Below are 56863 nucleotides of genomic sequence, written 5' to 3'. Positions count from 1 at the left end.
ATGCCGCGCACGGTCCGCGCGCCGCGAGTCGTCATCACATCACCCGTCCACTCGAGTAGCGGGATCGCGATATCGCGTCGCGCCGCTCTCGGCACAGGCTACTGGCCGACGCCCCCGAGCTCCTGCCGGCCGTCCAGCCGACCGCGATCCGTCCTGTCACCGAGTTAGGTCCAGATGGAGGTGAGGTAGTCGCCCGTGATCGCGGGGCTGCGCTCGCGGACATCATCCGCGCTCCAGCCGAGGATCGACGGGTCGATGATCCATTCGCCGTCCTGGGGGGCGTCGCCGGTGCTCTCGTAGCCGACGGTGGAGTTCGACACGGACGCCCAGGTCGCCGCTCCCACCGGTCCGATAAAGATGCTGTCCACGGCGGTGCAGCCGAAGTCGGTTCCGGGGCCATTCACCGCGCCGAAGTTCCCACCGGTGTCGGCGCCCTCCAGCAGCGGGAAGACCCGCTGGACCGTCTCTGCGCCCACGACGAGGCAGTGCTCGAAGCGCACTCCCGCGGCCGAGCCGATCTGGAACGCCGTATTCGAGGAGGCGAAGTCGATGCAGTCGATGCTCGTGATGTCGCCGTAGTAGTTGCCTCCCTGCCCAGAGAGCTGGACCGTGTCGGTGTGGGCGTCGGATCCGTCCGCTTTGTAGGCAGGAGCGGTGTGGCAGCCGATGCGGTAGATGAAACGCAGACCGCCGGCGCCATCCGTGGGGGTGCGCATGCTGGACACGTCTTCGTCTCGCAGCTGCGCGTCCGGGACGACGATCTCGACGAGCTCGATGTTCTCAGTGAACTCGACGTCGTCGATGCCGTAGACGTTGTACGCGGTGGTCGTGATGCGGGTGAACGCAGAACCGGTGCAGCCGGAGGCGAGGAACCCCCCGGTGGTGACGATGCCGCCCACGGCGACGCCGTGCACGCGCAGAAGACGCCAGGCGTCACTGGTGGTGACCGTGCCCCAACCGTCGCGGGGGTAGACGAGAATGCGGTTCTCACGGTCGAGGGATCCGACGTCCTGCATCATCGGTGACGAACTCGACCCTGCGCCGTCGCCGGCGAGCTCGCCGGGAGCGACGAGGATCCGCACCGTCTCGGACGGACCCGTCCCCTCCACTGCGGCGGTGATCGCGTCGCTGATCGCGGACCACGAGCACTCGACCTCCACCTCAAGGTCGACATCGCCGGTGATCCACGGCGTCCGGGAGGGCCAGTGGGTGCCGTTGGGCCCGAACGAGGGGACAGGCGCAGGGACGCCCGCCAGCAGTTCACGCTCCGCAGGCATCGCCTCCGGGTCGCCAGCGACGCCGGCGACGTCGGAGTCGCGGGGTGCAAGAGCCTGGTACGCGGTGTAGCCGCCGGCACCGAGCACGGCGACGCCGACGCCCGCGCTCACGGCTCCCAGGATCACGGTCCGCCGACTCGGCCGACGAGGTGATGTCTCGGGAGGGTTCGCAGAGTTGGAGGAGGTAGTGGCGGGGTCGGCCAAGGTGGTATCCAAACCGTCAGGGGGCGGTGCGGGAGGCGACACGCCTCGAGACCGGCGCGCCACGCTGTGCCGTGAACACCTTGGGCGGGATGCCGCGGCGCTCGAGGGGGGACAGTAGCAGTCCTTTCCGAGGACGCGTCGGACGGCGCCGTGTCCGGGCGGCCGCGCAGACTCCCGTGAGCTCGGTCAGTGATGTCACCGGCTGCTCTCTTGTAGCGCGGGCTGTGGAGTGAGCGGGGTGTGGCGGCGGGCCGCGCGCACTCCGTTGGCGATGATGACGACCTCCGCCAGCTCGTGCACGAGGACCACTCCGGCCAGCCCCAGCACTCCGGTGAGAGCGAGGGGGAAGAGGACGATGATCACGCCGAGAGCGAGGATCAGGTTCGCGGTCATGATGCGTCGACCGCGTCTGGCGTGGAGCAGCGCGGCAGGTATCAGGCGCAGGTCCGTGCCGGTGAAGGCGACATCTGCGGATTCGATGGCGGCCGCGGACCCGGTGGCGCCCATCGCGATTCCTACATCCGCGGTCGCCAGCGCGGGCGCGTCGTTGATCCCGTCACCGATCATCGCGACTCGTCGATGCCGACGGAACTCCTCGATCGCCGCGGCCTTCTGGTCAGGCTTCTGCTCCGCACGCACCTCGGAGATCCCGGCCTGCTGCGCGAGGGCGTGCGCGGTGCGGGTGTTGTCGCCGGTGAGCATCAGGGCGCCGATGTGATGACGTTTGAGTTCCGCGATGGTAGCGGCCGCTTCCGGCTTCAGTTCGTCTCGGATGCCGATGATGCCCAGAACCGAATCGGCATGTTCGACGACGACCGCTGTCATCCCTTCGGATTCCATCGATTCGAGCTGCGCGGTGAGAGTGTCGGCGGGCACCCAGCGCGGGCTTCCCACCCGGATCGGGGTGCCGTCGACAGTGCCCGTGAGGCCGTCTCCAGGATGCTCGACGACATCATCTGCCTGAGGGTGGAGGGGTGCCGCCGCGACGATCGCCGCAGCGAGGGGATGGGTGCTGCGCTTCTCCAGTGCTGCCGCGAGGGCGAGGACCTCGTCGCGGGTGACGCCGTCCGCGGTGGCGACATGAGTGACGATGGGGCTGTTGCGGGTGAGAGTGCCCGTCTTGTCGAACGCAACGAGTTGCACCGTGCCCAGTCGTTCGAAGGCTTCACCGGACTTGATGATCAGACCGAACCGGCTCGCCGAGCCGATCGCGGAGATGACGGTCACCGGAACGGCGATCGCCAGAGCGCACGGCGAGGCGGCGACGAGGACCACGAGAGCGCGCTCCGTCCACGTCCCCGGGTCCCCGATCAGGACACCGAACAGGGCGATGCCTGCGGAGAGGATCAACACGGCGGGCACGAGAGGCTTCGCGATGCGATCAGCCAGACGGGCGCGGTCACCCTTTCGTGCGTGGGCCTGCTCGACGAGCTTCACGATCGTCGTCAACGAGTTGTCGGTTCCAGCGGCGGTCGCCTCGATCTGCAAAGCACCGCCCCCGTTGATGGAGCCGGCGGTAACGGCGTCGCCTGGACCCACTTCGACCGGTATCGACTCGCCGGTGATCGCAGACGTGTCCAGGCTGCTGCGCCCCGACACCACGACACCATCGGTTGCCACCCGCTCACCCGGACGGACGACGAGGATGTCGAGCTCGCGCAGCTCCCGCGCCGGAATAGTCACGTCGCCGTGCAGACGGGAGACGGTTGCCGTCTGCGGGATCAGATCGAGCAGCGCCCGCAACCCGTCGCGCGCCTTGTCCATCGCCCGGTCTTCAAGGGCTTCCGCGATGGAGAACAGGAAGGCCAGGGCGGCGGCCTCTCCGACGTGGCCGAGGAGGACCGCGCCGACGGCCGCGATCGTCATCAGCAGGCTCACACCGAGCTTCCCGCGCAGCAGGCGCCGCACCGCGCTCGGAACGAACGTCGACGCTCCAGCCAGCAGGCTCGCCGCCAGCACGATCGTTCCCGCGACCGGGAACCCGGTCCACTCGAGGAGGTAGCCGACCGCGAGCAGAACTCCGGCCGCGACCGGGATCAGGACACCTCGATCGCGCCACCACGGCGCGAGCTCATCCCCGTCGGAGTGCCCATCATCCTCACCGCCCTCATCGTGCATGTGGGAGTCAGCGGGTACCGGACCTTTACCGAGGGTCACCACGGCCGGAGTCTCCTCCACGGCGCAGCACGCATCCCCGGTCGGTCGCGGCCGCGCCCTGACGATCCGTCGAGAGACCGCAGACTCGTCACCGTCGCCGCAGCACTCAGCGCTCACGCGTTCACCTCGCAGCACATCGGGACGTCGCAGTTCTCGTCCGTGCACCCTGCACCGTCCTCCACAGCGAGTACGACGTCGAGCATCACCATCAGTGCCTTCGAGAGGTGAGGATCCGCGATCTCGTATCTCGTGCTGCGACCCTCCGGGATCGCTGCGACAATTCCGCACCCACGCAGACACGTCAGATGGTTTGACACGTTAGAACGGGTCAACCCCAGAGCCTCCGCCAGCTCTCCCGGATGACCCGGCTGCTCGATGAGCGACAGCAGGATCCGGGAACGAGTGGGATCCGCCATCGCTCGGCCCAACCGATTCATGACGTCGAGACGCGAAGCAATAGTCAGCATGCACTGACCTTACAGCGGTCAGTGTCGAATGATCGTATGATCGGCAGATGAGCCGACCATCGAAGAGCCGGCGCCGCACCGGACGAGGGCCCGCTCCCCGCTCCCACCAGGGGCGAACGCCTTCTCGAGCTGCGGCCTCTCGATACCCGGATCGCAGCAGGGCGAAGATGGCTCTGGCGCCGGGAATCATCCTCGCGATCGTGCTGCTCGCCGGGCTGGCACTCGTGGGCACCGAGGAGTACATCTTCGTGCTCTACACCGTCGCGATCCTCGCAGCGGTGATGTCGTGGTTCGCGATCCAAGCCCGCGCCTGGTGGTGGCTGATCGGGCTCGCACCGATGGTCGTGCTGTGGAACCCCATCCTCCCCTTCACCTTCCTCGACGTCATCTGGTCGTCACTGCACCTGGTCGGTATCGGCATCGCTGGTGCCGCTGGGCTCATCATCCGCGTGCCGGTCAACGACTGAACTGCGCTGAGCAACCCCGTCGACTGACCAACCCCCGATCCACTTGAGGAGCCGGTCAAATGACCGACAGCGCATCGTCCCGCAGCCGTTCTGATGCTGAGGCGGGCTTGGCTGTGGGCCCGAGCCGGCCTGCGGATCACATCGACGCGGTCGCTGAGGACCGCGGCGAGATACGCGAGCCCAGGCTCGGTCCGGTGGGGTGGATCCGCTGGGTCTGGCGGCAACTGACCAGCATGCGGACCGCGCTGTTCCTGCTCCTGCTGCTCGCGATCGCCTCGATCCCGGGGTCGTTGGTGCCGCAGCGTTCATCGGACCCGAACGGTGTTGCGCAGTACTTCATCAACAACCCCGACATCGCACCGCTGCTGGAGAAGGTGCAGGCGTTCGACACCTACACGTCGATCTGGTTCTCCAGCATCTACCTTCTTCTCTTCGTCTCTCTCATCGGCTGCGTCATCCCTCGGACGAAGCACCACGTGGCTGCTCTGCGCGCGCTCCCACCCAAGACTCCCGTGCGACTTGAACGCCTCGTGGGTTACCGCACTGCTGTCGTGGAGGAGCCGACGGCCGGTGAGTCCATCACCGCAGCGCAGGTGAGGCTGAGGAAGGCGGGATACCGCACCGCCCGCTACGACGCGGAGCGACACGGTCGCGTGGTCGCGAGCGTCGCGGCGGAGCGCGGCTACCTGCGCGAGACGGGAAACCTTGTCTTCCACCTCTCCTTGGTCGGTCTTCTCGTGTGCGTGGGCTTCGGCGGCGGCTTCGGGTACGCCGGCCAGCGGGTGATCGTGGAAGGCCAGTCCCTCTCGAACACCCTCGCCTCGTACGACTCCTTCAACCCGGGCCGGTTCTTCGTTCCCGAGCAACTGGACCCCTTCACTCTCAAGCTGGAGGATCTGTCCGTCACCTACGAGGAAGAGAATCGCAGCGCCCTGGGGCAGCCGATCGATTTCACCGCCTCCGTGAGCACGCGACTGGGTCCCTCCGATGCAGAGTCGTCGAGGATCAAGGTCAACGAACCGATCTCGGTCGGACGCAGCAACATCTACCTTCTCGGCAACGGGTACGCCCCGACCATCACGATGCGAGATCCCAGCGGACGGATCGTTTTCTCGGAGCCCGTCCCGTTCCTGCCGCAGGACTCGAACATGACCTCCATCGGTGTCGTCAAAGTCCCCGACGGGCTCGCGACCCAGGTCGGCATGACCGGGTTCTTCTACCCCAGCGAAGCGGAGCTGCCGTCCGGCGCTTCCACCTCCAACTATCCCGACCTCGTCCTGCCCGTGCTCTCCCTCGACGTCTTCACCGGTGACCTTGGCCTCGACGGCGGGACCCCCGCGTCCGTCTACACGCTGAACACGGATGACCTGACCCGGGTCACCGGCGGATCCACCGGCACGGACTCCCTCCGCCTGCAACCCGGAGAGACAGCCGAGCTTCCCGGGGGCCTGGGCAGTATCTCGTTCGACGCCGCCGATTCCGCGGCCACTGGCGGTGAGAGCGTCCTGCGTTTCGCGTCGTTCGACATCAACGCGGACCCGACGGAATCCTGGGTCCTCGTCTTCTCCATCCTCATCGTCGCCGGTCTTCTCACCTCGCTCTTCGTCGCTCGCCGCCGCGTATGGGTGAAAGCGACAGCGCAGGACGACGGCACCGTCCTTGTGGAGTACGCAGGACTCGCCCGCGGAGAAGACCCTCATCTGGCGCATGCAGTCGCCGAGCTCGCACGCACGCACCTCACCGGACCGAATCGAGAACCATGACCCCCGAACCGATCACGCTCCGACCCATGACCCGCCGGTCCTCGAACAGCACAGGATGCGCCTGACATGCAGACACCCACCACTACTGCCGCGCCTGGCGTCGGGCGGATCGTCCTCGTCGCCGCAGTTCTCGTCGGGGCCTTCGCCATCGACCGGGCCACAAAGACCTGGGCGCTCGACTCGCTCTCCGATGGCAGCGAGATCCCCTTCGCCCCCGGCTTCAGTCTCGAGCTGCACTTCAACCCCGGAGTGGCCTTCGGAATCGGCGCCGACGTCGGAGCGCCGCTCGTCGTCGGCCTCATGCTGATCATCAGCGCGCTGTGCGTGTGGATCGCGCTCAGGCTGATCCGACGCTCCTCGCTGCCGGGCACCGTCTTTCTGGCGGTCGTGGCCGGCGGCGCGCTAGGAAATCTGTGGGATCGCATCTCCCGCGCGCAGAACGGTCCGCTGACCGGCGAAGTCATCGACTTTCTCGCCGTCGAGTGGTTCTCCATCTTCAACGTCGCGGACATCTTCACCACCTGCGGCTTCATCGCCTGGGCGATGACCTCTTCACCGATGAGTGGTATCCGAGCCACACCTGCAGCACCGGATCGCAACACGCGGTGACAGCCGACCCGAACACCTTCTCCCATCTGCTGTTCACGCATACGAGAAAGGGCCGCCCCGAGGGGCGGCCCTTCCCGCGTCATCGCTCTTCAGTAGTGAAGAAGCGGCGCGCGCGGATCTACTTGGTGACCGTGAACGGCAGTGAGATGGCCTTGCCGGTCTGGGCGCCGGTCACGGTGACGGTGTAGTCGCCGGGGGTGGTGGGCGCCTTGGCGGAGACGGTGAGGCCTCCGTCAACGAGATCCTGCGTCGCGGTGCGCTCCGTGAACATCGGAGCGGAGCCGACCAGCTGGGTGTCGCCGTTGAAGTTCTCAGCGGTCAGCGTGATCTTCTCTCCGGGCTTGAACGTCGTGTTCGAGAGCTCGGCGGTCGCGTTGAAGCTCAGCGAGTCGACGTCGCGGTCGAGGCCGAGCGCGTTCGAGATGGTGAAGAACGTGTCGGTCTGGTCGGTGAGTCCGGCGACGTTGGCCGCGCCGGGTCCGTAGCCGGCGATGCGCAGCTGCGAGCCGGTGTGCTGCTGCGAGCTGCCCTCGGCGCCCGTGCCGTACGAGACCTTCATCGTGCTGCCGTCAGCGGTCTTCAGCGCGGTGCTGAGCGACGTGGGGGGCGTGCTGTCCACGATCTGGCTGGTGTGGGCGTGGTCGGCGGTGACGAGGACGAGCGTGTTGCCGTCGGCCTTCGCGAAGGCGAGGGCGGCCTGGACGGCCTCGTCGAGGTCGACGGTCTCACCGATCTGGCCGCAGGCGTTGGCGGCGTGGTCCTGCTTGTCGATGCTGGCGCCCTCGACCTGGAGGAAGAAGCCCTTGTCGCCGGTGTCGAGTAGGTCGATCGCCTTCTCGGTCATCGAGCGAAGCGTGGGCTGGTCAGCGGGGCGCGTCGGGTTGGCGACGCAGGTCTGCGGAGCGGCGTCGCCGCCTCCGACCGTGGCTGGGGTCGGCGCGTAGCGGACGGGCAGGTTGCCCGAGCCGAAGAGGCCGAGGACGGGAGCGTCCTGGTCGGCGACGGTGAGGGCTTCGAGCTGGGCGGCCGTGCCGGCGGTGGTCGCATCGCCGAGCACCTGATAGCCGCGCTCATCCGCCTGCTGGAACAAGGTCTGACCGGCCCAGTCGCCGGCCTTCGCGGTCTGACCGAAGCTTGCCGAGCCACCACCAAGGGTCAGGTCGGCGCGGGTGCCGAGGATCTGCTCACTGATCGAGCCGAGTCCACCGTTCTCGAGCGCGTCGTTCCCGCAGCTTGCGCTGTCGGGTCCGTAGCAGCTGCGCGCGTCCACGTGCGCGGCCTGCACGGCGGGCGTCGCGTCCTGGATCTCGGAGGTGGTGACGTTGCCGGTCTTCAGTCCGTTCGCCTTCGCGATCTCCAGCAGGGTGTCCTTCCGGTTCTGGTCGATATCGACCGAGACCGCGTTGTCGTAGGTCTTGGTGCCGGTCGCCCAGGCGCTGCCGGTGGCGGCGGAGTCGGGCACGTAATCCGGAGCGCCCTTGACCGCACCGGTGGCGGGGTCGTCGGCGCGGTAGAGCGAGTAGGTCGTGTACTGGCCGGTGATCGGGAGGGCGTCGATGCCCGGGAAGCGGCCGGCCGCGCCGTACTGGTAGTTGCGGGCCACGGTGATCTCGGAGTCGCCCATGCCGTCACCGATCAGGAGGATGACGTTCTTCGCGTCCTGCTCCTTGATCTCGGCGCGAAGCGAATCGGAGAGGTCGGCGTCGACCGGGGAGATGCGTGCGGCGCCACCGGTGGCTGAGAGGTCAGCGGAGCCGGCAGCGGTGGCGATGCTGGGAGCGGCGAGGGCCGCTCCGCAGATCAGAGCGGCGGCCGTGAGGGCCACCGCGGAGCGCCCGCGGTTCGCGGAGCGGAAGAGTCGTGTCACGTCGTGAACTCCCTGAAGATTCTTGGCCCAAACAGACCAGCTCCAGGTCACTCCGCCACGGAGTCGCACGAGTGGACAGCAGACGCCTGCCGGGTGAACGCGACTCAACGCGCTGGGTTCTCCCCAGCCGTTGCGCGTGAACGTCAAGAGAAGGAGACTCCACCGTCACTCGTGATCACAGGTCGGTTCTGGGGCGCCGGATCCGGGTGAGCATTCCGAGAGTCGATCTCGGGACGAACGCGGCGAAGAGCCGGTGTCGCACACCTGCGTCCGCGCGCAGCGCGGCGACGACGCGTGAGGCGGCCTCCCATGTGGTGCCGCCATCGTCCGCCTCCGGCGCGTAGCGCACACGTTCGAGCGCCCGGCGGAGCCTGCGGAGTTCGTCGCGAGCCTGCTCATCCCCCTTGATCGCGTCCGCGACGAAGCCCTCCTGGACGCGAAGGGTGCTGTGTTCCTTGACCGGGACGTCCAGGTCCCGCGCGCTCGCGAGGACCTCCGACCACGCAGCCTCCGTTGACCCTGCCGCCGCCGCCCGCCGCCTGGCGGCGCGTTGGCCGATCCGCAGCAGCCACGGCGCAAGCAAGAGCAGTGCGAGCAAGATCCAGGCGGCAACCGCCGGCGTTGAGGGTGTCCCTGCCGTTCCGCCGGCTTCTCCTGCCACGGAGGAGGCCGGTGCCGTCGCGGTGGGCGCGGCGCTGGCTTGCGGAGTAGCGCTCGGCGCGGGCGCGGCGGCAGCGCCCGGCGTGCTCGAGCTGGTCGCTGATGTCGCGCTCGGGAGGGTGTAGGACGCGGGCGCACCACGGCTGGGGGTCGGCTCGAAGGGCAGCCAGCCGACGCCTTCGAAGTAGAGCTCCGGCCAGGAATGCAGATCGGAGGACATCACACGGTAGGTGGTCAAGTCAGTATCTTGCGACGGAACGACAGCGCCCGGCTGATAACCGATCGCGAGCCGCGAGGGGATGCCGAGCTCGCGCGCCATCACGGCCATCGCCGACGCGAAATGCACGCAATAGCCCTGACGAACCCTCAGGAAATCTTCCAGCACACCGACTCCATCGCCGTCGTAGCCTTCCTCGGCCGGAGTGTCCTCCGAGTAAGTGAACTCCGATGAGCGGAAGAAGGACTGCAGCGACCGCGCCTGGTCGTAGGCGTTCGTGTCATCGGCCGTCACCTCCACGGCCGTGGTGCCCACGATCTCGGGCACGTCGTCCGGGAGGGAGAGGTATCGATCGAGTCCGGACGGAGCCGGGGCGTTGAGGAGTTGTTGCGGATCCGGATCAAGGCGCAGGGCCTGGATTTGGTACTCGTCGCCTGCACGAGTAGTCGTGTCGCCGCGGATGGATCCGTCCTGCACGTCCTGCAGCCAGCCATCACCGACGCCCTCGAGTGAGGCGACCGGGTACGGAACGGGAAGCCACTGGCTCCGCAGAGTCTCGATGGACACTTCGACCTGCTCCGTCGTGCGCGGGACGCTCTCCGTCAGACCCTCCGGAGTGATCGGCGCGTCGATCGGCGAGGTCTCCTCCGTGTCGCTCGGCGCCCAATTCTCCCCCTCGAAGTCAGAGACGGTGAGCACCCGCAGATAGACCGGCAGATCGGAGTCGGTTGCGTAGCGGAGGACGGTCACGGGATTCGGTTGACGGAGATCAGCGCCAAGTGCGACAACCGGGTTGATCGATCCGTTGAACAGCGTTCCCGAGATGTCCGAGGATGCTGACGTGCGCATGTATCCGGTGGCCGAGCCCGAGAGGGCCGCTGCCGCGAGTACCACCACGCCGGCGACGGCCACGGAGGGCGCGGCTGAGGCGAGCGTGGGCCGATACCTGCGCTCGGGGCGGGCGCTGACAGCGAGGATCGCCGCATAGAGGAGACCCGTGACGACCAGGCTCGACCAGGACACCTCCGCAGGATCAATCACCGCTGGAACCGCGAGCAGCACAGCCGGACAAACGCCCGCCAACGCGGGCAGGCGCACCGAGAATGCAAAGAGGTCGCTCGCCCAGGCGAGCACCACGACCCCACCGACGAGAAGGAAGACGATGCCGGTGTCAGCAACGGCCGGCAGGCCCTGCTGAGCAATCGAGGCGAAACCTGCCTCAGCAAGCAGCTGCGCATCTTGCACCGCGCCGGCCGTAGGGACGAGAAAGAGCAGGGCGCGAGCAGGGACGAACATCGCGGTGATGACGGCGACGGCAGTCACGCTCGCCAAGATCGGCGGAAGCACCGGATGCGCCCGGAGCGCTCGAGCCCCGGCCGGGACCGCGAGGGTGACGCCGACCGCGAAAGCGAGCTGCACCAGCCAGCCCCACCCATCCAGCAGTCGACCAGCACCGGACGCGGCCGCGATCATCGCGAGCCAGAGCAGAGTCGATAGAACGGTGGATCTTGTCCGCGAGTTGCGATCCGATCGGCGGTTCACACCACCACCCCACCGCTGAGCGCGGCCCACGCGATCAGGTCGAGCCCGGCGCCTACGCCGTCGAGACGCGAAGCGGCGATCATCATGCGAGGACAATACAGTCATCGCTGACTAATTTGCCTGGGATGAATCGTCCGTTTCACCAGTCACGACGAGAATCTGCGGGTGCGCGAAGCCCGAGATTGGCCTGTCAGGAAGCTCGTAGAGAGACACCAGGACCGGCTCGTCATGCAGGCGGACCTCGGTTGCGGGGCCGGTTAAGGCAACAGCGACGGGCGCTACAACGTGAGGGGACTGGCAGCGCAGCACACCCATACCGCGCCTCAGGGACCGTCGGATCCGGAGACACTCGACTTCCCTGAGGTGGCCCTGTGCCCCCAGCGATTCCACGCGAGGATGTAGATCGCGAGTCCGGTGACGAGCCCCGCGATCACCCACAGGACGACGAGGTAGTCGATCCAGGATCCGACTGGCGGCGCGCCGGGGAGGAAGTTTCGTAGCGGGATGACGGCGAAGAGCATCGCACCGATCCAGCTCGTGAGGGTGGCTTCCACCTTTCGCCTGCCGGTGTAGGCGCTGATGGCGACGAACAGGACCAGCACCGGGGTGGCAGCCATCAACCCGAGCAGCACGATCCCGAACGCGACCGTGCTCGCCGAGCGGGTCGCGGTGATCTCCACGGAGGGCAGTGGTCGAAGGCCGTCAGCCGTGGGCACGGTGTTCGCGGGGTGCTCGATCGTCACGGTGTGCAGCTGCCATCCCGGCACGGCATCGTCGAGGCAGACTCGGGTGGGGAGAGCGGTGTGCTCGTGGCCATCCTGATGGTCGTCCTCGCCGGTGAAGGCGAAGGTCGTGAGGTCGGCACGGTAGCTGTCGAAGGGCCATTCCTCGACGATTCCCTCGGCGTAGTCCGATTGCGTCGAGCTCTCGAGCACCTCGCCCGCCGGGAACGTCAGGACGCTCGATCCGTCGACCGGGAAGGTCACCAGGCTGATCGTCTCGGTGGCCGTGTAGCCGTCGGAGGAGGTCAGGTTCTCGGAAGGCACCAGGGTCATCTGGAACTCGAGCCTCTGGCGGGCCGCGTTCACTGCCGCCGGCTGCAACTTCACGGTGACGGGGTCATCGCCCGCGATGACCGTCTCGCAGCCATCGCTCGACTCCCGAATGCCGCCTGCGTACGTCAGCACGACAGTCGCGTACAGGAGTGCCGCAGCGACTACGGCGACCACGACCGGCCATCGGCGACGCGTGGGACGAGGGCGGGCGTCGATCATTCGCCGAGCGTATCGAGTCGGTTGGCGGCGCCGATCGCTCACGCCTCTGAGAACGTCGCCCAGGCGAAAAGGAGACGGGACCCGCTTTCGTCATCTCCGTCTCCGAAGCTGAGGCCATGTCCGTTCTCGCGGCTAGATCCGGATCGGCTTCGAGCAGCCCGAGGACCGGCGCGTCAGCGTTGGGACCGCGAAGGGGTGCGCGGGATGTCGCTGCCTGGACGCAGTGCTATCCAGAGCCCGCATCGCCGGCACACGTACGCGGCGCCGCCGTTGAGCGCGTGAACCTGCCGCCGACCACGGGGTCGTCCGCAGCAGGAGCAGATGACGGAGGAATCAGGGTTCACGAGAAGTGATCGCTTCCACGAGCTGCTCAGTCGTGGGAAGGCCCGCCAGTCCATTCGAGGTGAAGTAGATCCGACAGGCGAGGTCCGTGGTCCGGCCGCCTGACGGAAACAGGTCTTCCCCGTCCAGGGTGATCGTCGGGGAACCCGCGAAAGCAACGCCGGCTGCGTCTTCCGGTGTCGCCAGGAGTCGATAGGTGACAGGGACGTCGGAGTGTCCTGTGGCCGCCAGCGCCTCGTCCAGGCGAGGGCCGACGTCCTTCCAATTGGGGCAGTCGTCGATGTGGAGAACCTCGATCATCATTCCCCGATCATCCTCCCGCCGTGCCCCTCGAGCTCGAGAACGCTCCGCCTGAGGGTGAGGCGCGTCGGCGGTTGAGTGGCGACGGCTCACCTATCGGCGCACGCTCTACACGTCTGGATTGTCCTCATCGGCGAGCTCGCTGCCCCCCCCCCGGTCCTCGTGGCCCTCATCAGAAGAATCGCGACGGCGAGCCACGCGATCGGGTCGGAAGTCGCAGAGACAACGGTGGCCTTCGGATTCGGCGGGATCGAAGTGCCGGGGGCTGCAACCGATCACGTCTCGCGGCTCGGAAGTAGGGGAGTGTCCGATCTACCGAAGACCTGTATGAGTGCCCAGCCGGCGATACCGCAGGTGGTGAAGATGTCGGCGACGTTGAAGATCGCGAACCAGTCGACCGCGATGAAGTCCACGACCTCCCCGCTCAGCGGCGTGTCCGAGGCGCGGCTGGTGCGGTCCCAGATGTTGCCCATGCCGCCGCCGGCGGCGAGAGCGAGAAGGGCCGTACCGCCCAGCGGAGCGCAGCGGACGGCCCGCACGAACACCCACACCGTGAGGGTCGTGAGAACCACGATCAGTCCGATCGCCAGGGAAGGTCCCAGCTCTGAGCCCATCCCGAAGGCGACGCCGGGGTTGAAGATCAACTCGAACCGCGCCCCGAGCGCGAGCTCGATCGTGCGCCCGTCATCCAGCTGCGTCAGTGCCCAGCTCTTCGTGAGCTGATCAAGAGCGAACGCGGCTGCGATCAGCGCAGCCACCAAGGCCACCCGGAGGACGGGCCTGCGTGTGGCGGGCATCAAAACAGCTGGAGGAGTCGGGGTACAACACCGGACTCGATCAGGATGAACAGACCAAGACCGATGAACACGGCGGGCACGAGCCAGTGCTCGACCCTCTCCAGCAGCTCGGTCACTGTCTTGTTCGTACCGACGACGCGGGCGACTAGGCACCACACCGCGACGAGGAGGAAGAACACGATGATCGTGACCACTGTGTCCGCGATCGGGCTGGTGCGGAACACGGGCGTGTAGAGGGAGATGTTGTCCGCGCCGTTCGCGATCGTGATCCCCGCGACGCCCAGCAGACCGACCGCGCTGATCGAACTCTCGTCATCGTCGTCGTCATCATCGCCCCTGCTGCGCAGGGCGCGGATGAGCCCGTACAGACCGATCGCCAACGGGATCAGGCCCAGAAGCCCCACCCACTCGTCCGGGATGATCGTCAGGCCGGCGGCGGCCACGACGCTGATCGCGACGAGAGTCGCGAAACCGAGGTACTGCCCCACCACGACCTTCCATCCGCGCAGTGAGCCACGGGTGGACGCGAGGAAGAGCACCGTCAGCACCACGATGTCGTCGATGTTCGTCGCAGCGAACAAGCCGATCGCGGCGACGGTCGTGCCGATCACTTCGCCACCTCCGCGCCCGGACCGGCATCCGACGCTGTGCCAGCGTCACGCGCGCTGCGAGCCTCCGACCCGAACGTGCCGCACAAATCGACCTGGAATCCCGTTGCCTCCAGCAGCGCCTCGGCGGACTCGAGAAGATCGATCAGCTCTGGACGGGCCAGGGAGTAGAACACCTGCCGTCCCTCCGCGCGCCCCACGACCAGGCCGCACTCGCGCAGGCAGCTCATGTGCTCAGAAGCTGTCGACTGCGCCACGCCCAGCTCCACCACCAGATCGCTGACCCGAGCCTCACCGTGCTGGAGTCGCCGCACGATCTGAAGTCGCTTGGGGTCGGCTAAGGAGTGGAAGAGGGACACGGCGGCAGAAGCACCCTGCACTCGATTGATCGACATCTAGCGATGTTATCGACAAGCAGCGATTCCTCCCGACCCCTCGGTGAATCTCGCGAACGCCTGTTCCCGAGACGAGCAAGTGCGACGATGGCCGCCGTCACGCCGACGAGGATTCGGCCCGCCTGGATGCCGGGGGCAACCGCGACGCCGACGGCAACACCGACGAGAGCGAGGAGCGCCACGGTCGTTCATCGCGGTCCGGGTCTCATTCGCTCAATGTCGGGGGCCGATGCCGTCAGCCTCAGGGGCGCGAGGGGCGCAGCGAGGACGGCCTGGCTCGAAGCGAACCTGGTCGCGCTGGGCGCGTTAGGAGCGGACGAGGCGGGCGATGCCGTCGGAGGCTTCTTGTAGCTTGATCTTCGCTTCGTCGCCGCCGGCCGCGGCGGCTTCGAGAACGCAGTGGTTGAGGTGGTCGTTCAGCAGGCCCAATGCCGCGGATTCCAGAGCGCTGGTCATCGCGGAGATCTGGGTGAGGATCTTGATGCAGTACTGCTCGTTTTCGACCATGTTCTGCAAGCCGCGGGCTTGCCCCTCGATGCGTCGCAGGCGGCGGAGGTACTGGTCCTTGTCGGAGATGTAGCCGTGGGGTGCGGCAGTGTCGTTGTGCTCGGTCGTCTGCTCGGTCACGGTGTCCTCGTTCCCCGGGTGTTGGTGCAGCTCGTCCGCTGCTTGTGCGGCTCGGATGGGTACAGAGAGGGTTTTCAGCCGCTCTGGCTGCTTTCTGCATACTCTAGGGGGGTATGCATGGGCGTTCCTCGTGGGCCCCTCGAACGAGTATCCAGCGGTTTCGGAGGTGTTGATGATGAGCGGCAACGTCGTTTCTTCACTGTCCACACCGCTGACGCGCGCGGTGGTCGTGGTGCTGACGCTGGCGGCTCTGCTGCTGGGCGTGTTCGCGATGCATTCCATGATGGGCAGCCACGCCGACGCGTCTGCGTCCACGGGACACACGCACCCGCAGACCGATGGTCACGCCGACCCGATGGCCGGCTCGACCGGTGGGATGGTTCTTGCGGCCGGCGCCGATCATGGCGCGGTCGTGCCGATGATCCCGTGTGATGAGAGCTGCGCGATGGGGTGCGCTCTGATGGCGGTGACGTGCGTCATCGTCTTCTTCCTCGCCTCCTTGATCCTCCTGGCGCGGGTGCCGGCCATGTTCGCGCGCGTGTTGGACGCGGGTCCGCGTCTTATGCTGCTGGTTCCGCACGCGAGGTTCCACGTGTATTTGCCGTCGTTGACGGTGTTGTCGATCAGTCGCACCTGATTCGCCCATGTTGTCGCAGTGTCCGCTGCGACCTCATCACCGCGCCCGCAGGGCGCGGTTCCGGCGATTTCCGCAACCGACTGAACGGATAAGACACCCATGAACACCAAGCGCACTCTTCTCGCCTCGACTCTCGCCCTGGCGACCGCGATCACTTTGACCGCCTGCTCGGACAGCTCCTCCGGAACGAGCGGCATGGAGGGAATGGGCGACAGCACCTCCTCCGCGTCCGCCGCACCGTCTTCATCGTCCGCGACGGCGGCGGAAGACTTCAACGATCAAGACATGACGTTCGCGCAGATGATGAAGCCTCACCACGAGCAGGCAGTGGAGATGGCCGACATGATCCTCGCGAAGGACGGCATCAGCACCGACGTCACCGCCCTGGCGACGCAGATCAAGGAAGCGCAGGGTCCGGAGATCGCTCAGCTCGAGGAATGGATCACCGCGTGGGGTGCTGACGATTCGATGTCGGGCATGGATCACAGCATGAACGGGATGATGTCCGATGAGGACATGTCCTCGCTGGAGGGCGCGGCCGGCGCCGAGGCGGAGAAGCTGTTCCTCGAGCAGATGATGATGCACCACGAGGGCGCCGTCGAGATGGCGCAGACCGAGGTCGACGAGGGCCAGAACGCTGACGCCATCGACATGGCGGAGATGATCGTGCAGACCCAGACCGAGGAGATCGCGACCATGCAGGACCTCCTCGCGTCCCGCTGACCCGACTTCCTGACGCCCCTTCCCCCTCTCCTGGGCGGGTGCAGCTCTGCTGCGCCGCGCCCGGGCGCGCGTGATACCGGCGCGCCCCGGTGGGGGTCGCCGTACCCGGCGATCCCCACCCCTCAACTTCTTCGCGCCTATCGAGGGCGCTCGAACCAGAAACGTCCCCTATGCACCACCTTCCTCTTCACCTCCGTCCGATTCGCTCGGGAGCTGCCCGGTGAGCGCCTCCTCGACGCCGACGAGCGACCCGCGCCGCCGCGACGTTCACCGCACCCGAACCCGCACCCGCGAGACCTCCCCAAGGCAGGCTGCGCTCGCCCAGGGACGCCGGGTGACGTACACGGCACCCTCGCGAGCCGACGCCCAGGCGTTGCAACATGCCGCGCGCGTCGCGGCTCGCCCACGCCAGGTCTCACCGGGAACGCGCACGATGCGGCCGCGCCTGGCGGGAGTGTCTGCGATGACTCTCGTTGCGATGATCGCGGTGACCTCCTCCATGCCCGCGTTCGCTGTCGAGGGCATCCCGACCACGACCGCGACTCTTGCCGCGGGCGAGGTGCAGCCGCAGACGTTCGTCGCCGCCGGTGCGGTGCAGCGCACCGTCACGCGGGACTCGTTCGGCGCGGAAGCCAAACCCGAGGTGCTGGTGTCCACCGCCGTCGCCACGGAAATGGTCGAAAACGCATCCGATGACACCGCAACGTCGACCGCGGACGCGGATGTGGCATCCCAGGCCTGGATGCTGCCCATTGAGGGACGCATCTCGAGCCCCTTCGGTCCGCGCCCGGATGCACCGGTGGCCGGTGTGAGCGCGTTCCACAAGGGCACCGATCTCGCAGCACCGTGCGGGACACCCGTCGTCGCAGCCGCCGATGGCACCGTCGAAGAAGCCGGCTATGCCGGCAGTTACGGCAACTGGATTCTGCTCGCCAACAGCGACGGCATCGAAACCGGGTACGCGCACAACAGCGAGCTGCTCGTGGACGTCGGCGATACGGTCGCCGCCGGTGACCCGATCGCGCTTGTCGGCTCCACCGGAGCGTCCTCCGGCTGTCATGTCCACTTCGAAACCCGTATCGACGGGACACCGGTGGACGCGGAGGGCTTCATGAGCGATCTGGGCGTCGGACTTGGCTGAGCGCACCTCCACCCTCGCTGACCGGACGAAAGCGTTGAGCGCTCACTTCGGTGCGGGAGACACGCCACACCACCCCCACCCCCGCTTCGTGGCACCCGCCGAGGACGCGGGTCGGCCCGGAATCCTTCATGAGCGCTACAGGAGTCACCCGTGACTGAACATCGCCCGCACCGTCTCGCCCATCTGCTCGGCGCGACCCTCACCCTGGCACTCCTCACCGGCTGCTCCGCAGCAGCATCCCGCGAGAACGCGAAGGCGCCGGAGGCGTTGGAGCACGTACACGGGCTCGGCTGGGATCCGGCGACGGGACTCACCTATGCGGCCGCGCACTCGGGAGTGTGGGTGATCCCCACCGACTCGCTGCCGGGCACCTACCCCGCCGCGGACGCAACGGCCGGGAGCACGGGGCCGATCGGTGGCCGGGCGCAGGACACCATGGGATTCACGATCACCCCGGAGGGGATGTTCTACGCCTCCGGTCACCCGGATCCCGCCGACACGACAGCGCCCGGCCCGAACCTGGGCCTGATCCGCAGCACCGACGCGGCCGCGACATGGGATCCGCTCTCCCTCAGCGGCGAGACGGACTTCCATGACCTCGCGACCGTCGCGCTGGATCCTTCCCGAACCCGCGTCTACGGATACGACGCGAGTGCTGCCACGATCCGCCGCAGCGACGACTCCGGGACCAGCTGGACGTCGACGGCGCAACTGGCGCTGCGCGATCTGAGCGCTGATCCGAAACGCCCCGACCGGGTGTTCGCGACCACCGAGACGGGCTTGCAGGTCAGCGACGACGCCGGGATCACGTTCCAGCCTGTCCCCGGCGCTCCGGCGCTGTACCTCGTGGAAAGCAGCGCAAGCGGGGAACTGGTCGGCGTCGATGTCGACGGAACCGTGTGGACGGGCAACGCAGACGGTAGCTGGGAGAGCCACGGAGCTCTCACGGGAACCCCGGAGGCGTTCGCGATCGTCGACGGCAAGGAGAGATGGGTCCTCGCCGCCGATGACCGCGGCATCGTCGCCAGCCGCGACTACGGCCTCACCTGGACGGTGCTGCGCCCGTCCTCGTAACGAGAACCTCTGCACGGCCGCCGTACTAGACGCCCGACCCCCTTCACCTTCTACCCATCGCACACTCACGAAATGCTCCACTCGATGGAGCCGACAAGGAAACGACGACCATGAACGATGACATGACGGATATGACGTCCATGCAACCCGCCTTTCCGGACTGGCTGACACCCGTGTCCTGGTTCTTCGTCGCGCTGGGAGTACTGAGTGCGATCGTGGTTCTGTACGAGATCGTCGTTCGGCAGCACCGTCAACGCAACGCAGCCATGAACCTGGTGTGGCCCGTCGCGGCGCTATTCCTGGGCCCGGTCGCCGTCTGGGCGTTCCGCAGATGGGGCAGGGACCGCACCGCCGCGTCCTCACCTAGCCAGGTCGGGTTGGATGATCGTCTCAGCCGCGACGCGGTCGCGGGAAGTACGTCCGGTGGTGCCGCGGCGACGGTGGGGCACTTCATCGGGGTGCCGCTCGTCGTGGCGAGCGGTTTGACCATCGCCGGCACGAACCTGTGGGTGCTGATCATCGTCATCGCCCTGTTGGCGATCGGATTGCTGTTCGTCTTCGAATACTTCTTCGCCGCACCTGCGTCCCGCGATACCGCGGAACGACGTGCCGGGGTGGCGCTGGTGGCGGCGGTACTGACGGTGGTGGCTTTCGATGTGGGCATGGGAGGCTGGATGCTTCTCATGCACTTCGGGAACTTCATGCCGGCTCCGACCGATATCCGGTTCCTCTTCCTTATGCAGATCGGGCTCGTCCTCGGATTCCTCACCGCCTACCCGATGGTCCGGGAACTCCTTCGCCGCCGCGCCATAGCCGTGTGAGCCATCCCGCGGCGTCCGGCTCCCAGGGCCGGACGCCACGCTTCCGCGGCGGGGCGGCTAGGACAGCTCGTTGACCTCGCGGCGTGATACCTGCGGCTGTCCGGCGACGTCTTTCCCTCGGTCCAGCGCTGACCGGGTGCTGGCTTGAGGGGTGAGGTCCAGCCGGCGCAGCAGCTGCGCGTTCACAGCGACGACGACGGTCGATGCGGACATCAGCAGAGCCCCCACCGACATCGGCAGCACGAACCCGATCGGGGCGAGCACGCCCGCGGCCAGCGGGACGGAGAGCAGGTTGTAGCCAGCCGCCCACCACAGGTTCTGCTTCATCTTGCGGAAGCTCGCGCGGGACAGCTCGATCACGGACAGCACCGATCGGGGGTCATCGGAGGCGAGGATCACCCCGGCGGATGCGATCGCGACGTCGGTGCCCGCGCCGATCGCGATTCCCACGTCGGCCTGCGCGAGAGCGGGAGCGTCGTTGACGCCATCGCCGACCATCGCGACCCGTCGGCCCTCGCGCTGCAACTCGATGACCTTCGCGGCCTTGTCCTCCGGCTTCACGCCGGCGAACACCCGATCGATGCCGAGCTCCTCGCCCACGGTGCGGGCGACCGCTTCCGCGTCGCCGGTGATCATGACCACCTGCACGCCGATCGCGTGCAGCGCGTCGACAGCCTGCCGGGACTCCTCCCGCACCTCATCCGCCAGCCCGAGAGCCCCGATGACGCGACCGCCGGCGAGGACGTGCAGGATGATCATCCCCTCCGCCTCCCACGCGCGCGTCTGCTCGAGCGCAGCAACGTCGTGGGCGCGCAGCATGGACGGTCCGCCGACGCTCACCGTGCGGCCCTCGACCTGCGCCGTGACGCCGACAGCGGTCGACGCCTGGAAACCGGTCGCTGCCGGCACCCGCACATTGCGGCTGTTCGCAGCTCCCACGATCGCTTGAGCGAGAGGGTGTTCACTGTCCGTCTCGACCGCCGCGGCGACCGCGAGCAGCTGCTCCTCGGTCACCCCGTCGACGGTGTGCACGGCGGCAAGAGTGGGCTCGCCCTTGGTCAGGGTGCCCGTCTTGTCGAACAGGACCGTGGTCACCGTGCGCATGCTCTCCAACGCGAGACGGTCCTTGACGAGGACGCCGCCCTTCGCGGCGCGCTCGGTCGCGATGGACACGACCAGCGGGATCGCGAGTCCCAGCGCGTGCGGGCACGCGATGACCAGAACCGTGATGGTGCGGATCACAGCCTCGTCGGGACTGCCCAGCAGCGACCACACGATGGCGGTGATCACTCCCGCGCCCAACGCGAACCAGAACAGCCACGCGGCGGCGACATCAGCGATGCGCTGCGCGCGGGAGGACGAGTTCTGCGCTTCCGTGACCAGGCGCTGGATGCCGGCGAGAGCGGTGTCGTCTCCGACGGCCGTCACCTCCACCCGCAACGCCGTGTCAGTGGCGACCGTTCCGGCCACGACCATCGATCCTGGGCCGCGACTGACCGGCCGGGACTCCCCGGTGATCATCGACTCATCCACGTCCGCGGTGCCCTCGAGCACTCGGCCATCGGCCGGCACCCGGCCGCCGGGACGCACGATCACGACATCCCCCTGCACGAGGTCCGCGGGAGACACCTTCTCCACCTCACCGTCGCGCACTCGCTCCGCCTCATCCGGCAGTAGTGCCGCGAGAGAGTCCAGTGCGGTGGACGTCTGCGCGAGGGAGCGCATCTCGATCCAGTGCCCGAGGAGCATGATCACGATCAGCAGCGCCAGCTCCCACCAGAAGTCCAACTCGTGATCCACGAGCCCCGCGCTCGCACCCCACGACGCGAGGAACGCGACCGTGATAGCCAAAGCGATCAGCAGCATCATCCCCGGCGTCCTAGAGCGCAGCTCCGACACCGCCCCCTGCAGGAACGGCCGGCCACCCCACACATACATGACCGTGCCCAGCACCGGGGAGATCCACGCAATCCACGATGCATCGGGAAGCGGATAGCCCAGGATCATCGAGAACATGCCGCTGAAACCCACCACCGGCACCGCGAACACCAGCATGATCCAGAACAACCGCCGGAACTGCCCTACATGATCGCCGTGCCCGCCGTGCCCGCCGTGCCCGCCGTGCCCGCCGTGCCCGCCGTGCCCGCCGTGCCCGCCGTGCCCGCCGTGCCCGTCGTGCGAGTCCGCGCCGGGCGTCATCTGGTGGCCGGCATGAGGGTCCGGCGAGCCCTGCATCTGATGCCCTGCCTGTCCATCGGGCGCTGTACTCACGTGGTGCCCGATGTTCGCGGCCGAATGAGATTCACCCGGTGTCTTGGCCTCGTGCTCGTGTGCCGGTGAGTGGTGCTGCGCCATGATGACTCCTCCTGGTCGCTTCCGACCTGTTCCCGAAGCTATACCCCCCGGGGGTATTGGGCAACGGGCGGAACCCGCAGGGAATTCCCGATCTCGTCACGACTGTCAGAGGGTGCCGTGACGGCGGTTGCGCCAGCTGGTCAGTGTTCGGCCGCGATGGTCGGCTGGAGGTGGATCTCGTCGAGGTGGGGGAGCGCGTGTCCCAGTCGGTGCCGCGCATCCTCGATCACCGCGGTCGCTTCGGCGAGCGTGCCGTCCGTGACGACGAGGGTGGCTGCGCCCTGGAGGCGGTGGCCGACCCAGCGCAGTTGCAGTCGGGGAACTGCGAGCACGCCTGGTGTGTGGCGGAGGGTCGCTTCGGCGCGGTCGAGGAGGTCGGGTTCGATGCCGTCCATCAGTCGCCGGCCGATGGAGCGGACGGTGCCCCACAGCAGCACGATGATCGCTGCGGAGATGAGTAGACCCACGAGGGGGTCGGCGAGTGGGAAGCCGAGCAGCACTCCGATCGCGCCGACGACGACCGCGAGCGAGGTGAAGCCGTCGGTCCGTGCGTGGACGCCGTCCGCGACGAGGGCGGCGGATCCGATTCGGCGGCCTACGCGGATGCGGTAGATCGCGACGGCCTCGTTGCCCGCGAATCCGATGACGCCAGCGGCGATGACCCAGCCCAGGTTCTCGAGAGGCTGCGGGTTCACGAGACGGTCGATGGACTGCCAGGCCGCGATGATCGCCGAGAGGGCGACGACGGCGACGATGAAGAGACCTGCGAGGTCCTCCGCTCGTCCGAGGCCGTAGGTGTAGCGGCGGGTCGCCGCTCGGCGTCCGAGGATGAACGCGATCCAGAGCGGCACGGCTGTCAGGGCGTCCGAGAAGTTGTGGATGGTGTCCGCCAGCAGCGCCACGGAACCCGAGATCGTGACGACGGCCAGTTGCAGGACGGTCGTGGCGAGAAGGATGACCAGGCTGATCTTCAGCGCCCGAACCCCCTCCTTGCTCGCCTCCAGCGCGTCATCGATCGAGTCCGATGCGTCGTGAGAGTGCGGCACGAACAGCCCGTGCAGAAACCCCTTGAACCCGGTCGGGTGCGAGTGCCCCTCTGGGCCGTGAGAGTGTTCCTCGGCGGGCTCGTGGTGGTGGTCATGGTCGTGGTGGGCGTCGAGATGCTCATTGTGACTACCGCGGGGGGAGGAAGCGGCGCTCACGAGGTCTGATCCGACGGCGCGTGGTGATGGCGAGGTGTCCCGCCGAGGGAGTGCTCGGCTTGGAAGATGGCGTCGGTCACGAGCTGGCTCGCGTGCTCGTCCGCCAGCCCGTAGAACACGCGCGTACCGTCCTGACGCGTGGTGACCATCCGCGTCAGACGCAGCTTCGCGAGATGCTGCGACACCGCCGCCGGCGACTTCCCCACCAGCTCCGCCAGCTCGTTCACCGACTTCTCGCCGTCCCGCAGCGCGAGGATCAACCGCACCCGCGTCGCATCGGCCAGCATCGCGAACACCTCCACCGCGAGCTCCACGAACGCACCGTCCGGCTCACGACCGCATCTCCTACTATCTGCATCCATACGCAGATCATTGCACGTCTGCGATGCGAGCCATCTTCGACAGCAGATGTCACGCACTCCCACCTGGCTCGGCAGCCTGTCCGTGGACGATCGTTCACGAGACGGCCGGGCAGCGTACCGCCGCGATCGGCGCGTCGTGTTCCACAACTCGTGTCCGAGACCTATGACCCGTGACCTACGTTCGCAGTACAGTCAGCTCATGGCTGCGATCGGATACGCGCGCGTCTCGACCAGAGACCAGAACCCTGACGCTCAGACCGACGCGCTCACGGCCGCCGGCTGCGAGAAGGTCTTCGTGGAGCACGCCTCCGGAGTGCTCGCGAAGCGTCCCGCGCTCGAGGACGCTCTCGACTACCTCCGCGAGGGCGACTCCCTCGTCGTGACCAAGCTCGACCGCCTCGGACGGTCCGTGCGGAACCTGAAAGAGGTGGCCGACGGCCTCCAACAGCGCGGCGTCGGACTGAAGGCTCTCTCCCAGGGCATCGACACCACCACTCCGGGCGGGCGGCTGTTCTTTCACATGCTCGCCGCGATCGCCGAGTTCGAGCACGACCTCATCGTCGAGCGCACCCACGACGGCCTCGCCGCCGCTCGAGCCCGCGGTCGCAAGGGCGGCGGACGCTTCAAGATGACGCCCACGAAGGCGAAGCAGGCGCGCGCGATGTACGAAGAGAAGACGTACACGGTCCAGCAGATCGCCGAGACCTTCGGCGTCTCCCGCGGCACCATCTACCGCCACCTCACCGAAGACCACTGAGAGCCGCCGCGACGAGCGTCGCGGTTCACGGACACGAGCGGACGCCGACCTCCGGTCGGCGGCGGTGCTGAGCGCTGCGCGCATTTTGCCTGGAAGCCTTCGGCAGCGTACGGGCCTGCGGCGTCCACGCAAGCCGCTGCGCGGCCGGCTCCTCCGACGTTCTCGGCACGCGGTCGCTGCGCTCCCTTACATCGCGCCGACAACATCTCCTCCTCCGCCCTCCGGGTTGCGCTCCCACCTCCGACCCTGCTCGGCACTACGTGCCTTCCAGGCAAAAAACGCTGAGAGAGAAGGAAGAACGACCGAGCCAGACCACCCCCGCTGGCTTGACAAATCTGATTGAGAATCACGGCAAAAACGTGGGGGAGAGGCGAAGAGAGGACAGACCATGAGCGCCACCACCACCACGATGCAGACGCCGACCCTTCCCGAGGCGCTGGCCGAGTTCTTGTCCGTGTTCTCGCACGGGGAGCTAGCCGATGACCTGGCCTCGCGGCTGAACTGCGGTGAGGTCGACGCGCTGGCTGGACTCCTGCGAGCATTCGGACGAGACGAGGCCGCGGACCTGTGGATCACGGAGCACGCGACCGACGACGACGAGGGCGACGCCCACCACCCGGAAGGAGAGTGAGACTCATGGCGCTGACCGTTTACTCGAAGCCGTCGTGCGTGCAGTGCACCATGACCTACCGGGTGCTCGAGAAGAAGGGCATCGAGTACACCGTCGTGGACATCACGACAAACCCCGCAGCGCTCGCGTACATCACGGAGGAGCTGGGCTACTCCGCCGCCCCCGTGGTCGTCGCGAGCGATCAGGACCACTGGTCGGGCTTCCGCCCTGACCTCATCGAGAAGCACGCGGCATGACCGGGCCGGACGCCTCGAGCGACGAGTACCGTGCCGGGTATCTCGCCGGGCAGGCCGATCGGCAGGGAGAAATCGACGCGCTCGACTTCCTGGCCGATCGGCTCTACCGCGTCGCTTACGGCGACGAGCGACGCCTTCCGGCCTACGCCTCGACCCGCGCCGAGCTCGAACAGCGCAGAGCGCTGTCCGAGCCGCCGGTCGAGGTCACCCAGCGCGACGCTCTGGCGTCCTGGGGCATCGAGCCGACCCCCATCGACACCCCCGCGGCCGAGGCCGCGAAGGAGATCCCGTCGACGTCAGCGGGACGAACGAACCGCACGAGCAGGAGACGGCAAATGAGCACCAGGACCATCACCGGCAATCTCGCCGCCGACCCCGAGGCCGTGCAAGCCGGGCGCGTGCAGATCGTGAAGCTGCGCGTGATCGAGAACACCGGCGAGTTCCGCGGGGGAGAGTGGACTGCACACGAGGCGCCGACGACGCACTTCGTGGAAGCGAAGTTCGAGCTGGGTGAGCACGTCCTCGCCTCCCTCCACAAGGGAGACGCCGTGATCGTCGTCGGCTACGAGCGCACCGTCGCGTGGGGCGAAGGCGAGAACCGCCGCACCGGCCGCGTCCTCGAGGCCGACGCCATCGGACCCAACCTCACCCGCGCGACCGCCGTCGTCACCACGACCGCGAACCGCCGCGCCGCGGCGACCGCGGCGGAGTAGACCGCCCGCTCAGTTCTCAACGCGGAGCACGTAGAGGACGACGTGATCCTCCGGGATCGCGGCGCGCACTTCCGCGATCGCCGCGGCGCTCGTCACCGCGCTGCTGCGCACCACCGTTGATGCCAATTCCGCGCGCGTCCGGTGTACCAGCTCCCACATGCCTCCGTAGTCGCATTGGCCGGTACCTCACCAACTCATTTACTCATTAGCTCAAATGAGTGAATAACGCCATGAGTATTTGATCCGCGGCACCTGCGCGGGGGAGTGGCGGGCGAGCCGCCGCCGGCTCGTGAGGGGTAACCCCTCACACTCCCCGGCCTCCCGTTCCGGGGCGCGAGCTGCACTCGCGTAGCGGCGACGGAGCGCCGCGGGTCGGAGGCCGCTACGCGGCCCGTTCTACCCGTTTTCTTCACCTCTCCGTGGTCTCAACCTATTTCGCTCCACCGGCTGCGTGCCACCGCGATCGGACGTGCCCTGCGGGCTTACTTCGCCCGATCGCGGCGTCACTGCGCCGCCTCCACTCAAGCGGTTCTTCCCGCCGGAGAGGCAAAGAAAAACGATCAGCCAGAGGGAGACACACCATGAGCCAGCAGCGCGGCACCCGTACCGAGGTCATCACCACGACCACCCACAGCCCCGGCTTGGAGGGCATCAGCCGGACCGCCCGAGAGGTCGTCATCGTCGGCGCCGGGGGTCGCGACCTCGTGACCGAGCAGACCCCCGCGGTGCACCTGGTCACCCGCGAGGGCGGCGCGTCGCTGGTCGGGGTGACGCTGCAGCACTTCGAGCCCGTCGATGCCGTGGGGGAGGGCCGAGTCGGCTACATGGCCTCCGGTGCCTTCGTCGTCGTGCCGGTCGCGGTCGCCCGGGCGCTCGACCTGTTCCCCGCCGCGTACGCGCTGCACGACCGCAGCGAGACGCCCGCCGACTACCGCGCCAACGACTGACCGCCGAGACGAAAAGGAGACAGAGCATGCTCACCATCACCCACACCCCGGCCGCTGGAACCGTCATCGATGGGACCAGCCGCGGCGACGGAACCGCAGAGATCCTGAAGGCGTCCGGCTGGCGCTGGGGCCGCTCCATCGCCGCCTGGTACGTCCCGCAGTCCCGCGACCGCCTCCCGAAGTGGTCGACCATCAACCGCGCGGCGGCCGCGCTACGCGCGGCAGGGCACGAGGTCACCGTCGACGCTGACGAGAGCTTCCGGTCCGCCGCCGAGGTCGAGGGCACGAAGATCGAGCGCCAGGCCGCCCGCATCGACGCGCTCGACGCCAAGGCCGACCGCCGCGCCGCGCAGGCGGACGACGCGGACGAGGCCGCGCGCCGCGCCCTGCGCCGCCTGCCCGAGGGCGGCGAGCCGATCAAGATCGGCCACCACTCCGAGAACCGCCACCGCGCCGCGATCGCCAAGGCCGACGCCGCGTTCGGCCGCAGCGTTGAGGCCGACCGCGAGGCCACCCGCGCCCGCGCCCGCGCCGACGTCGCCGCCGGGACGACCGAGGCCCGCTACCTCCCGCGCACGGTCGCCCGCCGCATCGACCGCCTCGACACCGACGTCAGACTCCTGACCCGCCGGATCGAGGGAGGCTCGCACAATTTCGGCGGCGGCCACATCGAGACGACCGCCCCCGCGACCGGCGCGCGGCGAGACCGGCTGCGCGCTGAGCGGGCGCAGCTCGAGGACGAGCGCGACTACTGGAGCGCCGTCCGCGAGGCGCAGGCCGCCGCCGGTGCGACCGCGATCCATAGCCGCGACACGATCGCCAAGGGCGATGTGATCGAGCACAAGTTCGGGTGGAGCACCGTGACCCGCGTGAACCCCAAGACAGTGACCGTCGCCCTCGACTGGAACGGCGGGACCCGTCCCTACTCCGTCGCCTACGCCGACATACAGGGGCACCGCCCCGCGGCGGACGTCGTAGCCACCGAGGAGGCGGCCGCCGCGAGCTGAGCGGGGCGGGCCGGCCCCGCCGGCCCGTGAGGGGCGACCCCCTCACACTCCCCGTCTCCCCGCGCCGGGGGGCGCGAGCTCGCTCGCGCAACGGCGACGGAGCACCGCGAATCGGAGGCCGCGATGCGGCCCGTTCCACCCGTTTTCTTCACCTCTCCGCGGTCTCAACCTATTTCGCTCCACCGGCTACGTGCCACCGATTCCGGACGCGCCCTGCGGGCTTATTTCGCCCGGAATCGGCGTCACTCCGCCGCCTCCACTCAAACGGTTTTCCCCGCCGGAGAGGCAAAGAAAAACGATCAGCCAGACAGACCCGCAGGTGTACTAGACCCACGGAGAATGTCGCCCCGCTGATCCCCACCGAGGGAGAACCGACCGTGACCACCACCACGAAGACCCGCAAGCCCGCCGCGACGAAGAAGCGCGCACCCCGCACTACGCCGGAGGAGCGCCGCGAGCAGGCGACGGCGCTGCACGAGAGCATCACCGAGCAGGTCGAGGCGCTGCGCGACTCCGACCAGTGGCGCCGGTTCCTCGCGTTCGCGTCCTCGTTCCACCGCTACAGCCTGGGCAATCTGCTGCTGATCCTCGCTCAGCGCCCGGACGCCTCCGCGGTCGCGGGGTTCAAGGCGTGGCAGGCGAAGGGCCGCCAGGTGCGCAAGGGCGAGAAGGCGATCAAGATCTTCGGCTTCGCTCAGCGCAAGATCGCCGCCGACGAGGCGCCCGAGGAAGGCACCACGACCAGCACCGACGAGAAGGGGCAGAAAACCCAGACGTACTACCCGCTCGTGTCCGTGTTTGCGATCGAGCAGACCGACCTGATGGAGGGCGCCGAGGATCCCCGAGACATCGCCCAGCTGCTCACCGGGGAGCACGATCACGGCGTCATCGCGCCGCTGACGGCCGCTCTCGAGGCCGAAGGGTGGACGGTCGAGCGTCGCCCGCTGCCGCAGGGAACGAACGGCTACGCCGCCCCCGAGGAGCGCACAGTCGTCGTGGATTCCAGCCTGTCGCCGGAGCAGGCCGCGAAGACCCTGATCCACGAGGCCGCGCACGTGCTGATGGGTCACGTCGATGACTTGGAGGAGTACGCACAGCACCGCGGGCTGATGGAGACGGAAGCCGAGTCCGCTGCGTTCGTCGTCGCCGGGCTCGTGGGTTTCGACACCAGCGTCTACAGCGTCGGCTATGTCGCGACGTGGAGCGACTGCAAGGCCGACATCATCCGCGAGACGGCCGCGCGGGTGCTGACGACCGCGCACCGCATCGCCGAGATCCTCGACGCCGACGACGACGAGAGCGAGGACGGCGAGAGCTGAGAGGCGGCGGGCCGGCCTGCGGGCCGGCCCGTGAGGGGCGACCCCCTCACACTCCCCGGCATCCCGTTCCGGCGCGCGAGCTCCGCCCGCGCAGCGGCGACGGAGCACCGCGAGTTGGAGGCCGCTGCGCGGCCCGTTCCACCCGTTTTCTTCACCTCTCCGCGGTCTCAACCTATTTCGCTCCACCGGCTACGTGCCACCCATTCCGGACGCGGTCGCTGCACTCCCTTATTTCGCCCGGAATGGGCGTCACTGCGCCGCCTCCACTCAAACGGTTCTTCCCGCCGGAGAGGCAAAGAAAAACGATCAGCCAGAGGGAGCACCCCAGACCATGCAGACCAGCACCATTCCGCGGACCACGGCCAAGACTTACGTCCCCCACTCGGGCATCCGAGGCGTCAGCGTCCGCGTCGAGGGCACCGACCCAGCGACTGTCCCGTCCGTGCTCATCACCCGCCGCCCGTCCGGTCTCTGGGAGGCGTGGCACTCCGACCAGCTCAACAGCTTCACCACCGGCTCGTTCCGCCAGTGCGTCACCTACGCCCGCCGCGCCGCCCTCCGCCGCCACGCCCCGACCATCACCCGCTGAGAGGACCAGACCATGACCCGCATCGACATCAGCAGCGCCACCACCGAACAGCTCTACGTCATCATCAACACCCGCGTCGACTTCGGCAGCGCCAGCACCGAACAGCTCGCCCTCATCGTGGACACCCGCCGCGCCGAGTCCGACGACGACGCCACCGCCTCGGACGTCGAGATCCTCGCTCACGTCCGCGACACGCTCACCCTCCCCGGCGAGGGCACTCCGGGCGGGTTCCCCGTCACCGACGACGGCACCGCCTACGCCGCCGCCCTGATCGCGTTCCTCACCCCGCCCGGGAAGCGGGACGGGTGGATCACCGACACCCCGCGGACGCCGGACGAGCGCGCGGCCAGCGACGAGATCGGTCGACGGTCGGCTGAGGCGTGGCAGGCGCTCTCCCCGGCGGAGCGGGCCGCGCAGATCGAGGCCATCGAGTGGGCAGAGAACGGCGGACCGTGCGACTGCCCCAACTGCTACGAGCCCCCCGACTACTAGCCACGCGGTGCGGGCCGGCCTGCGGGCCGGCCCGTGAGGGGGTCGCCCCTCACACTCCCCGGTCTTCCCCGTTCCGGGGGCGCGAGCTGCACTCGCGCAGTGGCGACGGAGCGCCGCCGAGGGGAGGCCGCTGCGCGGCCCGTTCCACCCGTTTTCTTCACCTCTCCGCGGCCTCAACCTATTTCGCTCCACCGGCTACGTGCCACCGCGATCGGACGCGCCCTGCGGGCTTATTTCGCCCGATCACGGCGTCACTCCGCCGCCTCCACTCAAACGGTTCTTCCCGCCGGAGAGGCAAAAAAAACGATCAGCAAGAGGAGAGCAGACATGGACGCCATTCGCATCACGGCCGACGAATTCGAAACGGTGAGCATCGCGGACCCGGGAGAAGACGCGCACATCACCGAGTTACAGGCCGCGATCGGCTGCCACTGGTTCGACGTGATCCGCTGCGAGCACGGAATCGACCTGTGGGTAGACGACGAAGGGATGATCAACGGGAGCACCCTCAACCTCCCCGCCACGTTCCTCGCGAACCTCCTCGGCTACCCCAGCCCCGTCTACGGAAGCGCCGTGATCCTCGGCGGGAACGCCGACACAGGAGACACCGCACCACTGACCCCGGAGCAGGAAGCGCGCGTGCGCGATCTCCTTGGCATCCCGGCGTCGACTGAGACGGATGCGCGATGAACGCCTCGAGCCCCAACCCGATCCTGCGCGACCTGCGCCAGACCGCGAGGCTGCTGCGCAAGCCGCAGGCGAAGGTCGCCGCGAACTGGATGCGCGCCCCGGGGCTGCTCACCTACTCCCCGACGAAGAGCATCGGCATCACCGCCGAGCAGCACGCTCACGCCCTACGCATCATCCGCCGCCTCGCCGGAACCCTCGACGCTCCGAGCGTCCGGTCGCGCCGGTGAGCGGTGCGGGCCGGCCTTCCGGGCCGGCCCGCGAGGGGCGACCCCCTCACACTCCCCGGTCTTCCCCGTCCCGGGGGCGCGAGCTGCACTCGCGCAGCGGTGACGGAGCACCGCCGGCAGGAGCCGCTACGCGGCCGGATTCCCCGTTTTCTTCACCTCTCCGCGGTTTCAACCTATCTCGCTCCGTCGGCTGCGTGCCGTCTCTCTCGGACGCCGGCCTGCACGAGGGGGGAGAGCCCCCTCGACTCCCTTGGATCGACTAGCTGACCTTCTTCCAGGTCCCGCAATTGGAGGAGCTGAAGGCGAAGTCGGTCGCCGCGATACGTACTTCTACGCGAAGAGCGGAGCTGACGAAGTTGTTGTCGATGATTTCTCCGGCGCTGTCCTGCCGCTCCCAGTAGCAGCCGTCTAGTTTGCCCTCGCTGGCGTAGGTGCCGGGCTGCACGTCCGTGCCGACTCGCTTGACGCCTCCCTGGAACTGTGTACCGTTTGCGATCGCCGCGACCACGGCGCTCGACGCGTCCAGACGCGCGCGCACGTCTCCTGCTCGCGGGTGGTCGGGGCAGTGATTCACAGCCGCGCCCAGTTCGAGGATCTGGGCTTCGGAGTAGCTGGGCAATCCGCCGTAGGTGCTGAATCCCAGCGCGGCGCAGATCGAGTCGAGGATTCCGAGGCGTGTCTCATCGATCACGCCGCCTGAGTCGATGGCCGCCTGCTGGTCTGCGCTGATGTAGTCGCCCGAGCGTGCCTTGGCGTTACAGCTTGAGAGCTTCAATGCAGCCGCGTCGACGGCCCACACGGCGCGGAAGTTGCTGTACTGATGCGCATATCCCGAGGAGTCGGAGCAGGTCAATGACCAGTAGTAGACCTCCGGTCGATCGCCGATCTTCGCGATCAGCGTCGCCACCGACTTGCGCGCGTCACTGACGACGACGGGATCGTCCTCGCCCGCGCGAGCGCGAAGCTCTTCGAGCGCGGACGTCAGCCCGGAGACATCGGCAGGGTCGGCGTAGTCAAGGTTCGTCGCCAGAAACGCTTCTGCAGTGCCAATTAGGTCCCTTGCCTGCTGCTGATCCTCAGCAAGCTCCTCCGCCGCTTCTGCCGCAGCTTCCTCTTTAGCTCTAACCAACGCGGCTTGCTCGGCAGCCTGTTGCTCCGCCTCTGCCCGCTGGGTCACAGCAATCGGTACGATGATCGCGGCAAGCACTACTGCAACGAGGACTCCAGCGAGTAGACGACCCAGCGGCCGGCTCAGGAACTGCTTGATCTGACGGCCTAACCCATGACTGCGATTCACCTGCACGCGCTGAGCATAGGGGAGCGACACCGATCAACGGAGGGGAGCACCCGTCTCCTGCCTCTATGCCGGATCACTTGGCCAAGGCGCGTGCTGCTCTCGATCTCATAGCAACCACTCTGCGACGCAGGACTACAACGACTCCGGCACCTCCATCAGCTTCACGCTCCTGATGGTTCGCATGCTCACGCTCTGAACGCGCGCGCGGGCCGACCCGAACCGGTCCGGTCCGCACGAAAGGGGAGAGCCCCCCCCCCCCGGCCACGCGCGCCGAACTCTGGTCGGCGTGCGTGGCCTACGTGACGCTCCGGAGCGAGGAGGCCGGTCGAGGTGCCCGCCACACCAGCGCTGCGACCGAGGCGGCAGCGAAGGCGCCGGCGGTGCCGGCGAACAGCGTCAGCAGCCAGCCCGGACCAACGATGACTTCTTCCCCGGACTCTCGGATGAACGTGCACTCCAGGCCCAGTGGGAACGGGGTGATCCGTCCCCGCACCTGCCATTCGTAGTCGATGCCGTTCGAGGGCGGCGCCTGCCGGTCCACCAGGCACGTGTACTCCGGGTCCCGCGCCTGCAACAGCGAAGCAGCCACCGGCAGCACGAACAGGCCAGCCAGTAGAAGAAGCCAGACCACCAGGGCAGCATGAGCCCCGCGAGTCATCGGCGCCGAGGGCGCGGTCGGAACTTTTTGCCCGCCCGAATGTTCCGGTTCTCGATCACACCCACGACCGCCAAACCCACGGCCACGGCCAGGATCAGCGCCCACCCGAGGACGTTGAACCACTCGCCGGTGAACGCCGCGTAGGTCTGCTCGCCGGCGATCGCGAAGAACATCACCGACGCCCCGAACCACACCATGCCGTTCGCGAACAGAGCCGTTCGCGCCAGAGGAGAGCGGGGAACCGTCATACCGTCAGCGTCCCACGACCGGCGAGGGCTGTCTTCCCTCCCTCTAAACTCCGGGGATGGTTTTGCCACTCGTCCGCAAGATCGTCAACAAGCACGAGCGCGACATCCGCTTGATGCAACGCACACTCTTCACCGACGCCGGAGAGCGGATCACCTCACAGCCCGGGCTTACCGACGCCCAGCTGCACGAGCTCGCACACGCGCGCGCACGGCAACTCCCGCGCCTGCGAGGACGATCCCTGACCAACCGGCGCGCCGAGGTGTCCGTCCTCATGGACCGCGGACCCGCAGCGGAACTCGAACCGGGCTCCGGCGCCGACCCGACGCTCTCCCTGGTTAGCGTGTCCGTGAAGGGCCTCAACCTCCTCGTCGGCAACTCGGAGATCCTCGAACCCGACGAGTACACCGCCTGGGCACCGGCCGTTGTGGGGGAGCAGTGGTCAACCCACCTCTACGCAGCCGGCGCCCTGTCGGGCAGTAACGACAAGCGGCTGTCCACGTTCTACTTCTACGTGTTCACCGATCGCGACGGCCGCGCCGTCGACAAGCCGGCCGGCTGGTCGCTCGAGCTTGAACCAGTCGCCACGTAGCACCGCTCACCGAGTCGGTCCAATGTTTGGCCTAGTGGGCGGCGTCGTATGCCTCCTGGACTGGAGCGGCGATACGGCCGCGGGGCGACACCTCGTGGCCGTTTTCAGTCGCCCACTCTCGGATCGCCTTCAAGCGCTCCGGGTTGCTCTTCGCCCGAGCGGAGGGTGTGGCAGGTGTGTTGGTGCCGCCGCGCACGCGTCGGCCGGCGGCGACGTACTTCTCGAGCACGCGCCGCAGCTCGGCGGTGTTCTTCTCCGACAGGTCGATTTCGTAGTTCGCGCCGTCAACGGAGAAGGCGACAGTTCCGCCGTCACCGTCGATGGGGGAGCCGTCCAGGTCATCGATGAGGGTCAGTTTCTGCGCCATTAGTGATGTCTCCAAGCAGGGAAAAAGATGATCGCTCTATCTCTATCAGCTGACTGGCCTTGAGTAGCTGAACTTCAGCGAGTGTCTGCTGGTGATATGGCGTCGACGAGCAACCACCAATTTCTTCATGACTGCCCAGCACCGGCGTAACAGCGCGTACTGGTACAGCAGCCGGCAGTCGCGCGAGCAGTAGGCGCGGTTGCGGTTGTGGTTCTGGAAGCCTACGCCGCATCCGCGGCAGACGATGTCGTGCATCGTCTTGACGTGTGACCGCACCACGATTCGTCTCGTCAGACCTTCGTAGCAACGAAGGGGCCGCCGACCATCAGCTACTCGGCGATCAGTTCGTAAGTGATGCCATCAATGCGGCCGTAGTCGCCGAGATAGTGGATGTCGCAGACGTGCCCGTTCGCGCCGTACGGCGCCCACTCATCCTCCGGCGCCGTGAAGTCGGGGGCGGGGACGAGGTTCTGGCGGACGAGTTCCTCGACGGAGTCCTCGTCGCTTCCGATGTAGGTGACGAGGGTCTGTCCGTCGAGGTACATCTTGTAGTAGCCGCTGCTGTCGACGTTGGTGCCGATGAGTTCCATGAGGGTGCCTGGGTTCCTGGTCGATGGACGTTGAGTGACGTAGCTGGTGAGCGCAGCAACGATGACTGCGCTGACCGAGGTACCGCGTTCCGCCACGCGAGCTTTCGCCGCCTGCCACAGTTCGTCGGGCACTCGGACGGAGTGAAGAGGCGTCTTGGGCTGGTCAGGCATCACGGCCGCTCCGAGAGAGCTGCTGCTGCGTGATCATGCCTCCAGACTAGCAGGTGTATATACACCTAGCAAGCGGTGCTGCGCGGACTTTCTCATTGCGCGCGGAGTGTGGCGAGGTTGTCAGTCCACGTGTTGTCGATGTGCTGAATGGCAGCAAGGCGGTCCGGGAAGCGGTCGTGCGTGGTGAGGGTCCTGGTAGGGGCGAAGCGGAAGGTCCAGGCGCCGGTGGGGGAGTACATGCAGGCGGCGACGACGTCGAACGCGGTGACGCGGTAGAACCTACTGGCGGGGTCGTTCTGGGAGGCGCGGGTCTTCTGCACCTCGACCTTGTAATCGCCGTTCTTGAACCGGTTCGGGCTGGCGTTCTTGCACTCCACTCGGAGTGTCTGCCCGGAGGTGAGAGTGACGTCGAAGTCGTGCATCGCGTCGACGTCGAGGGAGACCACGGTGCGCACGTCCGGGCTGGCCTCGAGCTGCGCTTGGAGGTGGTACTCGGCGACGCCTCCGCGGACGGCGACGGAGAGGCGGTTGCGGGTGGCGATGATGTCGATGATCTGCCGACTGTTGAGGTCGAACTGCTCCTCGAGGGCATGCGGCGCCGACGCGGCGGGCGTGGGCTTGGTGCGTGCGCTGACGGCGGCGCTGTAGCGCAGCGCCGGGTCGAGGGCGAGGTCGAACGCTTGGCGTTCGAAGCGCGCGAAGTCCAGGAGCCGGTCAGGGGTGAACCCGACCCAGGTCTCCAGGTGAGTGGGAGAGCGCGGGTTCTCGCGCCTGGGCCCGGGACGGTTCTCCTTCTCCCAGACGTGCCACCCGGAAATTTTCGTGTCCTCGATCTGGGCGGTCTTGGCGTAAATGGAGATCCCCATCGGGAGGATCTCGTACAGCTGCGGATCCAGGCCGATGATGACCTCGTCGTCGAGGTCGACGCCGAGGACAAGGGTGATGTCCACGCCGGCGACATCGCGGCCGAGGCGGTGGACGCGGTTCCAGGTGCGTTCGCCGCCGTAGCGAATCTGCCCCCGTACCTCGTTCTGCGGGCGGTTCTTGATCTGCGGATTCGTCATGCGGAACGGGTAGATGAGCAGCCCAAGTCGCTCCCCTGAAGGCAGCTGGACGCCGAGGTAGATCGGGGCGCGTTGCGGGGAGCTGGCGTAGAGGACGACACCGCCGGCCTGCTCGACCGCGGCGACGAGGAACGCGTGGATGTCGCCGCGACCCGAGACGCTGTAGACCTCCGCGTACGCGCGACCACCGAGCTCGTCGTTCACCCGCACCCCTCCTCGTCCGCGCCTCAGACTAGGCGGCGCCCGGGATGCTGGTGTCAGAGGTGCCGGGCACGATACCTAGGCGATACTGGAACGTCGAAGCGAACCCGCCTCCCCGCCCCCCTCCAGGCACGAACGAAGGTACGACGATGGAACACGGTCTGCCTGTCATCAGCCTCTTCTCCGGAGCCGGCGGCCTCGACCTCGCCACCGAACGCGCCGACGCATCCCCGCTCGAACGCGACGACCCCGGATCCGGCCTAGTGCGCATCGCGGTCGCCACCGACTACAACGACCCCGCCCTCGCCACACTGCGCGCCAACTTCACCGACGCGCAAACCCTCACCGGCGACATCCGCAACCTCCGGTCCGAGCAACTGCTCGCCACCGCCGGCCTCAAGCGGGAAGAACCCGTCCTCCTGATCGGTGGCCCGCCGTGCACGCCGTTCAGCAAGTCCGGCTTCTGGCTCGAGGAGAAGCGCGAGAGCCGGGACCCCAACGCGTCGCTGCTGGACGAGTACGTGCGCATGGTCCGCGAGACACGACCCGAGGCGTTCATCCTCGAGAACGTCCAGGGCCTCACCTACAAGACCCACCGCGAACAGTTCGAGCGCCTCCTGCGCAGCCTCGGTGAACTCGGCTACAACCCGCAGTGGAAGGTTCTCCTCGCCGCTGATTTCGGCGTCCCGCAGCTGCGCCGTCGTGTGTTCGTCGTTGGCCGCCGGGACGGTGGAGCGTTCACCTTCCCCGAACCCACCCACTCCGGCTGGAGCGAACGCGATCGCAAGATCGACTCCACCAAGATCCCGCATGTCACTGCCGCCGAAGCATTCCGGGATCTTCCCCTCGCGCTGGCTGCCGATGACGAGATCGTCGACGGCGAGTACGGGCAGCTCGCCGCAGAGGTGCCCCCTGGGCAGAACTACCTGTGGCACACCAGCCGGTACGGCGGCCAGGACCGCTTTGAGTGGCGCAGCCGCTACTGGACCTTTCTTCTGCGCCTCGACCCCAACAGGCCCTCCTCGACCGTCCAGGCGCAGCCCGGACCCTGGGTCGGCCCGTTCCACTGGGAGAACGTCGACCTTGGTGGCGGGACAGAGCGTGCGCGGCGGCTCCGCGTCGGAGAAATGCTCCGATTAATGTCCTTCCCGGACGACTTCGAACTAGTTGGGACACGGTCCGATGCGCAACGCCAGCTCGGCAACGCCGTGCCCGTCGAGCTTGGCAAAGCCGTTTCACGCGCGCTTCTGACTCAGCTTGGGTACATCAACGGCGCCTCACGAGAGGTTTTCTACGCCTGACATTAACCTGGACTTGACTCCACCCGATTCAGACATGACCCGCCCCCGCCGCGGCCAGGCTGTTTGATTTCCGTCCGCGATGGCGATGGAGGGCAACGGTCGTACTCGTCGAAGGCGCGTGCATCCGGCGTGGCGATGCGCCGGATCCGTGGCAGCCCCCGTCGCTACGTAGCGACGGGCAACGCCGCTGACACGGTGGACGAAGAGCAGCACGCTGCTTCGAGACGGCCGCCTCGGCATCCAGACCCCGGTACCGCGGCCCCAGTGTCGGACTTTGTCGCTAGGTTGAAGAGGACCGAGCGATCTGGGGGAGGTTCATTTTGAGCTCTGAGTACGAGCGCGTGAGCGAGGCAATTGCTGACGTGATGTTCGGCTCATCGCAGGCTGGCCGACCTGTCTATACGCTTGCCGACGCCGGCTCGGTCCACAATGTTCTTCAAATCGCCGAAGTTGAGACGCGGACATTAGCGGAGCTGGCCTCCATAGTCCGGTCATCGCTTCAACTGAATGAGCCTGGCGTCTCCCCGTTTCACTGGCACGCGGAGGCTGCGCGGCAACATCGGCAGGAGCCGCTCGAAACACCACCCGCGCTGCCGCTCCTGGTCGTGCTTTCGGTCGCCGCAGAACAAATGCAGTCCGACGGTGACCTTGCTGCCCACAACTACTACTCGCGAGTCCACAGAATGCTCCAAGTTCCAACGAGCGCGTATCAAAAGGTTGAGAATGATTACCGCCGCATAGCTGATCTGTTGTGGGGTTCGCTGAACTCTTGGCTGGAGGCGTGGGAGGGCGAGCGCGGAATCCCAACGGCATACGCCATTGGGGGCCACGCGTACATTGGACTACCAATGTCTCAAGCGGTTGTTCGACAGCACGATCGCCCCGGCCTGCACGAACTTTTTGCCATCGAAGGTATGACCCCGGGTTTGCGGATCTCACCTGACGACATGAGCCTTGCTATGGACCCGTATGTAACAGCAACTCCGAGCCTGCCGCTCAGTTCGCACCTTGCGCGCCTCTGGCGCATCCCGGCCGCTCGGGAGCGTATCGTTGATGCTGCGTGTCTTGAACTCGAAGCTTGGGACGGTTCCGCGATAGAGGCAGTTGCATCCGCGCGGCCAGTCGTCACGACGCGTCTCTTAGCCTTCCTGCGAACTTTTCCGCGCAAATCGATTGAGTTCAACCTGATGCTTCCCTATCGCTCGGAAGGACCCGATAGCACCCGGTTCCAACTCGCAGAGGGGAAGTTGCTAATTCCGACAATCTCCGGTCCGGGTGGTTCTACTCGTTTATCAGGTGTGGAGGGCATTAGTGCAGCTTCGCTGCTAGGAGAGCAGCTTGCGGGGAAGTTCGGGGATGACGATAGTCGTCCGTTTGGTCGCCGTCCAAAGCGGGTGACCCCGCTTCGTTGGGATGACCTTCAAGGAGCGTTTGTCGAAGTCGAACGCATCTCTCTCGGTGAAGACAGCATCGTCCTAGCAAGGCCGGACTCACGCCAGCGCGTGGAGGCGCACCTGAAGGCTCACGCACGACCAGGGTGGCTGGAACTGGTTGATCTGCCCGGACACCCGGAAGGATGGCTGCTCTATCAGCATGTCCAAATCGTATCCGCGCCGACAGCCCAGGTTCACTTTGATCTCCTGCCGCTTGCCCCACGCGCACGGACGAGCCTGGCGCTCCGAGGAGGCTTCGTGCTTCCTGGTCTGCTTCGCAAGTGGTCGGCACTCGACCCACCCGAAGCTGTCGCACTCGCCGCTGGGGCATCCTCAGTGGAGCTTCGCGTGTACCGCGGCACCCGGATTGATCCGGGCAGGCTCGTCGCTGAGTCTGGGCACCCTGGCGAGATCACTGTTCTCCCGCTTGGAGGTCTTGGTTTAGTTGATGGCGAATATGTTGTCGCCATGTTTATTGATGAAGCACGTAAGCCATCGTCGACGGCGCTACTCCGACTGCGGTCCGCCAATACCCCGCAGTATAGTGTCGAGGACGTCGATATCCGTCTGGTCTACTCGCCAGACTCCTCTCTGCGCTGGCCTCTAACTGCTGGCTCACCTGATTGGTCAAGTCATGTGAACGGCGCAAGAGCCGTCGGCCTCAAGCCGCTTGTTGTTGAAGCCGCAACACCGATGCCGGAATTTGTTCCCCGGAAAAGATACATTTCTCCCGCGTTGCCCGCTATAACCCGCATCGGCACTCTTGTGGCAAACGATTCGTGTCTCGTCACTGGGATGCACCGTTTCCTTCTTCCGCGAGTACTTCCTGGCCAAACACCCACTCGGAGCATCCAGGGCGAGTGCACGACCTGCGGGCTCGTACGCCGCTTCGCCGGCACTCCCTGGGCAGCAAAAAAGAAGGACGCCGCCGCCGGTACCATCGTTCTTCCGGAAATTCCGCCAGTGATCGAGTCGGACGAGCCAAACTTCGAAGTAGCATTTGATGCGCTCAACCACGTCGGCACAGGATCGTTCGGGATATTCGAGCGGGTCGCTGCTCAGGTCGAGGGATCGGGGTTGTTCGCCGACTCGTTTCTTCGGCGGCTTGAGGTCGTGGGACACGTCGATGTAGCGAGAGACGACAGTCTCCGGGTGACTGAGTGGGCCGTGAATACGTCAACGCTTCTTCCTACCGGTGATGGGCGGTGGGTACTCATCGGATCACGTTCGAGGGCGGTACTGGATAGACTTGCGAGTCTGGTCGACGGCTACGCCGAGGTCACGACGACTGTTGATGCCGAGCTGGCCCGCGTCGAAATCACTGGTCAGTTGCCAATTCTAGTCCTAAAGGAAGCGGGGTTCGCTGTGCCGGAAGATTCGCCAGCAAGGGCCATAGCCGAGGCGTTGCCGGTGATTAGCGATGTGGCCAAATCGCTCAGACGGATAATCGTTCCAATGCACAGAGTGGCGGAGTTCTGGGATACGGCGTCGGCCTCGTGGCACCAAACGGAGTCGCTCGTCAAGGTCGGTGCTTACCGATTCAGGGAATTCGGCTCGACTTATGCAATCCGCGCCGCAGGTGACATTGCAAACGGTACCATCGGACTCGGCAATGCGCAGATCGTCAAGCACATTGCAAATATGTGGGCCGGCGATCCCCTAGCCCGATATAATTCGCGCAGCGGATCGGTAGTTGCGCCGCTGGGTGCTGATCTACCGGCGTTGTACGGGCGCGCGCTCGCCCTTTGTTCAGGACGCGCGCCGCGCGAGATTGTCGAGCATCGAATGGTTCAGTATCTCTCCGTGCCGCGGGAAATTGCGGACATCATTTACGACCGCGTGAGTCGGTGAGAACGATGACATTCCCAACTCCGATCAAGATCGCCGACGATCTCCGCGGCGCATTCTTGCGCTACATCGATACTGCCTATGCCCTGCGCGACCAAACACTTGTCAGCGAGCGGCGACGTCTATTACTTGAGGGTCAGGGGAACCTCTTCGCACCGCTCATGCTCGAACCCGTGCTTCCCTACGACGCGGTTATTTCGGTCGACGAGGCCGCGAGCCAGGCGGGTGTTGATTCCCGCGATCTTGGTGACGTCATCCGGGCAGTTTTCGGTGTCAGCCCTGACGCGCTCGCGGGTGTCAAACTGCGCAAGCATCAAGCTGCTGCCCTTGCGACACATTTCGCTTCGGGCATCGAACATAACCCGGTGGTGACCTCGGGGACCGGATCCGGCAAGACAGAGTCGTTCCTGATTCCGCTTCTTAACCGGATCGCGGCGGAGAAGAGGTCGTCGGCGGCGCTGGCGCCGATCCATGAATGGTGGGACCTAAAGCGGCAGGCCGACAACTGGCAGCCGGCTCGGACGATTGGGGAGCATGCGGCAGCGGTGCGATCGGTCATTTTATACCCGACAAATGCGTTGGTCGAGGATCAGGTCGCTCGTCTCCGTCGAGCTGTGCGCGGCCTGCGGAATCAGGATTCTCCGATCGATCTGTGGTTTGGTCGCTACACCGGCGCGACACCGGGCTCGGGCGGAATTCCAACAGGAAAGGCTTCCGCCACCTCGACCGCAAACGCGGCCAAGGATATGCGAGATTTGACGCGTTTGAATGCGCGCCTAGCGGAGCTTGACGATCCAGATTTGATGGCTCACTTCCAAGACCCCTATGCTGGCGAGCTTGTTACTCGCTGGGACATGATCGCGACGCCACCCGACGTGCTCGTTACGAACTATTCCATGCTTAACGTAATGCTGATGCGCGATGTAGAAGAGCCTCTATTTGAGTCCACGCGACTCTGGCTACAGCAATCGTCCGATCACGTTTTTACTCTCGTCGTCGATGAACTGCACCTCTATCGTGGCAGCGCCGGGGCCGAAGTGGGAATGGTGGTGCGAAACCTGGCATCTCGGCTTGGGCTTGAACCGTCCTCCAATCAGTTTAGAATCATCGCCACAAGCGCCTCGCTCCCTGGAGACGACTCAGGCCTGGAGTATCTGGAGCGTTTTTTCGGTGTCGATCGGGCGTCTTTTCTTATCCAGCCGGGGCAGCCACGGACGCTCGCATTCGGCGAGAAGCCTTCTGCAGCCGAAGTATTGAGCGTCGAACCGAACAGACTCACAGAGATTGCGATTCGGGACCGGTGGGCAGAGACGATCGCGGCAGCTTGCAGTGACGAGGGGGATGCGCGACTGAAGGCCACGCGGATTGACACGGTCATGACCCGTCTCTTCGGAGAGGACGCACTGGCGCCACGGGCACTTGAAGCAATGCTCCGCGGCCTCGCTGACGTGGTGACGCCCACGATCCAGTTCCGCGGCCACGTGATGATGAGGGGGATGCGTGGGCTTTGGGCCTGCTCTGACCCTGGCTGCCCGGGCGCCACCGATTCAGAGCCTCGACGAGTCGGCCGGATGTACGACACTCCGCGCTCGACGTGCAGCGAGTGTGGCGCACGCGTTCTCGAACTCCTCTACTGTTTCGATTGCGGCGACGTAAGCCTCGGTGGTTACGTCGTCGATCGGCCCGATCGCGGTGCCGTCGTGCTGTCAACCACTCCGGTCGCGCCTGGCGAAAACTCAGGCGACTTCGTCTACCGCAGGAACGACAACGAGTACCGGTGGTTGTGGCTAGGTTCTCCCGTTCCCGATGCGCCGAGCAGGCATCGGCTTCCCGCCGACATGGACGAGAACCAAGCCACCATCGAATCCAACTTTGGCGCCGCGACCTGGAATCCAAAGATTGGATCACTCGTTCTCGGCAGTGCGTCCGACGGCATCCCAGCAGTTGTCCTGAGCCACAATGCGGGCGAAGACAGTGGGCTTGCCCTACCCGCACTTCCAGAAGCCTGCCCACGCTGCGGCGGGAGTCAGGATAATCGGGATGCAGCCGTGTACTTCTCCGGAAGCGTCCGCTCGCCGATCCGAGCACATACTTCTGGACGTGCTCAGCTTAACCAAATGGCGGTATCTCAGCTTTTTCGTACCCTGGGGTCTGATGCTGCGCAGTCAAGGACGATCGTCTTCACTGACAGCAGGGACGACTCTGCGCGAATTGCCGCAGGGATCGCGCTGAACAACTTCCGCGACCAAGTGCGGCAGGTAGTTCGGCAGATTTTGCACGGGCGCGAGAACCCAGTGCCGCTATTGCGAGCGTTCATCGCGGGTGAACTCGAGGGCGACGATCTTCGACGGGCAGATCAACTGAGGGCCAGCCGCCGGGAACTTTTCGACAAGCTCAGGCTTGAGAGTCTGGGTGCGGCAGATTTAGCTGATACGGAGTTTATTGCGGCGGCGGAACGGGAAACCGAATCGCTGCCGTGGTCGACGCTCGTTCACGAAGCGGAACGGGCGATGCTCGAAGTTGGAGTCAATCCGGCTGGACCAGGGCCTTCGGTCGCGCAGAGCGACGGTGATGCCCCTTGGTATCGTGCTTACGAGCCGCCAGCCCGCGATGCCTGGGAGCCTCTAATCGACTCCGTGGCACGTCCAATCCGCCAGGATCGTTATCGGCTTACCGCTACGGCGATTGCCGAGGCAGTGTTTGATCGGGCATCTCGAGATCTCGAATCCACCCGACTGGGCGTAGTGCGCGCTCGGCCACTTGCTCCCGATAGCTGGGGTTTTTCTTCGGGGACCGCTAGCGATGTCTTGTCAAGTGTGATCCGGCTACTTGGTATAGCAAAGCGGTTTGAAGGGGGGTATGTAGCCCGATCTAACTCGGCACCGAAAGTGATTGTCACGTATCTAAAGCGCGTTGCCGCAAAGCGTCAGATCGGTTGGGAATCTCTGACGGCAAGCGTCGGCGAATTTTTGCGTGCGAGCGGTCTCATCGACGAGACCTGGGCGCTCAGGACTCTGACTGGGCAAGATGCCCTTGAACTAAGGGCTCCGAATGACAAGGTGTGGGTTTGCGAGAATTGCGGAACGACCCACTTGCATCCCTCGGCCGGCGTATGTACTAACGAGGAGTGCGCGATCGGCGTACTCCGCGAAAAGGAGTGGTCCGAAGAACTCGACTACTACGGGTGGCTCGCTTCACAGCCGCTCCGACGTATGCGAGTTGCCGAACTCACCGGTCAGACTGGGCTAGCTGACCAGCGGACCCGGCAGCGGCAATTCAAGGGGGCATTGCTTCCTTCACCTTTTGAGAGCGTTCTCGCTGATCCCCTCGATTTGCTCTCGGTGACGACCACAATGGAGGTCGGGGTAGACATTGGTTCCTTGAGAGCTGTAGCGATGGCGAACATGCCACCCCAGCGATTTAACTACCAACAGAGGGTCGGTCGGGCTGGACGCTCGGGTCAGCCGTTCTCGATTGCAATCACCGTTTCACGAGATCGTGCTCACGACGATTACTACTTTCAGGCACCCGAGAAGATGACAGCGGCTGATCCGCCACCGCCATTTGTTGATTTGTCGCGGCCTCGCATCGTCCGTCGGGTGATTGCGGCAGAGCTTCTGCGGAGGGCCTTCCTCGCCCTTGAGAACTCGCCGCGGAGATCCGGTGGCAGCATCCATGGAACATTCGGCGTGACAAAAGACTGGCTTTCACGACGGGGCTATATCGAGGCGTGGCTTAGGGCAGCCGAAGAAGTCTCCGAGATCTGCACGCGATTTAGCGCGTACACCGCTCTAGACGTTGGCGCACTCAAGAACTGGGCGCGAGACGGCCTTGTCCGTGACATCGACGAAGCGGTCGGCAACCCCTACTTCCAGCACACCGAACTTAGTGAGCTGCTCGCGAACGCCGGAGTGCTTCCGATGTTCGGTTTTCCGACTCGGGTGCGACCGCTTTACTCGAAGCCGCTTCGCGGTGCTCGCGACGCGGATCGGTATACCGTCGCAGACCGCGATCTTCGAATGTCAATTACGTCATTCGCTCCGGGGGCCGTCGTTGTGAAGGATGGCGCAGAGCACCTCGCGGTGGGCTTCGCGGCCTACGACATTATTGGGACAAGCGCACGGGCAAAGGACCCTCTCGGGACGCCATTTCCGGTTCACCGTTGCGCGGAATGTGGCAGTCTGGACACGCGCCCAGGGGCTAAGTCGCTTATGTGTTCGGTCTGTGGTGAGGAGATGAGTGCGTTCTCGCTGTATCAGCCTGAAGGCTACCGGACGATCTATAGTCAGCCCGATTACGACGACTCGCACATCACGCCTACTTATTCCGGCTACACCGAGCTGTCGACCAATACTGAACTCGGGCAGGAGACGAGGCTACACGGAATCTCACTTCGACTACTTGAACAAGCGGAAGTCGTGGCCGTTAATGACAACAACAGGAAGCTGTTCGATCTGACTCGCCAGTCGGACGGGTCGGTAGTTGCCCAGAATCGAGATTTGTATCGGCGCCCGCTACCGGAATTTATGCGGATTGGTGGACAGGCCCTCGAACCGTCAGCAATTGGCGAAGTCCGTCGGACCGATGTGCTCCTGCTTGGCCTAGATGACCTGGCGCTTTCCGAAGGAGTAGTAGCCACGCTGGCTCGGGCGTGTCCGGCGGGGAAGGGCGCGTTGCTTTCGTTTGCCGAGCTACTCCGCAACGCGGCCAAGGAGCACCTAGACATTGAGCAATCTGAATTAGAGGTCGGGCTGCAGCCGACACGCACCGGAACTACGGTCTCGGCCCGGGTATTCCTCGCCGACGCCCTCGACAACGGTGCCGGTTACGCGCTGGAACTCGGTGAGCCGGTGACATTCGGCAAGCTCCTGGCCTCGATTCGAGATGAGACCGGGCGCCGACTTCGTGGAGACCCGCACGGAACCGCTTGTACCTCCTCTTGTCCAGGATGCCTGCGCAATTACGAAAACCGGTTCAATCACTGGGCGTTGGACTGGCGACTGGGGCTGGACGTGGTAGATCTCGTGCTCGGCGGGAGTCTCAACCTGGCGCACTGGACTGACCGTACCGCTGCGCTGATGCAGAGCTTCATCGACGGTTACGGCCCGCACCTGCCAATCAAGCAGCATGAGGTGAACGGACTGCCAGCGCTGGTATCGACTGCCGGCCGTGGCGCCGCTGTCGTTATCGGGCACCCGCTCTGGCGGCACGAAGACGCGCACTGGAATGCTGAGGTTCGGGGAGCCGTGACTGAACTAGAAGGGCAAGGCCTCGCGCGCGTCGTTGTCTCGGACACTTTCGTTCTTGACCGGACTCCTATCAAGCTGTTCAACGCACTGCTTGAGGGTGACTGAAGACTGGCTCGAGGTGGAGTGATCTCTGTAACGGTTGGAAGGTCGGCGCTCTAGCAGCGGGCGCGGCACGTTGCGTTGCGTTGCGTTGCGTTGCGTAAACCGTGCGTGGCCCGAGTTGGGTCACCCTCGCTCGCAGGTTTCGTCTGCTCCGACGTCCAATGATCGTGGCGGCTTTCACTTGCGCGGTGCGCGGGGCGCGTCGTATTCAGGCGACGAAGGGTTGCCTCCGCACGGTGTGCGCCCACTGCCCTAGGAAACATTGGCTTTCTGAGACACCCCGTCGACGGCTGGTTCGAGGTCAGACTCGGCCGGAACGGCGGAAGTCTCGCTGTCTCAACAACTTGTCTCGCGGTCGGTCCAACGGCTGCGTGTACATCCGCTCCGTGTCGGTCTAGAGCGTCTGGGGCGGCGCGGTGCTCGCCCGGACGATCAGCGAGGTCGGCACCAGCTCGACGACGGGTTCGTCACTGACCCCGTTCGCCAGCTGCTCGAGCAGCAGCTCGACGCACTTCACTCCGACCGCACGGTAGTCCTGCCGGATCGTCGTCAACGGTGGCGAGAAGTTCTGCGCCTCCGGGATGTCGTTGGAGCCCACCACGCTGATGTCCTCGGGGATCCGCAGCCCGTGCTCCGCGAACGCACGGTAGACGCCCAGCGCGGCCTCGTCGCTGGAGACCAGCACGGCCGTGCAGTCCCCGCTCTCGGCCAGGGCGGCGCCGTGCAGGTACCCGCCGTCGGAGCGCCAGTTGCTGTAGCGGGCGGGCGGTACGGGCGCGCCGGCCGCGAGGAGCGCCTCCCGCCAGGCCGCCTCGCGGCGCTCGGACGCGAAGGAGCCGCGGGGTCCGGCGATGTGGTGCACCGTGCGGTGCCCGAGCTCGAGCAGGTGCTCCACGGCGGCGCGCACGCCGCCCGCCTGATCGGCATCGACCACGGGCCCGTGCGCTCCGGCGGCCGCATTGACGAGCACACGCGGGATCTCGGGGAGGGTCAGCTGCGCCGTGTCGCGCAGGTAGGTCTCGACGACGACGATGAGGCCGTCCACCGCCAGCTCGCCGAACCGGGTGAAGGCGCCGTTCAGCCCGGTCTGCGTGGGCGCCGAGACTGGGACGAGCGTGATGGCGTAGCCCGCCGCCGCTGCCGCCGAGGCGATCGAGTCCACGGTCCGCATCATCCCGAAGGTGCCCAGACCGAAGAAGGCCACGCCCAAGGTGCGAAAGGATCCGCTCTTCAACGCGCGAGCCGCGCTGTTCGGGCGGTAGCCGAGGGCGCGCATCGCATCCAAGACGCTTTGCCGCGTTGCGGGGACGACGTTCGTCTGCCCGTTAGCAACCCGCGATGCCGTAACGGGAGCCACGCCGGCGAGACGTGCCACGTCCGCCAGTGAGGGTCGGCGGGAGGCTTCAGTCATGCCTCCATCCTGGCTTGGCTGGCCCGACGTAAGAGGTCGGCCGTGGTGGTGACGATGCGATGGGCGACGTCGTTACGCTCCGCGGTCACAGGTCGTGCGCATCGGCGGTGGCGAGGGCTTGCCGGAGGAGTCGAAGAGCCTTCGGCCCTACTCCGAGGAGACACGCGAGGTGGTCGAGGCCCACTCGCCGCACAGCATCCACGTTGCGCACCCCCGCCTCATCCAAGGCACGGGCGGCCGGAGCGCCGATCTCGGGAAGCTGCCGAGACGGATCCACAAGTTCGACACTACGAAATGAACGACCGTCCCGTAAGGGAATGGTCTATCGCTACACCGCGGACCAGTCCACGAGTGTGTCAGGCGTTCCACTCGGAGAAGGCGTCGGTGAGGTCGCAGTCCAGTGACGAGGTGAGGTCGTCTTGATCTTCTTCGGTGTCGTCGGGTAGGTCGATGCGCTCGACGAACACTGTTGTGCTCGGGGTGATGAGAGCGGAGATGCGGTCATGGTGCGCGCCGGGGATGCCGATCATGCTGCCGCCTGTGCGGGCAGCGTTCTCGATCTCGCGCTCGAACGCATCGAGATCTGTGTCATCGGGAAGGTAGAAGTGTCTGGTTCCGATGGTCAGGTCGAGTAGTCGCATGCGTGTCCCCTCGTTCTGCCGTTCACGTCGACGGTAGGCGCGAGGGGGTGTCGGCGAGGAGGGCCTTGCCGGGGGAGGGGAGCGCGTGAGAGGGGTGTCCGGGCTCAGCGTTGTGGCCAGGGGCGAGGTTCGGTTCACTGGCGTAGTTCGCGGCGCTGACCGGGTGCTCGACCGAATCTCGGTTGGGCTCGGTGCGCCGTCGCCAGGCTCTCTGAAATGCAGGGGAACTGCCGTGATCGGCTCGGTGGGGGTCAGAGGGCTGCGGGTGGTACCGGTGGCGGGTCTGGAACCTCGAAGACGGCCGAGCGCGGCCACATCAGCGTGGGCATGCGGGGGCGGTCCGTTTCGCGGAGTCGTTCCTGTCGGGCGCTGAGGAGGTCGGCCGCATAGGTGAGGACTTGTTGGACGTAGACGGGATGCACCGCGTTCGGTGGCGAGAAGGTGGTGATGAGCTCGCGAAGAACGCGGTTCCTCTCTTGCTCGTGGTCGTCCCGGAGGGACATGGCTGCTCGACTCGATCGGAGGAACTGGTCTCGACCGAGGGGTGACGTTCGTTCTCGTTCGAGCAGGGCCGTCGGTTTGCCCGGAGTGCCAGGCGACAGTCACCGTACGCCTGTGACTGCGGAGTTCGGGCGCCGGTCGGAAAGAATGCGGGAATCTGGGTGCTGATAGGGAGTGGTCTTCACCCGGACGAGCTGCCCCTGTTCTGCGCAGACGCTGTCATCGTCTCCAGAAGTCAGGGCTCGAGGTGAGCGGGCCCGACAGCACCTGATCTTCGGCGGGTGCGGCGGCGCGGGCGGTAGAGGCCACGGTGCTCGACAACGCAGCAGCAGGCGTTGCTCTCGCTTCGACCAGCGAGGGGTTTGGGGCGGAAGCGTTGCGTGTGTGCGACACTCCCGGGTAAGGGCGTAATCTCTTGCGTCAGGGAAGGCCATCATGGGCCGCTTGTTCTACGACTCCTCACTCGAGGCGGACTTCGAGGACCGGCTCCTCGCCCACCTCCAGATCGTCATCGGCTCGAAGCTGAGCCGCAACGACTCCTTCTACTTCTCCTGGAAGGACTCGACCGCGATCGGTGACGGACGAACGAGTATCTGGATCCACCCGGCGATTCCGGTGCGGTTCAAGTACCACGGCGGTCGGCCGCCAGCCATCAACCCGACCTGGATCCGTCAGCTCCTCGCCGACTCGTACACCGCCGCAGGTCTGCGCATCAGCGACGAACCTGCCCACGCGCCCCACCGCGACGACCCTGCCTGAGAGCACGACGGGTCGAAACAAGGGGGCTCCCCGAGCTCGGGAAACCCCATCCCTCTCGTCGCCGAGTGGTGTTCAGTGGGCGGGGGAGTTGACGAACCGTTCAGGCGCTACTGCTGCGCTTCTGCGATCGTCCGTCGAAAGGTGATGACCTCGAGCGCCACTTCCCGTAGGTCCATGCCTTCCGCGTGTGCCTCCGAGCGCAGCACGGCGAAGGCTGCATCCGCGCTCAGGCGCAGGCTCACGCCCAGGAAACCGACGGCCTGCAGGACGGGCACGTCGTCTTCGGTGATCTCCTCGAGCGCTTGGACCCAGGCGAGAAACGGGCCCTGCTCCTCGTGGGCGTCAGTCACGGGACTCGTTCTCGGACACCCGGCGCGCCACGGAGCGCCCGTCTCCTGCCTGAACCAGCTGCAATGGCGCGTCGAACACTGCATCTGCGGCGGGCAGGGTCCTCGAGGCGTACATCAGCTGCTGCATGCATCCATCGTCGCCAGATCGAAGGCACGGAGGGGATGGGTTGTCGAGAGCGGTGAGGTTGAGTTAGCGACGGCGATCGGCGGGCAGCACGAGGATGCGTGGTCGGCGACGGACGGCGCCGACCAGATGTCGGGCGAATCTGATCACGGAGCGTCGACTCAGTGATCCCTGTCGCTGCTCACCTCGGCGGATCGAGCGAGAAGTCGAGCGAACGGGCGATGACCAGTGCGGCCACGTCGCGCACGCCGATGCCCTCCGCGAAGGCGTAGGCGCGGATCATCAGCAGGGCATCCGCCGGTGTCGACCGCATCTGGCTCATCACCATCCCGGTCGCTTGATGCACTTCGCGGCGAGAGAGGGCAGGGTCATGTGCGAGTGACCCGCCCTCCGACGAGCTCATCGCCTGCGCGACCACTGCCGTGGCGAGCTCGCCCGATAGTCGACCAGCGACCTGCAACAGCTGAGCGTCCAGCAGGATCGGAGAGCTGCTGTACAGGGTGACGGCGCCGATGCTCGATGTGCCGACCAGCAGTGGAATGGCAAGAACAGTTCTCGCTCCTGCCGCTTCTGCGGAGAGGCCGAAGACGGGCCAGGCGGCGAAGTGCCGCTCGTTGTCGATCTGCATCTCGGTGGGGCGATAGGTGCGATGCGCGTCCCATGCCGGCCCCTCACCGAGGTCGATCTGCGTCTCGTCGAGTGTCGCCGCTCGAGAGCTGGTCGCGGCGAATGTCTCCGCGTCGAACGGAGCCCCCAAGATGGACGCGGCGGCGTCCTCGCCGGGGAGCAGCGTGACGAACGACGCGAGGAGCCGGTCGATCGCGGAAGGCGGCTCCTGCATGCCTCTATCGTCTTCAGACCGGCGGCGCAGAGCCACGGGGTTGTCGCGGTTGCCGAGCAGAAGGTATCGACGCCGGTCAGACGTCCCGTAAGGGGATCGCTCGGCGCGACACTCTCCGCCAGACCGGACGACGGGACTCGCTCGACCTGGTCCGGCCGGACCTAGGGTGGGCAGATGAGTCGTCGTTCGGTTGCACTCACACTCCTGCTGGCCGTCGTGGGCACCATGACCGCGTGCGCGCCGGAACCCGTTGATCGCGCGCAGCTCACCCAGTGGCGCTCGGACCGTCAGGCCGACATCGACGCGGGAGGTCCCTTCCTCGCGGTGCTGTCGTCCGATTCGAGCGCGGGGCAGGAAGGGGATCGGCTGGAATCTGCCTTCAACCAACCGGTGCTGCCCGGCGCCATCACCTTCGAATGCTTCGGGGGTGGCACGGTCGAACTGCAGCTCGACTCCGACTCCACCACCGGCACGGTCGTGACCGGCAAGACCACTGTCCAGACCGTGGACTGCGGCGAAGGTCCGCTCGACATCGATCCGGCCTCCCTCGGCACCGACCCGATCGACCTCGTTGGCGTAGCTACAACTGACGCGGACCGCGACACGGCGTGGTTCCTGACCATGCGTGAGGCGCAGAGCACGTCCTGACGGCTCACCACTCGTGTCGGCTCTCGCGGGGCAAGCTGGTTCGTCCCGTAAGTGGATCGATCAGTGAGATGAGTGTGGGTCGGGTTGTCCTCGCCGCTTTGTTGGCGTGGCGGCGAGTGCGAGCCCGCCGAGTGTCAGGACCAGGGCCGCGAGCGTGAGTGGCCAGGGCCCGGAGTAAGTCGTGACGGTCCCTTCACCATCGGCGCGCGCCCACTCGCACGCGCGACCGAGCGGCCACAGCGCCGCGGAACCCTCCACGATGCCGGAGCGTTCCGAGACCTCCGCGTCCAGCGAGAAAGGCCCATCCACCATGCACTTGTAGGTCGCTCCCTGATACTGGCTCACCCAGACCTGTCCTGCGCCGAAGAGCAGCCCCACCACGAGAAGAAACGACCCCCACACGATCCGCTGCGCACGCAAATGACCATGGGAACTCATCGCGTGATCTCAATCGGTAGTTCGACGTCGATCGGGTCACCGCTCTGTGTGCGCAGGGCAAGCACGGCGGGACCGGTAGGAAGATCAGCAGGAAGGTCGAAGGACGCGTCGACCGTCGACCTTTCGCCCTTCGGTATTGGATGGCCGAGCAATATCTCCTCGCCGCTCGCGGAGGGGGTGATGGTGACCGTGACGTCTGAGGCGGCGCGGCTCGTGCCTCCGGTGTCCTCGCAGGTCTCCCAGATGAAATCGGCGCTGAGGTGGACGACTCCGTCGGGGTGCAGGGACGACTCCTGGAGTTCGATTACCTTGACGGCACAGGATCCGGCCGAGCTCGACGTGATGCCGGTGCAGCCGCCGGCGCTGAGCGCGATGGCGGCAGCGACGAGGATGGATGTCACTCGTCCTTGCCGTCCCTGCATCATGCGGGTCAGTGAACCACTGCTCGCCGCCGCCTGCATCGTGAGTACCGCGAACGTCATCAGATCGTTGATACTCGCGGCCGCTGACGCGGAATTCGCGCTCGAGCGCGCTGGTCGGAGTGTCGATCGATCGTCGTACCGTATGGGGATCGTTCACCGGTACACGCATGAGCGACACCGACCGCCGCGAAATGTAGAGATGATCGCTCTGTGGCGGTGTTCTGCGATCGCATTATGGCGGCAGAGAGCGCTCGTTTGGAGCACACCTCAACTTGGCGTCAGGCGGGCTCGCTTAGCGAGTTGTCTCGTCCATCGAGTCGGGAGCCTGCTCGGGAGAGATCTCTGCGTCTTCGTGGCGGGCATTGCGCAGGGGGGAGAGTGCGACGATGAGCGCGGCTGCGGTGAAGGCGATCGCCGCCGCTCCGATCGTCAGGTTGTAGCCCCAAGCCGTTACGAGGACGCCGGTCAACAGCGCACCGAAGAGAAACACGACGCGATTCGCTGTGCGGATGGTGGAGTTCATGCGGCCCTGGATCTCGTCGGGCGCGATCGCTTGCCGGTATCCCGTGTCGTTGGCATCCTCAATACCCATCGACAGCCCGTAGACGAACTGCACGGCGCAGACGACGGGAAGCAGGAGACCGAGGCCGCTGTCCACGTCGAGGGGAAGAACGGCGAGTGCCAGCCAGGGCAGGATGACGAGCGCACGGCCCAGCAGGATCGCACGACCCGCTCCGACCCGCGCCCCGACAGCAGGTGCGACGAGAGCTCCGAGGAGGCCACCGACGCCGCCGAACGCGAGCGAGACGCCGAACGCCCAAGCGGGCAGGGACAGCTCTCGGAGAACGAACACCGCGAACACCGTCGTCACGATGCTGTTGCCGAGGAACCAGGCGTGGACGGAGAGCGCGAGCGGCCGGAGGGTGCGGTGCCGGTAGGTGAATCGCATTCCCTCGAGGATGTCGTGACCGATGTGACGGCCTGGTGCGCGGCGATCGGGCCGGCGCTCCTCCACCTTGATGCGTGATTGCAGCACCGCCGACACCGCGTTGATGGCAGCGTCGAAGGCGAGCAGGAGTGGTGAGCCGATCAGGTTGAGCAGTGCTCCGCCGAGCGCGGGTCCTGCCGTTCCCGCCAGGGTCTCGCTCTGGCCCAGTCGCGCGTTGGCCATGACCAAGGACGACCGGGGAACGATCTGCGGGAGGAACGGCTGCGCGGCGGAGTCCGCGAACAAGGTCAGGACACCGAGCAGCAGGACTGCCGCGGCGAGTGACCAGAAGGTGAGCGCATCGAGAAGGAGAAGGACGGGGATCATTCCCAGAATCAGCGCACGCCCGATGCTGGTGACGACCAACGTCCGCTGGCGCCGCCACCGATCCATGAGCGCGCCCACGATCAGACCGAACAGCAGGTACGGCACTACGCCGAGCGCCGCGAGAATGCTGATCTCCGCAGGCGTTGCGTTCAGTACCGAGACGATCAGCACCTGGAACGCGACACCCGCGATCGCACTGCCGAAAGAGCGGATGGTCGTTGCGCTCCAGAACAGCGCGAAGGGCGGAAGGCCGAGCACTTCGCGCGGACCGTTCATCGGAATCCTCCGGGCAGCCGATCCATCTCTACGGTCCGCCGCGCATCAATCATTGGTGCCCCTCACGATTCAGTCCACTCTCCCAGAACAGCGGCCTGAGAGGATGTGGTGTCCGGTAGGGGATGGTTCAACGGGCTACGGGCGGGCGGAGTCCGTTGACCTCTCCTGGGAACATCGCGAGCTCGCAAGCGGGGATCAGTCGGGACTGTCCGCGTTGATGTTCGAGAGCGTGGAGATGACCTCGTCCTGATCGGCCTCGGAGAGGTCGGTGTCGTCGAAGTCGAGAACGAGGGGATCGATCTGGTGGAGAGAGGTGTCTCCTGCGTCCACGTAGGCCGTAGCGGAGGAGACCGAGTCGAATTTGAGGATGGTCAAGTGCTCCGATTCGACGGCCTGCACACAGCCTTCCACCCCCTCGCACAGGGTGCTGCTGGCGACCTCGAGTCCGCTCAGGGGCTCCCAGCTCTGCCAGCGAGCGTCAGCGAATGCTTCGACGTCGATCTGCTGACGTGAGTAGGCATTGCCGAGGATGGCACAGCCGTTGACGATGGCGCAGAGCGCGATCAGCGGTACCACGATGAGCAGACGTCGCCGCGCGGTCAGCTTTCTGGTGCTCGGCCGCTCGGTGCGCATGGAGCGATCGTTGCAGGCGGTTGCGGAGGTCGAATCACCCGGGCGGCTGATTCGCTCCCGCTCGCGCCGTTGCGAAGAGTTCATCGATCACCGTCCCGAATGGGGATCGCCTTCCGGGCGTCTCGACTCGGTTGCGCTTGGTCCTCGATTCCAGTCCCTTAGGGTTCGTTCATGCTGACTCACTGCGCACCAGCCCTCGTCTCGGGGGCCGCACTTGTCCTCGTCCTTATAGGTTGCGCCGGCGCGGGAGTAACAGCAGTCTGGTAGCTATTCGACGTACTCTCCTTCAATTCCGAGTGCCTCTATGTCAAGGCCGGTTCCGGAAGCGATCCCGTCGCCAGTGGGCCCATCGAAAACAACGGTGTATACATCCCAGGTCTTGGCGACAGTACCTTCGAGCGCACCGTAATTTTGGATCGTGTGGTGGACCGTCAGAACCCAAACGGGCCGGTCTGTTGAAATATCCGAATCGGAAGCCAAGCCCGGCGAGATATTCCGCAAATCCCCGTAGGACATTACGGCAGCATAAACAGGGGTCTTTTCGGAGCCGTCATCGAAGATCGCTCGTTCGGAGTCGACAAGCTCTGCGACGGGTACGATAGGCTTAGATGTGTCGTACGGTTGAAGAGCGGGAAAGTTCTGCACCCGTTCTACAGATGCTTTTTCTGGGGAGGCGGTCGGCTCGGAAATTTCAGGTTTGAAGTAAGTGGATTGCTTGGGACCGCTTGCAACGTCGCCACCAGCTTGCGCGGCGGACAGACTCATCGCCGTTGCCACTGCAGCCGCCGCCAGCGTCGCGCCGGCGATGCCTAGCGTGATCCTCTTGATTCTCATTGGAACCCCGTCCTAAGTCTGGTTCGGGGCGGAGCGGCAGCCCGGTTCAAATTCATGTCGCCTGATTTCGAGGACACCGGCAATACCGACCCACGCCGGTGAACGCCTCCCCGCGTGCCCTTTCAGAAGGGTCGCATGATCCGACTACTGCGGTCTCTGAGATTTAGCTCAGATTTAAGCCATTCTGTCGATAGATGTCGAATGCGTTGGATCCGTCGTATTGTCACGCTCAGTCCCGGTTCCTCGCGTGTGGTGCGATCGCCGCCGCGTTCACGCCGACCAGGCTCGGGAGCCGTCGGTGGGCAGGCGGTCGACCTGTCCCGTAAGGGGATCGGTCACAGACGCATCGAGGGACTGGCGATGTTCGTCCGTGCAGTCTGAGACGAAACAGTGCTCTGAGGGCATTCACTACTGAGGGGGTGATGTCGGATGGTCGGTGCTGCTGAGTTGACGCTGGTGGATCGTCTTCGTGGCGGTGACCCGTCGGCGTTGGATGCTCTCTTCCGGAAGCACGGCCGCGCGATCTACCGGGCCGCGGGAAGCTTCCTCGCGGACGCCGACCAGGCGGAGGACATCGTGCAGGAGAGCTTCTTCCTGCTTGGGCAATGCCGCTCGAGCGTGCGCATCGTGGGGGAGTCGGTGCTGCCGTGGCTGCTCGTCACGGCGCGCAACGTCAGCTTCTCGACCAACCGCCGCGAGCAGCGCCGACGCCACCTGCCCCTCTCCGACGACACCGCCTCTCGCGGCGTCGACGCGGAGACGAGCGACCGGCTGCTCGACGTGCGGCGTCTGGTCGAGCAGATGAGCGCGACGGACCGGGCGATCTGGACGGCGTGCATCGAGGACGACCTCAGCTACAGCGATGCCGCTCGCTCCCTCGGCCTGTCCCACGGGACTGTCCGCAACCGCCTCTCGCGGGTGCGGACATCACTGGCGAGAACCCTGACGGAACGGACAGAAGACCATGGACGATCCTGACCTGAGCGACGAGCAGCTCGAGCGCATCAGCGCACGCCTCGCGCACCGCATCCGCCGCCGCCGACGTCTCGGCCAGG

Annotated in this window: 55 protein-coding genes and 1 pseudogene (1 of these 56 cut by a window edge); 26 read left to right on the top strand and 30 right to left on the bottom strand. The window is 66.2% G+C overall.

The features are described from left to right. The 4 genes from EDF35_RS19165 to EDF35_RS19150 all read right to left on the bottom strand — a co-directional run. A protein-coding gene (locus EDF35_RS19165) for a hypothetical protein (RefSeq protein WP_133963483.1) crosses the window boundary here: on the bottom strand, positions 1–35 show its start. It extends 571 nt beyond the left edge of the window; 35 of the gene's 606 nt are visible here — the first part of the coding sequence; its start codon is at positions 33–35; its stop codon lies off the left edge, out of view. A gap of 129 nt (positions 36–164) precedes the next feature. Further along, entirely contained in the window at positions 165–1388 is a 1224-nt protein-coding gene (locus EDF35_RS19160) for a hypothetical protein (protein ID WP_133963482.1), read from the bottom strand. Positions 1389–1676: 288 nt separating this feature from the next. Next, positions 1677–3599, bottom strand: coding sequence for a cation-translocating P-type ATPase (locus tag EDF35_RS19155; protein ID WP_133963550.1), 1923 nt, complete (start codon positions 3597–3599; stop codon positions 1677–1679). 152 nt (positions 3600–3751) lie between these two features. Then, positions 3752–4105, bottom strand: coding sequence for a metalloregulator ArsR/SmtB family transcription factor (locus EDF35_RS19150; RefSeq protein WP_056045852.1), 354 nt, complete (start codon positions 4103–4105; stop codon positions 3752–3754). Between the two features lie 167 nt (positions 4106–4272). Between EDF35_RS19150 and EDF35_RS19145 the strand changes: the two genes are divergently transcribed. The 3 genes from EDF35_RS19145 to EDF35_RS19135 all read left to right on the top strand — a co-directional run bounded on the left by EDF35_RS19145 (position 4273) and on the right by EDF35_RS19135 (position 6944). Continuing rightward, positions 4273–4572 carry a DUF6804 family protein gene (locus tag EDF35_RS19145; RefSeq protein WP_133963481.1) on the top strand — a complete coding sequence of 100 codons (300 nt, stop codon included), beginning with the start codon at positions 4273–4275 and terminating at the stop codon, positions 4570–4572. Between the two features lie 59 nt (positions 4573–4631). Beyond that, the gene (locus EDF35_RS19140; RefSeq protein ID WP_133963480.1) at positions 4632–6335 is read left to right on the top strand and encodes a cytochrome c biogenesis protein ResB; all 1704 of its coding nucleotides are present in this window, start codon (positions 4632–4634) and stop codon (positions 6333–6335) included. A 66-nt stretch (positions 6336–6401) separates the two neighbouring features. Next, complete coding sequence (locus EDF35_RS19135; RefSeq protein ID WP_133963479.1) at positions 6402–6944, top strand: signal peptidase II; 543 nt, start codon at positions 6402–6404, stop codon at positions 6942–6944. A 118-nt stretch (positions 6945–7062) separates the two neighbouring features. Here EDF35_RS19135 and phoA read toward each other — a convergent pair whose 3' ends face one another. The 8 genes from phoA to EDF35_RS21320 form a co-directional block, all read right to left on the bottom strand. After that, complete coding sequence (gene phoA / locus EDF35_RS19130) at positions 7063–8811, bottom strand: alkaline phosphatase (RefSeq protein WP_133963478.1); 1749 nt, start codon at positions 8809–8811, stop codon at positions 7063–7065. Between the two features lie 175 nt (positions 8812–8986). Continuing rightward, positions 8987–11230, bottom strand: coding sequence for a DUF3488 and transglutaminase-like domain-containing protein (locus tag EDF35_RS19125; protein ID WP_166674174.1), 2244 nt, complete (start codon positions 11228–11230; stop codon positions 8987–8989). Between the two features lie 323 nt (positions 11231–11553). Then, positions 11554–12504, bottom strand: coding sequence for a DUF4436 family protein (locus EDF35_RS19120; RefSeq protein WP_056045839.1), 951 nt, complete (start codon positions 12502–12504; stop codon positions 11554–11556). 333 nt (positions 12505–12837) lie between these two features. Next, positions 12838–13149, bottom strand: coding sequence for a hypothetical protein (locus EDF35_RS19115; protein WP_056045836.1), 312 nt, complete (start codon positions 13147–13149; stop codon positions 12838–12840). A gap of 272 nt (positions 13150–13421) precedes the next feature. Next, positions 13422–13904 (bottom strand): signal peptidase II, encoded by a 483-nt coding sequence (locus EDF35_RS19110; RefSeq protein ID WP_162239042.1) that lies wholly within the window; start codon positions 13902–13904, stop codon positions 13422–13424. 38 nt (positions 13905–13942) lie between these two features. After that, positions 13943–14554 carry a cadmium resistance transporter gene (locus EDF35_RS19105; RefSeq protein ID WP_133963476.1) on the bottom strand — a complete coding sequence of 204 codons (612 nt, stop codon included), beginning with the start codon at positions 14552–14554 and terminating at the stop codon, positions 13943–13945. Continuing rightward, a complete protein-coding gene (locus EDF35_RS19100) occupies positions 14551–14946 on the bottom strand; it encodes a metalloregulator ArsR/SmtB family transcription factor (RefSeq protein ID WP_056045828.1) in 396 nt (131 codons plus the stop codon). Before EDF35_RS19100 ends, EDF35_RS19105 begins: the two co-directional genes overlap by 4 nt. Before the next feature lie 306 nt (positions 14947–15252). Then, a complete protein-coding gene (locus EDF35_RS21320; protein ID WP_133963475.1) occupies positions 15253–15573 on the bottom strand; it encodes a metal-sensitive transcriptional regulator in 321 nt (106 codons plus the stop codon). A gap of 175 nt (positions 15574–15748) precedes the next feature. Between EDF35_RS21320 and EDF35_RS19090 the strand changes: the two genes are divergently transcribed. The 5 genes from EDF35_RS19090 to EDF35_RS19070 all read left to right on the top strand — a co-directional run bounded on the left by EDF35_RS19090 (position 15749) and on the right by EDF35_RS19070 (position 19969). After that, entirely contained in the window at positions 15749–16210 is a 462-nt protein-coding gene (locus EDF35_RS19090) for a hypothetical protein (RefSeq protein ID WP_133963474.1), read from the top strand. A 204-nt stretch (positions 16211–16414) separates the two neighbouring features. After that, complete coding sequence (locus tag EDF35_RS19085; protein WP_347876898.1) at positions 16415–16933, top strand: DUF305 domain-containing protein; 519 nt, start codon at positions 16415–16417, stop codon at positions 16931–16933. Between the two features lie 478 nt (positions 16934–17411). Then, positions 17412–18074, top strand: coding sequence for a M23 family metallopeptidase (locus EDF35_RS19080; RefSeq protein ID WP_162239041.1), 663 nt, complete (start codon positions 17412–17414; stop codon positions 18072–18074). A 150-nt stretch (positions 18075–18224) separates the two neighbouring features. After that, complete coding sequence (locus EDF35_RS19075; protein ID WP_056045812.1) at positions 18225–19148, top strand: F510_1955 family glycosylhydrolase; 924 nt, start codon at positions 18225–18227, stop codon at positions 19146–19148. A 110-nt stretch (positions 19149–19258) separates the two neighbouring features. After that, positions 19259–19969, top strand: a complete 711-nt coding sequence (locus tag EDF35_RS19070; RefSeq protein ID WP_133963470.1) for a DUF4396 domain-containing protein — start codon at positions 19259–19261, stop codon at positions 19967–19969. A 57-nt stretch (positions 19970–20026) separates the two neighbouring features. Here the strand turns inward: EDF35_RS19070 and EDF35_RS19065 are convergent, their stop codons facing one another. The 3 genes from EDF35_RS19065 to EDF35_RS19055 all read right to left on the bottom strand — a co-directional run bounded on the left by EDF35_RS19065 (position 20027) and on the right by EDF35_RS19055 (position 23888). Further along, positions 20027–22168, bottom strand: a complete 2142-nt coding sequence (locus EDF35_RS19065) for a heavy metal translocating P-type ATPase (protein ID WP_243840070.1) — start codon at positions 22166–22168, stop codon at positions 20027–20029. Between the two features lie 296 nt (positions 22169–22464). After that, entirely contained in the window at positions 22465–23526 is a 1062-nt protein-coding gene (locus EDF35_RS19060; RefSeq protein WP_082499404.1) for a cation diffusion facilitator family transporter, read from the bottom strand. Next, positions 23523–23888, bottom strand: a complete 366-nt coding sequence (locus EDF35_RS19055; protein WP_082499403.1) for a metalloregulator ArsR/SmtB family transcription factor — start codon at positions 23886–23888, stop codon at positions 23523–23525. The genes EDF35_RS19060 and EDF35_RS19055 overlap by 4 nt, the downstream gene beginning before the upstream one ends. A gap of 199 nt (positions 23889–24087) precedes the next feature. Between EDF35_RS19055 and EDF35_RS19050 the strand changes: the two genes are divergently transcribed. The 11 genes from EDF35_RS19050 to EDF35_RS19000 all read left to right on the top strand — a co-directional run bounded on the left by EDF35_RS19050 (position 24088) and on the right by EDF35_RS19000 (position 31496). Next, positions 24088–24645 (top strand): recombinase family protein, encoded by a 558-nt coding sequence (locus tag EDF35_RS19050; RefSeq protein ID WP_055794451.1) that lies wholly within the window; start codon positions 24088–24090, stop codon positions 24643–24645. A 388-nt stretch (positions 24646–25033) separates the two neighbouring features. Beyond that, entirely contained in the window at positions 25034–25276 is a 243-nt protein-coding gene (locus EDF35_RS19045; protein WP_208323103.1) for a hypothetical protein, read from the top strand. A 5-nt stretch (positions 25277–25281) separates the two neighbouring features. Continuing rightward, a complete protein-coding gene (gene nrdH / locus EDF35_RS19040; protein ID WP_133963468.1) occupies positions 25282–25512 on the top strand; it encodes a glutaredoxin-like protein NrdH in 231 nt (76 codons plus the stop codon). Further along, a complete protein-coding gene (locus EDF35_RS19035) occupies positions 25509–26225 on the top strand; it encodes a single-stranded DNA-binding protein (RefSeq protein WP_133963467.1) in 717 nt (238 codons plus the stop codon). The genes nrdH and EDF35_RS19035 overlap by 4 nt, the downstream gene beginning before the upstream one ends. Positions 26226–26806: 581 nt before the next feature. Next, a complete protein-coding gene (locus EDF35_RS19030; RefSeq protein ID WP_133963466.1) occupies positions 26807–27172 on the top strand; it encodes a hypothetical protein in 366 nt (121 codons plus the stop codon). A 26-nt stretch (positions 27173–27198) separates the two neighbouring features. Beyond that, positions 27199–28179, top strand: coding sequence for a DUF3560 domain-containing protein (locus tag EDF35_RS19025; RefSeq protein WP_133963465.1), 981 nt, complete (start codon positions 27199–27201; stop codon positions 28177–28179). A 377-nt stretch (positions 28180–28556) separates the two neighbouring features. Beyond that, a complete protein-coding gene (locus tag EDF35_RS19020; protein ID WP_133963464.1) occupies positions 28557–29498 on the top strand; it encodes an ArdC-like ssDNA-binding domain-containing protein in 942 nt (313 codons plus the stop codon). 331 nt (positions 29499–29829) lie between these two features. Beyond that, the gene (locus tag EDF35_RS19015) at positions 29830–30087 is read left to right on the top strand and encodes a hypothetical protein (protein ID WP_133963463.1); all 258 of its coding nucleotides are present in this window, start codon (positions 29830–29832) and stop codon (positions 30085–30087) included. 12 nt (positions 30088–30099) lie between these two features. Further along, positions 30100–30579: a hypothetical protein gene (locus EDF35_RS19010; protein ID WP_133963462.1), complete on the top strand. Its 480-nt coding sequence runs from the start codon at positions 30100–30102 to the stop codon at positions 30577–30579. 327 nt (positions 30580–30906) lie between these two features. Continuing rightward, entirely contained in the window at positions 30907–31269 is a 363-nt protein-coding gene (locus EDF35_RS19005; RefSeq protein ID WP_133963461.1) for a DUF3846 domain-containing protein, read from the top strand. Further along, positions 31266–31496, top strand: a complete 231-nt coding sequence (locus EDF35_RS19000) for a hypothetical protein (protein ID WP_133963460.1) — start codon at positions 31266–31268, stop codon at positions 31494–31496. Before EDF35_RS19005 ends, EDF35_RS19000 begins: the two co-directional genes overlap by 4 nt. A 259-nt stretch (positions 31497–31755) precedes the next feature. Here the strand turns inward: EDF35_RS19000 and EDF35_RS18995 are convergent, their stop codons facing one another. The 3 genes from EDF35_RS18995 to EDF35_RS18985 form a co-directional block, all read right to left on the bottom strand. Continuing rightward, positions 31756–32799 (bottom strand): hypothetical protein, encoded by a 1044-nt coding sequence (locus EDF35_RS18995; RefSeq protein ID WP_133963459.1) that lies wholly within the window; start codon positions 32797–32799, stop codon positions 31756–31758. A 289-nt stretch (positions 32800–33088) separates the two neighbouring features. Beyond that, a complete protein-coding gene (locus EDF35_RS18990) occupies positions 33089–33424 on the bottom strand; it encodes a hypothetical protein (RefSeq protein ID WP_133963458.1) in 336 nt (111 codons plus the stop codon). Positions 33425–33447: 23 nt separating this feature from the next. Further along, positions 33448–33699, bottom strand: a complete 252-nt coding sequence (locus tag EDF35_RS18985; RefSeq protein WP_133963457.1) for a hypothetical protein — start codon at positions 33697–33699, stop codon at positions 33448–33450. A gap of 56 nt (positions 33700–33755) precedes the next feature. Between EDF35_RS18985 and EDF35_RS18980 the strand changes: the two genes are divergently transcribed. Further along, positions 33756–34289 (top strand): hypothetical protein, encoded by a 534-nt coding sequence (locus EDF35_RS18980; RefSeq protein WP_133963456.1) that lies wholly within the window; start codon positions 33756–33758, stop codon positions 34287–34289. 31 nt (positions 34290–34320) lie between these two features. Here EDF35_RS18980 and EDF35_RS18975 read toward each other — a convergent pair whose 3' ends face one another. The 3 genes from EDF35_RS18975 to EDF35_RS18965 all read right to left on the bottom strand — a co-directional run bounded on the left by EDF35_RS18975 (position 34321) and on the right by EDF35_RS18965 (position 36685). Further along, positions 34321–34656, bottom strand: a complete 336-nt coding sequence (locus tag EDF35_RS18975; protein WP_133963455.1) for an Lsr2 family protein — start codon at positions 34654–34656, stop codon at positions 34321–34323. A 329-nt stretch (positions 34657–34985) separates the two neighbouring features. Continuing rightward, entirely contained in the window at positions 34986–35378 is a 393-nt protein-coding gene (locus EDF35_RS18970) for a hypothetical protein (RefSeq protein WP_133963454.1), read from the bottom strand. A 131-nt stretch (positions 35379–35509) separates the two neighbouring features. Next, the gene (locus tag EDF35_RS18965; protein ID WP_133963453.1) at positions 35510–36685 is read right to left on the bottom strand and encodes a hypothetical protein; all 1176 of its coding nucleotides are present in this window, start codon (positions 36683–36685) and stop codon (positions 35510–35512) included. A 146-nt stretch (positions 36686–36831) separates the two neighbouring features. Here EDF35_RS18965 and dcm point away from each other — a divergent pair, with 146 nt between their 5' ends. The 3 genes from dcm to EDF35_RS18950 all read left to right on the top strand — a co-directional run bounded on the left by dcm (position 36832) and on the right by EDF35_RS18950 (position 46618). Continuing rightward, the gene (dcm, locus tag EDF35_RS18960; protein ID WP_133963452.1) at positions 36832–37983 is read left to right on the top strand and encodes a DNA (cytosine-5-)-methyltransferase; all 1152 of its coding nucleotides are present in this window, start codon (positions 36832–36834) and stop codon (positions 37981–37983) included. Between the two features lie 341 nt (positions 37984–38324). Continuing rightward, positions 38325–41267: a hypothetical protein gene (locus EDF35_RS18955; protein WP_133963451.1), complete on the top strand. Its 2943-nt coding sequence runs from the start codon at positions 38325–38327 to the stop codon at positions 41265–41267. Positions 41268–41272: 5 nt separating this feature from the next. After that, positions 41273–46618: a DEAD/DEAH box helicase gene (locus EDF35_RS18950; RefSeq protein WP_133963450.1), complete on the top strand. Its 5346-nt coding sequence runs from the start codon at positions 41273–41275 to the stop codon at positions 46616–46618. 391 nt (positions 46619–47009) lie between these two features. Here the strand turns inward: EDF35_RS18950 and EDF35_RS18945 are convergent, their stop codons facing one another. The 3 genes and pseudogenes from EDF35_RS18945 to EDF35_RS18935 form a co-directional block, all read right to left on the bottom strand. Continuing rightward, positions 47010–47777, bottom strand: a complete 768-nt coding sequence (locus tag EDF35_RS18945) for a substrate-binding domain-containing protein (RefSeq protein ID WP_243840069.1) — start codon at positions 47775–47777, stop codon at positions 47010–47012. Between the two features lie 99 nt (positions 47778–47876). Then, positions 47877–48026: pseudogene (locus EDF35_RS21315) on the bottom strand (LacI family DNA-binding transcriptional regulator); the annotation flags it as partial. Between the two features lie 356 nt (positions 48027–48382). Further along, positions 48383–48667, bottom strand: a complete 285-nt coding sequence (locus tag EDF35_RS18935; protein WP_133963447.1) for a hypothetical protein — start codon at positions 48665–48667, stop codon at positions 48383–48385. 936 nt (positions 48668–49603) lie between these two features. On the opposite strand from EDF35_RS18935, the gene EDF35_RS18930 reads away from it, so the two are divergent. Further along, positions 49604–49927 (top strand): ATP-dependent DNA ligase, encoded by a 324-nt coding sequence (locus EDF35_RS18930; RefSeq protein ID WP_133963446.1) that lies wholly within the window; start codon positions 49604–49606, stop codon positions 49925–49927. 107 nt (positions 49928–50034) lie between these two features. Here the strand turns inward: EDF35_RS18930 and EDF35_RS18925 are convergent, their stop codons facing one another. Both EDF35_RS18925 and EDF35_RS18920 read right to left on the bottom strand, forming a co-directional pair. Next, on the bottom strand, positions 50035–50277 hold the full coding sequence (locus EDF35_RS18925; protein WP_166674173.1) for an ANTAR domain-containing protein: 243 nt from the start codon (positions 50275–50277) through the stop codon (positions 50035–50037). Between the two features lie 305 nt (positions 50278–50582). Then, positions 50583–51242, bottom strand: coding sequence for a GAF and ANTAR domain-containing protein (locus tag EDF35_RS18920; RefSeq protein WP_133963444.1), 660 nt, complete (start codon positions 51240–51242; stop codon positions 50583–50585). A gap of 174 nt (positions 51243–51416) precedes the next feature. Here EDF35_RS18920 and EDF35_RS18915 point away from each other — a divergent pair, with 174 nt between their 5' ends. Next, complete coding sequence (locus EDF35_RS18915) at positions 51417–51890, top strand: hypothetical protein (protein WP_133963443.1); 474 nt, start codon at positions 51417–51419, stop codon at positions 51888–51890. Between the two features lie 434 nt (positions 51891–52324). On the opposite strand, the gene EDF35_RS18910 is transcribed toward EDF35_RS18915, so the two are convergent. The 4 genes from EDF35_RS18910 to EDF35_RS18895 all read right to left on the bottom strand — a co-directional run bounded on the left by EDF35_RS18910 (position 52325) and on the right by EDF35_RS18895 (position 55808). Next, positions 52325–52810, bottom strand: a complete 486-nt coding sequence (locus EDF35_RS18910) for a hypothetical protein (protein WP_133963442.1) — start codon at positions 52808–52810, stop codon at positions 52325–52327. A 232-nt stretch (positions 52811–53042) separates the two neighbouring features. Further along, positions 53043–54341 carry an MFS transporter gene (locus EDF35_RS18905; protein WP_104263149.1) on the bottom strand — a complete coding sequence of 433 codons (1299 nt, stop codon included), beginning with the start codon at positions 54339–54341 and terminating at the stop codon, positions 53043–53045. 195 nt (positions 54342–54536) lie between these two features. After that, positions 54537–54974: a hypothetical protein gene (locus EDF35_RS18900; protein ID WP_133963441.1), complete on the bottom strand. Its 438-nt coding sequence runs from the start codon at positions 54972–54974 to the stop codon at positions 54537–54539. A gap of 267 nt (positions 54975–55241) precedes the next feature. Then, positions 55242–55808, bottom strand: a complete 567-nt coding sequence (locus tag EDF35_RS18895) for a hypothetical protein (RefSeq protein WP_133963440.1) — start codon at positions 55806–55808, stop codon at positions 55242–55244. Between the two features lie 429 nt (positions 55809–56237). Between EDF35_RS18895 and EDF35_RS18890 the strand changes: the two genes are divergently transcribed. Continuing rightward, complete coding sequence (locus EDF35_RS18890) at positions 56238–56786, top strand: RNA polymerase sigma factor (protein WP_133963439.1); 549 nt, start codon at positions 56238–56240, stop codon at positions 56784–56786. Positions 56787–56863 lie beyond the last annotated feature (77 nt).

Origin of the sequence: Rathayibacter sp. PhB151 (assembly GCF_004366415.1) — a bacterium.
Classification (GTDB): Bacteria; Actinomycetota; Actinomycetes; order Actinomycetales; family Microbacteriaceae; genus Rathayibacter; species Rathayibacter festucae.
The sequence above is the reverse complement of the archived record's forward strand: the minus strand, read 5'-3'. Positions and strand labels throughout refer to the sequence as shown.

What these genes read in the sequence shown, in the direction of transcription:
- EDF35_RS18950 (WP_133963450.1), top strand. Translation starts at nt 41,273, where the DNA reads ATGACATTCCCAACTCCGATCAAGATCGCCGACGATCTCCGCGGCGCA.
- EDF35_RS18900 (WP_133963441.1), bottom strand. Translation starts at nt 54,974, where the DNA reads ATGCGCACCGAGCGGCCGAGCACCAGAAAGCTGACCGCGCGGCGACGT.
- EDF35_RS18935 (WP_133963447.1), bottom strand. Translation starts at nt 48,667, where the DNA reads ATGCGACTACTCGACCTGACCATCGGAACCAGACACTTCTACCTTCCC.
- EDF35_RS19140 (WP_133963480.1), top strand. Translation starts at nt 4,632, where the DNA reads ATGACCGACAGCGCATCGTCCCGCAGCCGTTCTGATGCTGAGGCGGGC.
- EDF35_RS19005 (WP_133963461.1), top strand. Translation starts at nt 30,907, where the DNA reads ATGGACGCCATTCGCATCACGGCCGACGAATTCGAAACGGTGAGCATC.
- EDF35_RS19145 (WP_133963481.1), top strand. Translation starts at nt 4,273, where the DNA reads ATGGCTCTGGCGCCGGGAATCATCCTCGCGATCGTGCTGCTCGCCGGG.
- EDF35_RS19150 (WP_056045852.1), bottom strand. Translation starts at nt 4,105, where the DNA reads ATGCTGACTATTGCTTCGCGTCTCGACGTCATGAATCGGTTGGGCCGA.
- EDF35_RS19025 (WP_133963465.1), top strand. Translation starts at nt 27,199, where the DNA reads ATGCTCACCATCACCCACACCCCGGCCGCTGGAACCGTCATCGATGGG.
- EDF35_RS19090 (WP_133963474.1), top strand. Translation starts at nt 15,749, where the DNA reads ATGAGCGGCAACGTCGTTTCTTCACTGTCCACACCGCTGACGCGCGCG.
- EDF35_RS18975 (WP_133963455.1), bottom strand. Translation starts at nt 34,656, where the DNA reads ATGGCGCAGAAACTGACCCTCATCGATGACCTGGACGGCTCCCCCATC.
- EDF35_RS18985 (WP_133963457.1), bottom strand. Translation starts at nt 33,699, where the DNA reads ATGACGGTTCCCCGCTCTCCTCTGGCGCGAACGGCTCTGTTCGCGAAC.
- EDF35_RS19055 (WP_082499403.1), bottom strand. Translation starts at nt 23,888, where the DNA reads ATGGATGCAGATAGTAGGAGATGCGGTCGTGAGCCGGACGGTGCGTTC.
- EDF35_RS18980 (WP_133963456.1), top strand. Translation starts at nt 33,756, where the DNA reads ATGGTTTTGCCACTCGTCCGCAAGATCGTCAACAAGCACGAGCGCGAC.
- EDF35_RS18930 (WP_133963446.1), top strand. Translation starts at nt 49,604, where the DNA reads ATGGGCCGCTTGTTCTACGACTCCTCACTCGAGGCGGACTTCGAGGAC.
- EDF35_RS19045 (WP_208323103.1), top strand. Translation starts at nt 25,034, where the DNA reads ATGAGCGCCACCACCACCACGATGCAGACGCCGACCCTTCCCGAGGCG.
- EDF35_RS18920 (WP_133963444.1), bottom strand. Translation starts at nt 51,242, where the DNA reads ATGCAGGAGCCGCCTTCCGCGATCGACCGGCTCCTCGCGTCGTTCGTC.
- EDF35_RS19135 (WP_133963479.1), top strand. Translation starts at nt 6,402, where the DNA reads ATGCAGACACCCACCACTACTGCCGCGCCTGGCGTCGGGCGGATCGTC.
- EDF35_RS19030 (WP_133963466.1), top strand. Translation starts at nt 26,807, where the DNA reads ATGAGCCAGCAGCGCGGCACCCGTACCGAGGTCATCACCACGACCACC.
- EDF35_RS19085 (WP_347876898.1), top strand. Translation starts at nt 16,415, where the DNA reads ATGGGCGACAGCACCTCCTCCGCGTCCGCCGCACCGTCTTCATCGTCC.
- EDF35_RS19120 (WP_056045839.1), bottom strand. Translation starts at nt 12,504, where the DNA reads ATGATCGACGCCCGCCCTCGTCCCACGCGTCGCCGATGGCCGGTCGTG.
- nrdH (WP_133963468.1), top strand. Translation starts at nt 25,282, where the DNA reads ATGGCGCTGACCGTTTACTCGAAGCCGTCGTGCGTGCAGTGCACCATG.
- EDF35_RS19155 (WP_133963550.1), bottom strand. Translation starts at nt 3,599, where the DNA reads ATGCACGATGAGGGCGGTGAGGATGATGGGCACTCCGACGGGGATGAG.
- EDF35_RS18890 (WP_133963439.1), top strand. Translation starts at nt 56,238, where the DNA reads ATGGTCGGTGCTGCTGAGTTGACGCTGGTGGATCGTCTTCGTGGCGGT.
- EDF35_RS18915 (WP_133963443.1), top strand. Translation starts at nt 51,417, where the DNA reads ATGAGTCGTCGTTCGGTTGCACTCACACTCCTGCTGGCCGTCGTGGGC.
- EDF35_RS19080 (WP_162239041.1), top strand. Translation starts at nt 17,412, where the DNA reads ATGATCGCGGTGACCTCCTCCATGCCCGCGTTCGCTGTCGAGGGCATC.
- EDF35_RS19000 (WP_133963460.1), top strand. Translation starts at nt 31,266, where the DNA reads ATGAACGCCTCGAGCCCCAACCCGATCCTGCGCGACCTGCGCCAGACC.
- EDF35_RS19050 (WP_055794451.1), top strand. Translation starts at nt 24,088, where the DNA reads ATGGCTGCGATCGGATACGCGCGCGTCTCGACCAGAGACCAGAACCCT.
- EDF35_RS19065 (WP_243840070.1), bottom strand. Translation starts at nt 22,168, where the DNA reads ATGACGCCCGGCGCGGACTCGCACGACGGGCACGGCGGGCACGGCGGG.
- dcm (WP_133963452.1), top strand. Translation starts at nt 36,832, where the DNA reads ATGGAACACGGTCTGCCTGTCATCAGCCTCTTCTCCGGAGCCGGCGGC.
- EDF35_RS19035 (WP_133963467.1), top strand. Translation starts at nt 25,509, where the DNA reads ATGACCGGGCCGGACGCCTCGAGCGACGAGTACCGTGCCGGGTATCTC.
- EDF35_RS18895 (WP_133963440.1), bottom strand. Translation starts at nt 55,808, where the DNA reads ATGAGAATCAAGAGGATCACGCTAGGCATCGCCGGCGCGACGCTGGCG.
- EDF35_RS19115 (WP_056045836.1), bottom strand. Translation starts at nt 13,149, where the DNA reads ATGATGATCGAGGTTCTCCACATCGACGACTGCCCCAATTGGAAGGAC.
- EDF35_RS18905 (WP_104263149.1), bottom strand. Translation starts at nt 54,341, where the DNA reads ATGAACGGTCCGCGCGAAGTGCTCGGCCTTCCGCCCTTCGCGCTGTTC.
- EDF35_RS18910 (WP_133963442.1), bottom strand. Translation starts at nt 52,810, where the DNA reads ATGACGTTCGCGGTACTCACGATGCAGGCGGCGGCGAGCAGTGGTTCA.
- EDF35_RS19070 (WP_133963470.1), top strand. Translation starts at nt 19,259, where the DNA reads ATGAACGATGACATGACGGATATGACGTCCATGCAACCCGCCTTTCCG.
- EDF35_RS19100 (WP_056045828.1), bottom strand. Translation starts at nt 14,946, where the DNA reads ATGTCGATCAATCGAGTGCAGGGTGCTTCTGCCGCCGTGTCCCTCTTC.
- EDF35_RS19010 (WP_133963462.1), top strand. Translation starts at nt 30,100, where the DNA reads ATGACCCGCATCGACATCAGCAGCGCCACCACCGAACAGCTCTACGTC.
- EDF35_RS19015 (WP_133963463.1), top strand. Translation starts at nt 29,830, where the DNA reads ATGCAGACCAGCACCATTCCGCGGACCACGGCCAAGACTTACGTCCCC.